The organism is Chromohalobacter marismortui, from assembly GCF_004364315.1.
Taxonomy (GTDB): domain Bacteria; phylum Pseudomonadota; class Gammaproteobacteria; order Pseudomonadales; family Halomonadaceae; genus Chromohalobacter; species Chromohalobacter marismortui.
The window spans coordinates 171,040-228,710 of the sequence record NZ_SOBR01000003.1; the positions used below are offsets into that span (position 1 = coordinate 171,040).

Annotated in this window: 53 protein-coding genes (2 of these 53 only partly in view); 20 read left to right on the forward strand and 33 right to left on the reverse strand. The window is 61.0% G+C overall.

Annotated features, from left to right (window positions below; all coding sequences use genetic code 11):
* From csiR to glpK, 4 genes are all read left to right on the forward strand, one after another.
* On the forward strand, positions 1 to 23 hold the final stretch of the coding sequence (gene csiR / locus C8E00_RS07350; protein WP_133696377.1) for a DNA-binding transcriptional regulator CsiR. The gene continues 667 nt to the left of window position 1, outside the view; only the last 23 of its 690 coding nucleotides appear in the window; its start codon lies beyond the left edge, outside the window; it ends in the stop codon at positions 21 to 23.
* Positions 24 to 289: 266 nt separating this feature from the next.
* Positions 290 to 1,810, forward strand: a complete 1,521-nt coding sequence (gene glpD, locus C8E00_RS07355) for a glycerol-3-phosphate dehydrogenase (protein ID WP_133696379.1) — start codon at positions 290 to 292, stop codon at positions 1,808 to 1,810.
* A gap of 177 nt (positions 1,811 to 1,987) precedes the next feature.
* Positions 1,988 to 2,716, forward strand: a complete 729-nt coding sequence (locus C8E00_RS07360; RefSeq protein WP_133696382.1) for an MIP/aquaporin family protein — start codon at positions 1,988 to 1,990, stop codon at positions 2,714 to 2,716.
* A 48-nt stretch (positions 2,717 to 2,764) separates the two neighbouring features.
* Entirely contained in the window at positions 2,765 to 4,273 is a 1,509-nt protein-coding gene (gene glpK, locus C8E00_RS07365; protein ID WP_133696384.1) for a glycerol kinase GlpK, read from the forward strand.
* A 16-nt stretch (positions 4,274 to 4,289) separates the two neighbouring features.
* On the opposite strand, the gene cydC is transcribed toward glpK, so the two are convergent.
* From cydC to C8E00_RS07385, 4 genes are read right to left on the reverse strand one after another with little or no spacing between them, the layout of a single operon-like run.
* Positions 4,290 to 6,008, reverse strand: coding sequence for a thiol reductant ABC exporter subunit CydC (gene cydC, locus C8E00_RS07370; RefSeq protein WP_133696387.1), 1,719 nt, complete (start codon positions 6,006 to 6,008; stop codon positions 4,290 to 4,292).
* On the reverse strand, positions 6,005 to 7,720 hold the full coding sequence (gene cydD, locus C8E00_RS07375; RefSeq protein ID WP_133696390.1) for a thiol reductant ABC exporter subunit CydD: 1,716 nt from the start codon (positions 7,718 to 7,720) through the stop codon (positions 6,005 to 6,007). Before cydD ends, cydC begins: the two co-directional genes overlap by 4 nt.
* 3 nt (positions 7,721 to 7,723) lie before the next feature.
* Positions 7,724 to 8,725, reverse strand: a complete 1,002-nt coding sequence (gene cydB / locus C8E00_RS07380) for a cytochrome d ubiquinol oxidase subunit II (RefSeq protein ID WP_133696392.1) — start codon at positions 8,723 to 8,725, stop codon at positions 7,724 to 7,726.
* 3 nt (positions 8,726 to 8,728) lie between these two features.
* On the reverse strand, positions 8,729 to 10,150 hold the full coding sequence (locus C8E00_RS07385; RefSeq protein WP_133696395.1) for a cytochrome ubiquinol oxidase subunit I: 1,422 nt from the start codon (positions 10,148 to 10,150) through the stop codon (positions 8,729 to 8,731).
* Between the two features lie 324 nt (positions 10,151 to 10,474).
* Here C8E00_RS07385 and C8E00_RS07390 point away from each other — a divergent pair, with 324 nt between their 5' ends.
* The 4 genes from C8E00_RS07390 to C8E00_RS07400 are packed head-to-tail and all read left to right on the forward strand — an operon-like array spanning position 10,475 to position 13,498.
* On the forward strand, positions 10,475 to 11,953 hold the full coding sequence (locus C8E00_RS07390; RefSeq protein WP_279586110.1) for a carbon starvation CstA family protein: 1,479 nt from the start codon (positions 10,475 to 10,477) through the stop codon (positions 11,951 to 11,953).
* Complete coding sequence (locus C8E00_RS16805) at positions 11,905 to 12,231, forward strand: carbon starvation CstA family protein (RefSeq protein WP_279586111.1); 327 nt, start codon at positions 11,905 to 11,907, stop codon at positions 12,229 to 12,231. The genes C8E00_RS07390 and C8E00_RS16805 overlap by 49 nt, the downstream gene beginning before the upstream one ends.
* Entirely contained in the window at positions 12,218 to 12,514 is a 297-nt protein-coding gene (locus tag C8E00_RS07395) for a cory-CC-star protein (RefSeq protein WP_133696397.1), read from the forward strand. Before C8E00_RS16805 ends, C8E00_RS07395 begins: the two co-directional genes overlap by 14 nt.
* A gap of 42 nt (positions 12,515 to 12,556) precedes the next feature.
* Positions 12,557 to 13,498, forward strand: a complete 942-nt coding sequence (locus tag C8E00_RS07400; protein ID WP_166638274.1) for an ArsA family ATPase — start codon at positions 12,557 to 12,559, stop codon at positions 13,496 to 13,498.
* 23 nt (positions 13,499 to 13,521) lie between these two features.
* Here the strand turns inward: C8E00_RS07400 and C8E00_RS07405 are convergent, their stop codons facing one another.
* Positions 13,522 to 14,496, reverse strand: coding sequence for a calcium/sodium antiporter (locus C8E00_RS07405; RefSeq protein WP_133696402.1), 975 nt, complete (start codon positions 14,494 to 14,496; stop codon positions 13,522 to 13,524).
* Positions 14,497 to 14,791: 295 nt separating this feature from the next.
* On the opposite strand from C8E00_RS07405, the gene C8E00_RS07410 reads away from it, so the two are divergent.
* The 4 genes from C8E00_RS07410 to C8E00_RS07425 all read left to right on the forward strand — a co-directional run bounded on the left by C8E00_RS07410 (position 14,792) and on the right by C8E00_RS07425 (position 20,425).
* Entirely contained in the window at positions 14,792 to 16,126 is a 1,335-nt protein-coding gene (locus tag C8E00_RS07410; RefSeq protein WP_133696405.1) for a PqiA/YebS family transporter subunit, read from the forward strand.
* Positions 16,119 to 17,759, forward strand: coding sequence for an intermembrane transport protein PqiB (gene pqiB / locus C8E00_RS07415; RefSeq protein WP_133696407.1), 1,641 nt, complete (start codon positions 16,119 to 16,121; stop codon positions 17,757 to 17,759). The genes C8E00_RS07410 and pqiB overlap by 8 nt, the downstream gene beginning before the upstream one ends.
* Positions 17,756 to 18,406 (forward strand): PqiC family protein, encoded by a 651-nt coding sequence (locus C8E00_RS07420; protein ID WP_133696409.1) that lies wholly within the window; start codon positions 17,756 to 17,758, stop codon positions 18,404 to 18,406. The genes pqiB and C8E00_RS07420 overlap by 4 nt, the downstream gene beginning before the upstream one ends.
* A 294-nt stretch (positions 18,407 to 18,700) precedes the next feature.
* Entirely contained in the window at positions 18,701 to 20,425 is a 1,725-nt protein-coding gene (locus C8E00_RS07425; protein ID WP_133696412.1) for a sensor domain-containing diguanylate cyclase, read from the forward strand.
* 3 nt (positions 20,426 to 20,428) lie between these two features.
* Here the strand turns inward: C8E00_RS07425 and C8E00_RS07430 are convergent, their stop codons facing one another.
* From C8E00_RS07430 to fliD, 23 genes are all read right to left on the reverse strand, one after another.
* Positions 20,429 to 21,127, reverse strand: a complete 699-nt coding sequence (locus tag C8E00_RS07430) for an RNA polymerase sigma factor FliA (protein ID WP_133696415.1) — start codon at positions 21,125 to 21,127, stop codon at positions 20,429 to 20,431.
* 136 nt (positions 21,128 to 21,263) lie between these two features.
* The gene (locus C8E00_RS07435) at positions 21,264 to 21,695 is read right to left on the reverse strand and encodes a flagellar protein FlhE (protein WP_133696417.1); all 432 of its coding nucleotides are present in this window, start codon (positions 21,693 to 21,695) and stop codon (positions 21,264 to 21,266) included.
* A complete protein-coding gene (locus tag C8E00_RS07440) occupies positions 21,695 to 22,129 on the reverse strand; it encodes a hypothetical protein (RefSeq protein WP_133696420.1) in 435 nt (144 codons plus the stop codon). The genes C8E00_RS07435 and C8E00_RS07440 overlap by 1 nt, the downstream gene beginning before the upstream one ends.
* A 7-nt stretch (positions 22,130 to 22,136) precedes the next feature.
* Positions 22,137 to 24,305 (reverse strand): flagellar biosynthesis GTPase FlhF, encoded by a 2,169-nt coding sequence (gene flhF, locus C8E00_RS07445; RefSeq protein WP_133696422.1) that lies wholly within the window; start codon positions 24,303 to 24,305, stop codon positions 22,137 to 22,139.
* On the reverse strand, positions 24,302 to 26,386 hold the full coding sequence (flhA, locus tag C8E00_RS07450; protein ID WP_133696425.1) for a flagellar biosynthesis protein FlhA: 2,085 nt from the start codon (positions 26,384 to 26,386) through the stop codon (positions 24,302 to 24,304). The genes flhF and flhA overlap by 4 nt, the downstream gene beginning before the upstream one ends.
* On the reverse strand, positions 26,383 to 27,552 hold the full coding sequence (gene flhB / locus C8E00_RS07455; RefSeq protein ID WP_133696427.1) for a flagellar biosynthesis protein FlhB: 1,170 nt from the start codon (positions 27,550 to 27,552) through the stop codon (positions 26,383 to 26,385). The genes flhA and flhB overlap by 4 nt, the downstream gene beginning before the upstream one ends.
* Before the next feature lie 199 nt (positions 27,553 to 27,751).
* Positions 27,752 to 28,441: a protein phosphatase CheZ gene (gene cheZ, locus C8E00_RS07460; protein ID WP_133696430.1), complete on the reverse strand. Its 690-nt coding sequence runs from the start codon at positions 28,439 to 28,441 to the stop codon at positions 27,752 to 27,754.
* Positions 28,442 to 28,463: 22 nt separating this feature from the next.
* A complete protein-coding gene (cheY, locus tag C8E00_RS07465) occupies positions 28,464 to 28,853 on the reverse strand; it encodes a chemotaxis response regulator CheY (protein WP_075369676.1) in 390 nt (129 codons plus the stop codon).
* A 92-nt stretch (positions 28,854 to 28,945) separates the two neighbouring features.
* Positions 28,946 to 30,649 (reverse strand): methyl-accepting chemotaxis protein, encoded by a 1,704-nt coding sequence (locus tag C8E00_RS07470; RefSeq protein ID WP_133696433.1) that lies wholly within the window; start codon positions 30,647 to 30,649, stop codon positions 28,946 to 28,948.
* A gap of 87 nt (positions 30,650 to 30,736) precedes the next feature.
* Positions 30,737 to 31,801 (reverse strand): protein-glutamate methylesterase/protein-glutamine glutaminase, encoded by a 1,065-nt coding sequence (locus C8E00_RS07475; RefSeq protein ID WP_133696435.1) that lies wholly within the window; start codon positions 31,799 to 31,801, stop codon positions 30,737 to 30,739.
* 126 nt (positions 31,802 to 31,927) lie between these two features.
* Positions 31,928 to 32,800: a CheR family methyltransferase gene (locus C8E00_RS07480; RefSeq protein ID WP_133696438.1), complete on the reverse strand. Its 873-nt coding sequence runs from the start codon at positions 32,798 to 32,800 to the stop codon at positions 31,928 to 31,930.
* A complete protein-coding gene (locus tag C8E00_RS16810) occupies positions 32,797 to 35,019 on the reverse strand; it encodes a methyl-accepting chemotaxis protein (RefSeq protein WP_133696440.1) in 2,223 nt (740 codons plus the stop codon). Before C8E00_RS16810 ends, C8E00_RS07480 begins: the two co-directional genes overlap by 4 nt.
* Before the next feature lie 69 nt (positions 35,020 to 35,088).
* Positions 35,089 to 35,583: a chemotaxis protein CheW gene (gene cheW / locus C8E00_RS07490; RefSeq protein WP_133696443.1), complete on the reverse strand. Its 495-nt coding sequence runs from the start codon at positions 35,581 to 35,583 to the stop codon at positions 35,089 to 35,091.
* The gene (gene cheA / locus C8E00_RS07495; protein WP_133696445.1) at positions 35,580 to 37,757 is read right to left on the reverse strand and encodes a chemotaxis protein CheA; all 2,178 of its coding nucleotides are present in this window, start codon (positions 37,755 to 37,757) and stop codon (positions 35,580 to 35,582) included. The genes cheW and cheA overlap by 4 nt, the downstream gene beginning before the upstream one ends.
* Before the next feature lie 24 nt (positions 37,758 to 37,781).
* Complete coding sequence (motB, locus tag C8E00_RS07500; protein ID WP_133696448.1) at positions 37,782 to 38,780, reverse strand: flagellar motor protein MotB; 999 nt, start codon at positions 38,778 to 38,780, stop codon at positions 37,782 to 37,784.
* Positions 38,781 to 38,782: 2 nt separating this feature from the next.
* On the reverse strand, positions 38,783 to 39,664 hold the full coding sequence (gene motA, locus C8E00_RS07505; RefSeq protein ID WP_133696450.1) for a flagellar motor stator protein MotA: 882 nt from the start codon (positions 39,662 to 39,664) through the stop codon (positions 38,783 to 38,785).
* 155 nt (positions 39,665 to 39,819) lie between these two features.
* Entirely contained in the window at positions 39,820 to 40,431 is a 612-nt protein-coding gene (flhC, locus tag C8E00_RS07510; RefSeq protein ID WP_133696452.1) for a flagellar transcriptional regulator FlhC, read from the reverse strand.
* Positions 40,432 to 40,442: 11 nt separating this feature from the next.
* A complete protein-coding gene (flhD, locus tag C8E00_RS07515) occupies positions 40,443 to 40,772 on the reverse strand; it encodes a flagellar transcriptional regulator FlhD (RefSeq protein ID WP_133696455.1) in 330 nt (109 codons plus the stop codon).
* Positions 40,773 to 41,113: 341 nt separating this feature from the next.
* Complete coding sequence (locus C8E00_RS07520; RefSeq protein ID WP_133696457.1) at positions 41,114 to 41,401, reverse strand: EscU/YscU/HrcU family type III secretion system export apparatus switch protein; 288 nt, start codon at positions 41,399 to 41,401, stop codon at positions 41,114 to 41,116.
* Complete coding sequence (gene fliK / locus C8E00_RS07525; protein ID WP_133696459.1) at positions 41,394 to 42,614, reverse strand: flagellar hook-length control protein FliK; 1,221 nt, start codon at positions 42,612 to 42,614, stop codon at positions 41,394 to 41,396. Before fliK ends, C8E00_RS07520 begins: the two co-directional genes overlap by 8 nt.
* Positions 42,611 to 42,994: a flagellar protein FliT gene (fliT, locus tag C8E00_RS07530; RefSeq protein ID WP_166638275.1), complete on the reverse strand. Its 384-nt coding sequence runs from the start codon at positions 42,992 to 42,994 to the stop codon at positions 42,611 to 42,613. The genes fliK and fliT overlap by 4 nt, the downstream gene beginning before the upstream one ends.
* Before the next feature lies 1 nt (position 42,995).
* On the reverse strand, positions 42,996 to 43,394 hold the full coding sequence (gene fliS, locus C8E00_RS07535) for a flagellar export chaperone FliS (RefSeq protein ID WP_208291896.1): 399 nt from the start codon (positions 43,392 to 43,394) through the stop codon (positions 42,996 to 42,998).
* A 10-nt stretch (positions 43,395 to 43,404) separates the two neighbouring features.
* Positions 43,405 to 44,778 carry a flagellar filament capping protein FliD gene (gene fliD / locus C8E00_RS07540; RefSeq protein ID WP_133696465.1) on the reverse strand — a complete coding sequence of 458 codons (1,374 nt, stop codon included), beginning with the start codon at positions 44,776 to 44,778 and terminating at the stop codon, positions 43,405 to 43,407.
* A 253-nt stretch (positions 44,779 to 45,031) separates the two neighbouring features.
* Between fliD and C8E00_RS07545 the strand changes: the two genes are divergently transcribed.
* The 8 genes from C8E00_RS07545 (at position 45,032) to C8E00_RS07580 (ending at position 50,562) form a co-directional block, all read left to right on the forward strand.
* Entirely contained in the window at positions 45,032 to 45,532 is a 501-nt protein-coding gene (locus C8E00_RS07545; RefSeq protein ID WP_133696467.1) for a hypothetical protein, read from the forward strand.
* 71 nt (positions 45,533 to 45,603) lie between these two features.
* A complete protein-coding gene (locus tag C8E00_RS07550) occupies positions 45,604 to 46,218 on the forward strand; it encodes a CBS domain-containing protein (RefSeq protein WP_133696469.1) in 615 nt (204 codons plus the stop codon).
* A 49-nt stretch (positions 46,219 to 46,267) separates the two neighbouring features.
* Complete coding sequence (locus C8E00_RS07555) at positions 46,268 to 46,756, forward strand: hypothetical protein (RefSeq protein ID WP_133696471.1); 489 nt, start codon at positions 46,268 to 46,270, stop codon at positions 46,754 to 46,756.
* A gap of 47 nt (positions 46,757 to 46,803) precedes the next feature.
* The gene (locus tag C8E00_RS07560; protein ID WP_133696474.1) at positions 46,804 to 47,841 is read left to right on the forward strand and encodes an asparaginase; all 1,038 of its coding nucleotides are present in this window, start codon (positions 46,804 to 46,806) and stop codon (positions 47,839 to 47,841) included.
* A 172-nt stretch (positions 47,842 to 48,013) separates the two neighbouring features.
* The gene (queC, locus tag C8E00_RS07565; protein WP_133696477.1) at positions 48,014 to 48,769 is read left to right on the forward strand and encodes a 7-cyano-7-deazaguanine synthase QueC; all 756 of its coding nucleotides are present in this window, start codon (positions 48,014 to 48,016) and stop codon (positions 48,767 to 48,769) included.
* Positions 48,769 to 49,413: a 7-carboxy-7-deazaguanine synthase gene (gene queE / locus C8E00_RS07570; RefSeq protein ID WP_133696479.1), complete on the forward strand. Its 645-nt coding sequence runs from the start codon at positions 48,769 to 48,771 to the stop codon at positions 49,411 to 49,413. Before queC ends, queE begins: the two co-directional genes overlap by 1 nt.
* Positions 49,413 to 50,252, forward strand: a complete 840-nt coding sequence (locus C8E00_RS07575; protein WP_133696482.1) for a 6-pyruvoyl trahydropterin synthase family protein — start codon at positions 49,413 to 49,415, stop codon at positions 50,250 to 50,252. Before queE ends, C8E00_RS07575 begins: the two co-directional genes overlap by 1 nt.
* A 52-nt stretch (positions 50,253 to 50,304) precedes the next feature.
* On the forward strand, positions 50,305 to 50,562 hold the full coding sequence (locus C8E00_RS07580; protein WP_133696484.1) for a YkgJ family cysteine cluster protein: 258 nt from the start codon (positions 50,305 to 50,307) through the stop codon (positions 50,560 to 50,562).
* Between the two features lie 97 nt (positions 50,563 to 50,659).
* Here the strand turns inward: C8E00_RS07580 and C8E00_RS07585 are convergent, their stop codons facing one another.
* The 5 genes from C8E00_RS07585 to clpP all read right to left on the reverse strand — a co-directional run.
* Positions 50,660 to 52,468: a SurA N-terminal domain-containing protein gene (locus C8E00_RS07585; protein WP_133696486.1), complete on the reverse strand. Its 1,809-nt coding sequence runs from the start codon at positions 52,466 to 52,468 to the stop codon at positions 50,660 to 50,662.
* A 230-nt stretch (positions 52,469 to 52,698) separates the two neighbouring features.
* Positions 52,699 to 52,971 (reverse strand): HU family DNA-binding protein, encoded by a 273-nt coding sequence (locus C8E00_RS07590; protein WP_133696489.1) that lies wholly within the window; start codon positions 52,969 to 52,971, stop codon positions 52,699 to 52,701.
* A gap of 176 nt (positions 52,972 to 53,147) precedes the next feature.
* Positions 53,148 to 55,556 (reverse strand): endopeptidase La, encoded by a 2,409-nt coding sequence (lon, locus tag C8E00_RS07595; RefSeq protein ID WP_133696491.1) that lies wholly within the window; start codon positions 55,554 to 55,556, stop codon positions 53,148 to 53,150.
* A gap of 174 nt (positions 55,557 to 55,730) precedes the next feature.
* Positions 55,731 to 57,011, reverse strand: a complete 1,281-nt coding sequence (gene clpX / locus C8E00_RS07600) for an ATP-dependent Clp protease ATP-binding subunit ClpX (protein ID WP_133696494.1) — start codon at positions 57,009 to 57,011, stop codon at positions 55,731 to 55,733.
* An 89-nt stretch (positions 57,012 to 57,100) separates the two neighbouring features.
* Positions 57,101 to 57,671 carry the 3' portion of an ATP-dependent Clp endopeptidase proteolytic subunit ClpP gene (clpP, locus tag C8E00_RS07605; RefSeq protein WP_133696496.1) on the reverse strand. The gene runs 50 nt beyond the window's last position, so 571 of the gene's 621 nt are visible here — the last part of the coding sequence; its start codon lies beyond the right edge, outside the window — the gene reads right to left on this strand; the stop codon is at positions 57,101 to 57,103.

Consider the following 57,671-nt stretch of genomic DNA (forward strand, 5'->3'; position numbering starts at 1 on the left):
TGCAGCAGCGGGGGCTGGCATGACCCCGCGGGTCCACCAGCGCTCGCCGCGCTATCGTGCCTCGCGTCCGTCGACCATGCGCCGATCCGAATGTCGGCTCGTTACATCGCGTCACTTTTCACTAACGAACCCTTTCGCGTTCTGATCCAAGCGTTACGGGCTGGAAATTCGGTTCATTCTGCCGCCTCAGCCATGGACCTCCATCGCGCCTACTACTTTTTGCTTAATTAAAAATGTTCGTTTTCGCGCCACAATGATTGCAACCGAATACCAGTGAGCGGATCCGAACATGCACAACGTCATCTACGACCTGATCGTCATCGGCGGCGGTATCAACGGTGCAGGTATCGCCCGTGATGCGGCAGGCCGAGGACTTTCGGTACTCCTCGTCGAGGCAGACGATCTCGCCAGCCACACTTCATCGGCGTCGACCAAGCTGATCCACGGTGGCTTGCGCTATCTCGAGCAGTACGAGTTCAAGCTCGTGGCCAAGGCGCTTTCCGAACGCGAAATACTGCTCAAGGCCGCGCCACACATCATCTGGCCGATGCGTTTCATTCTGCCCCACCAGAAACATCTACGGCCGGCCTGGATGATTCGAACCGGGCTTTTCATGTACGACCACCTGGGGGGACGACAAACCCTGGCCGGCTCGCATGGCCTCAAGTTCGCCGACCATCCGACCGGGAAGCCACTCAAATCCGAGTTCACCAAGGGGTTCGCCTATTCGGATGCCTGGGTCCAGGATGCCCGCCTGGTGGTGCTCAACTGCATGGATGCGGCCAGCCGCGGGGCCTGCATCATGACGCGCACGCGTGCCGAAGCCGCAGTACGCGGCAACCAGGAATGGACCGTCACGCTGCGCACCGCCGAAGACGCCACGTTGCAGGTCGCCGCACGCGGACTGGTCAATGCGGCCGGGCCCTGGGCGGTGCGTTTTCTCGACGACGTCGCCTCCCAGGCTCACCCGTATTCGCTGCGCCTGATCAAGGGTAGCCATATCGTCGTCAATAAGCTGTTCGACCACGACTATGCCTATATCTTCCAGCAGCCCGATGGCCGCATCGTGTTCGCCATCCCCTACGAGCAGGATTTCACCCTCATCGGGACGACCGATGTCGAGCATCGAGGCGCTCCCGGCGAGATCGCCATCGAAGAAGACGAAACCGATTATCTATGCGAGTCGGCCAATCGCTATTTCGAACAGCCTATCGGGCCCGACGATGTCGTCTGGAGCTACTCTGGGGTACGCCCACTGCTCGATGACCGCGAGGACAACGCCAGCGAGATTACCCGCGATTACCGTATCCAACTCGATGCCTCCGGCGGCGCCCCATTGCTCAGCGTCTTCGGCGGCAAGCTGACGACCTATCGACGGCTGGCCGAGGACGCCGTCGATCAATTGGCACCTGAACTCGGCCACCAGGAAAAAGCCTGGACCGGCACAGGCCATCCACTCCCCGGTGGCGAAGAAGCGAAGCCACAGCACCTGTTCGAGTCACTCCAGGCCAGTCACCCGTTCCTCCCGCTGGGCATGGCCAATCGCATGGTCTTCAACTACGGCACACGGGTCACGAGCATCGTCGGCGATGCAAAAAGTCTGGACGAACTGGGGGAGCATTTTGGTGCCGACCTGTATGCCGCCGAAGTCGATTATCTACGCGATCACGAATGGGCGCGCACCGCCGAGGACATTCTCTGGCGGCGATCCAAGCTGGGGTTACGTCTCGATGCCAACGAACAGCGCCGGCTCGCCGATTACCTCGACCGTGCCTGCGCTAAGCCGACTCGAGCCGATTCGGAAACTTAGCCACCACCCCGGTCGTCATGAAGAACGACACCCACCAACGGCCATCTATACGGATGGCGCAACGACGAGTAGCCAAAGCATGACGCGCCAGCCCATCGTTCACATCCCCATCGGCATCGCAGGCCATGCAGATCTCCCCGGCTCTAACCGTGATACGCATTACGAGGCAAGCGACTCATGAGCGTCATAGAAACCATTCTGGTCCACGAGATCGCTGGCACGGCGTTCCTGACACTGCTGGGTTGCGGCGTAGTGGCCAACGTCCTGCTGAACAAGACGAACGGTAACGGCAGCGATGGCATCGTGATCTTCTTCGGCTGGGGGCTGGCCGTATTCTGCGCTGTGTACGTTGCCTACGATACCGGGGCGCATCTCAATCCAGCCGTGACGCTCGGCTTGCTGATTGGCCCGGCCAAAGAATATGCCGAGGGCATTCCGATCAACCTCGCCACCACCGTCACCTATCTAGCAGCCGAATTCATCGGTGGCTTTCTAGGCGCTGTCGTTTGCTTTCTGGCATACAAGAAACAATACGACGACACCCAGGATGGCGCGCTCAAGCTCGCCACGTTCTCCACGGCACCGACCATCCGCTCCTATGCCTGGAATCTACTCAGCGAGATCATCGGCACCTTCGTGCTGATCTTCGTGATCATCATGTTCGGCCACACACCATCCGGCCTCGGCCCCCTGGCGGTCGCCCTTCTGGTGGTCTCGATCGGGGCCTCGCTCGGCGGCCCCACCGGCTATGCCATCAATCCGGCGCGCGATCTCGGCCCACGCATCGCCCATGCCGTACTCCCTATCCAGAACAAGGGGTCTAACGATTGGCGCTATGCCTGGGTCCCGGTGGTCGGCCCCGTCATCGGTAGCGCAATGGCGGCACTGGTGGCTTACGTTTATTAACCGTCCCGATGGATCATTTTTTCGCCACGAACAAGAGGAATGCCTCCCATGAGCAGTGCAAAGAAATACATACTCGCGATCGACCAAGGAACCACCAGCTCCCGCTCGATGCTGTTCGATCACGACGGTCAGATCGCCGGCATCGCCCAACGCGAGTTCGAGCAGAGCTTTCCGCAGCCCGGCTGGGTGGAGCACAACCCGCGCGACATCATGACCAGCGTACTGACGACACTGACCGAGGTGATCAACAACACCCAGGTCGATGTCGCCGAGATTGCCGGCATCGGCATCACCAACCAGCGCGAAACCACCGTCGTCTGGGACAAGCACACCGGTCAGCCGGTCTATAACGCCATCGTCTGGCAATCACGTCATTCGGCCGAAATCTGCGATGAACTGCGTGATGCCGGGCATTCGGACATGATTCGCGACAAGACCGGCCTGGTGATCGATGCCTATTTCTCGGGTACCAAGCTCAAATGGCTCTTCGACAACGTCGATGGCGTCAAGGAGAAAGCCGACAACGGCGAGTTGCTGTTTGGCACCATCGATTCCTGGCTGGTGTGGAACCTGACCGGTGGCAAGGTGCATGTCACCGACGTGACCAATGCCTCGCGGACGATGATGTTCAATATTCGTGAGCGGACGTGGGACCCCGAGCTGCTGGAGCTGCTCGGGGTACCGGCATCCATGCTGCCCGAGGTCAAATCCAACAGCGAGGTTTATGGCCATATTCAGCCGAAGTTCCTGTTCGGTCACGAACTACCGATCGCTGGCATGGCCGGTGACCAGCAAGCCGCCCTGTTCGGCCAGGCCTGCTTTACCCCTGGCATGGCCAAGAACACCTATGGCACGGGCTGCTTCACGCTGATGAACACCGGCCCACAAGCCACGGCCTCTGAAAACGGCCTGCTCACGACAGTAGCCTGGGAGGTCGACGGTCAACTCGAATACGCCCTTGAAGGTGCCGTGTTCGTCGCGGGGTCGGTCGTGCAGTGGCTACGCGACGGCCTTCGCATGCTGGGCAAGTCGTCCGATTCAGAGGCCTATGCCGAACGCGCCGGGGACAGTAACGGCGTCTATCTCGTCCCCGCGTTCACCGGCCTCGGCGCGCCCTACTGGAATTCCAACGTGCGCGGCGCGATGTTCGGCTTGTCGCGCGGTACCAGCAAGGAGCAATTCGTACGCGCGGCCGTCGAATCCATCGCTTACCAAAGTGCCGACGTCCTCAAAGCCATGCAAGCCGACGCCAGCCTCGACCTGACCGAACTGCGCACCGACGGGGGGGCGATCGCCAATGATTTCCTGGCGCAGTTCCAGGCCGACATCCTGGGCGTCGACGTGCTACGCAGCCAAGTCAGCGAGACCACGGCGCTGGGCGCGGCCTATCTCGCTGGCCTGGCCTTGGGTTTCTGGGAGTCACGAGAACAAATCGCGGCGCAATGGGCCATCGAGCGCCGGTTCACGCCCCAGATGAACGTGGAAAAACGCGACGAGCTCTATGCGGGCTGGAAACGTGCCGTCCAAGCTACCATGGGCTTCCATGTCGCCTCATAAACCACAGGTTCCATGCTTATGGTGATAGCACTAACGCCCTGTCGCAACGCGGTAGGGCCTCACGCCGATGGGCGAACATCAGCACGGTACGCCCGTCGAGCCAGGCGTCGAGACGTTCGGCCACCGTCGTCGCCGTGGTGGCGTCCAGCCCCGATAGAGGCTCATCGAGCAGTATCAGCGGGGCATCGCGCAGCACCACCCGCGCCAGCGCCACACGCCGGGCCTGGCCACCGGAAAGCTGACGCCCGGCTTCGCCGACCCAGGTCTCGAGCCCATGCGGCAGTTCGCGCGCCCAACCGTCAAGATCGACGATCCATAGCGCCTGCCACAGGGCACGTTCGACGGCCGCTTCATTCAGGTCGTGGTCGACCGGCAACCCAAGACGCAGGTTGTCGGCCAGGGAGGCGTGAAAGAGCTCGGTGTGCTGGGTCAGGTAGGCGAGCCGAGAACGCAATGCCTGCGGCGCCAGACTGCGTAGATCCTGCCCTGCCAACTGCACGTTGCCCGTGTCGGGGTCGAATGCGCGGACGACGAGCTGGGCAAGGCTCGACTTGCCGCTACCCGAGGGGCCCAGCACGGCGACACGCTCGCCGGCAGCCACGTGCAGGTTGACATCTTCCAGCGCAGGCGTGGTCCCCATACCCGGATAACGCAGCGTCACCGCCTCGAAGGTGAGCGAAGGCGACTCGGCGCTCGCCAGGGAGCCCTCAGCTTCGTCAGCTAGAGAACCCTCGCCTTCATCACTCGCAGGCGCCGCCTCGGCATTGAGCCGCGCGGCGGCCGTGCGCGTGGCTCCCAATTGCACGAAGGCGCCCGGCAGCATGGCGAGCCCTTCATTCAGCGCCAGCACCGCCAGTGGCAACATGCTCGCCACCGGCGCCGAAAGCTTGCCCGCAGCGAACGCAAGCAACGCCAAGCAGAGTATCGCCACGGCGGCGCCTTGCACGGTCAAGGTCACCAGCGCATTGCCCAGCGCGGTGCGGCGGCCCAGACGCCGCTGATCGTCGAGCAACGTCCGTTGCTCGCGTTCCACTCTCGCTCGGTGGGCACCGAGTACGCCGAAGGTGCGCAGCTCGGCCAGGCCCTGTAGATGCTCCAGGGCACGGACGCGCAGGCGTTCCAGCGTCTCGACGCGTCGCGCGCTGGGGCCGCGTCCCGCCAGGGCCATGCCCAGCGTGACGATCACCCATAACGGCAGCATGATCGCCAGCAGCACGCCCCCCAGGGCCGGCATGGCCAGCGCCAGGATGCCGCCAACGACGAGAATCGCCAGCAGCCCCACCAACGGCGGCGCCAGCAGACGCAGATAGAGATTGTCGAGCGCGTCGATGTCGGCGGTCAGCCGATTGAGCCATTCGCCGGCGCGATAACGCGCCAGTTCACGGCCCGATAGCCGTGACAAACCGGCGAAGGTGCGCCCGCGAATATCCGCCAGCAGGCGCAGCACGGTGTCGTGATTGTAAAGACGTTCGGCGTAACGCGCGGCGGTACGCCCCACGGCAAAGAAGCGAATGCCGCTCCCCGGCGTAAAGACGTCGATCGTCGCCGTTCCGCCCGCCGCGAGAATCATCCCGGTCAACCCTGTCGCGGTGATGAACCACCCCGATAACGTCAGCAGCCCGATGGCGAACAGCAGCGTCGCCAGCATCAGCAATGCCCCGAGCAGCAAGCGGATGCGTCGCTCGCCCATCAGGCGCAACCAGGGTACCAGCGCCGTCATATTGGATTCCTTCATGACGAGACCTCCGACGATGCGGGTACTGCGTGTGCATGCAACTGCCCTGCGTAGAGACGCAGCACACGGTCGGCCATGCCCATCACGGCGGGATGGTGCGTGGCGATGATCAGCGTGCGGCCTTGCGCAGCCAGTTGCGTCAGCCCCTCGATCACACGGCGCTCGCTGTCGGGATCGAGGCTGGCCGTGGGTTCGTCGAGCAGTACCAACGGGGCATCACTGAGAAACACCCGGGCCAACGCCAGGCGACTGGCCTGCCCACCCGATAGCCCCAGGCCGCGTTCGCCGAGAGACGTGTCGAGCCCTTGGGGTAAGGCGCTCAGCAGATCCCCGAGCTGCGCCGCGCTCAGCGCCTCGCGCAACCGATCGTCACTGGCATCGGGCGCGACCAGGCGCAAATTCTCGGCCAACGTACCTTGCATCAAGAACGGGCGTTGATCGAGCCAGGCCAGGCCTGTCGCCGCACGCAATGCCACTTCGCCCGCCTCGGCATCGACGAAGCCGGCGAGCAACTGCAGCAATGTCGACTTGCCGGCCCCCGACGGACCGATCAGCGCCACCACCTCACCCTCGGCGATATCGAGATCGAGCGGCCCCAGCACCCTACCGCGCCCGGCATGCGCCACACTGACATCGGTCAGACGCACCCGCAGCGGCAGCGTGCCGTCGAGTTCACTGTCCAGAGACTCCATACGCAGGCCTTGTGGTGGCGTCTGCGCCAGCAGTGTACGCAAGCCCTCGGCCGCGCCCAGGGCACTGGCGCGGTCATGATAATGCTGGGCAAGCAAGCGCAGCGGCTGGAAGAAATCCGGCGCCATGAACAGCAGGAACAATCCGCTGAACAGTGTCAGTTGATCGGCGGGACCGAACTGGATGTAGCCCAGCAGCCCGAAGCCGATGTAGATGGCGATCACCGCAATCGACACCGAGGCGAAGAATTCCAGCACCGCCGAGGAGAGAAACGCCACGCGTAGCGTTTTCATGCTGCGCCGCCGGTAGTCGTCGGCCACCGCCGTGACCTCCTCGGTGGCCTGACGAGTGCGCCCGAACAGCTGCAGGGTGGTCAGTCCGCGCACGCGGTCGAGAAAATGCCCCGCGAGACGCGTCATGGCCTGGAACTGCTGCTCATTGAGGCGCTGGGCGCCCATGCCGATCAAGGCCATGAACAGCGGAATCAGCGGCGCTGCGATCAGGAAGAACGACGCCGCCAGCCAGTCCAGCGAAAATGCCACGCCGAGAAAGATCAGCGGCAACACCACCGCCAGCGTGGCCTGGGGGACGTACCGCGCGATATAGCCTTCCAGCGCTTCGACCTGATCGACCAATTGCGCAGTACTGCCGGCACTATGCCGCTCGGCGAGATGCACCGGCCCCAGCGCCGCGAGATGATCGAGCACCCGGGCACGCACGCGTGCTTTGACGCGCAGCCCGGCTTCCAGAGCACTGGTTTCCTGAAGCCACTGCGCCACCGCGCGCACGATCACCGCGCCCGCCAGCGCCGCCGCATAAGGCCATAGCGTCATCAAGGGCGTGTCGTGGACCACGACCGCGCTGATCAACCACGCCATCAGGCCGAGTTGCGCGAGTGTGGCGAGCCCACCGATGACACCGGCGGCGACCGCCAGGCTCAGCCAGCCGCGTACCTCACGGGATTGCGCGGCCAGCCATTGGCGCGACGCGCGCGCCGGGGTTTGTACTTGAGATCGAGACACGGCTCAGTGATACCCGTCGCCGACACGCACCTTGCCGCGGAATACCCAGTACGACCAGGCGGTGTAGGTCAGAATGATGGGCACCACGAACAGCACGCCGATCAACAGGAAGAATTGCGACGCGGGCGCGGATGCGGCTTCCCACAGGGTGTAGTCCGGCGGGATGACATACGGCCAGCGGCTTACCAGCAGCCCCAGGTAGGTGAAAATGAACATGCCCAGGGTCAGCAGGAAGGCCATCAGTTCACGCCCCTTGCGATTGGCGGCATAGACGCCGATCACGCAGGCCAATGCCAACGCCGGCAGCAGCCAGATCACCTGCAGGTGGTCGAACCAACGCTCCCAGACATCCGGGTCGATCCAGGGTGTCCATAGGCTCACGATGGCGAACACCACGACCACGCCGACGAGCAGCCTGGGGACCAGGCCGCGCGCCCAGTCACGCACATGGCCTTCGGACTTGAGTACCAGCCAGGTCGCGCCCAACAGCGCATAGCCGGCCACCAGGCCGAGACCGGTGATCACCGAAAACGGTGTCAGCCAATCGAGCGGTCCGCCGGTAAAGACGCGATTGGCGGTTTCGAAGCCCTCGATATAGGCCCCCACCACAGCGCCCTGGGCAAAGGCCGCCACGAAGGAACCGCCGGCGAAGGCTGCGTTCCACCAGGTCCGCGTGCGCCGCGACTTGAAGCGGAACTCGAAAGCCACGCCACGGAAGATCAGCCCCGCCAGCATCAGGAAGACCCCGATGTACATCGCCGGCAAGAGGATCGAGTAGACCAGCGGAAAGGCCCCGATCAACCCGGCTCCCCCCAGCACCAGCCAGGTCTCGTTGCCATCCCATACCGGCGCGACGGAATTCATCATCACGTCGCGTGCATCTTCGTCGGGAGCGAAGGGAAACAGGATCCCCAGCCCCAGGTCGAAGCCATCCATGAGCACGTACATGATCACCCCGAAGGCGATGATGACGGCCCAGATCAACGAGAGATCGAACGTTTCCATGGTTTAGCTCCTGTTCGGGGCGCGGTCGTCGCGCGCATCATCGAAGGGCACGTGGGCGGCGGACATGGGCCGCGCCGGACGGTCGTGGCTGTCCAGATCCTCTGTGTCGTCGTGCTCATCGAGGCCTTGGTTGATCACCTTGCACAGGTAATAGACACCGGCAATGAAGATCACGGCATAGACGGCGATGTAGCCGATCAACGTGAACAACACCATGCCGCCACTCAGCGAAGGCGTGATGGCCTCGGCGTAATCGAGTACCCCGTAGATCAGCCACGGCGAGCGCCCGGTTTCGGTCACGAACCAGCCCGCGACCACCGCCACGAACGGCGCCAGGCTCATGCCTTGCAGTCCACGCAGGAACCAGCGGCTGCGGTAGATGCGCCCGCCCTTGCGCAGCACCAAGCCGGCAACGGCGAAGGCGATCATCAGCAGCCCCAGACCGACCATCACGCGAAAGCTGAAGAAGGTGATCCACACCGGCGGCTGGCGTTCGGGTGGCACCTCCTCGAGCCCCGGCACGACGCCGTCGGGATCATGACGCAGAATCAGGCTGGCGCCATTGGGAATGCCGATCTCGAAACGATTGCCTTGCAGGTCGCGATCCGGCAAGGCGAACAACAACAACGGCACGTTCGACTGGGTTTCCCAGTTGGCCTCCATCGCGGCGATTTTCATCGGCTGATGCTCCAGCGTGTTGAGGCCGTGTTCGTCGCCGACGTAGGCCTGCAGCGGGGCCAGGATCAACAGCAACCAAAGCGTCATCGACAAGGCGCGCTTGTGGGCCTCGACCTCGCGTCCGCGCAGCAGGAACCAGGCACTCACCCCGGTCACCACGAAGCCACCGGTCAAGAACGCCGCCAAGGCCATGTGCGTGAAGCGGTACGGGAACGACGGATTGAAGATGGCATCGACCCAGGAGGTCACATGGATCACGCCCTCGCGAATCTCGTAACCGTCGGGGGTCTGCATCCAGCTGTTGGTGGCGAGGATCCAGAACGCTGAAATGAAGGTGCCCACGGCGACCATCAAGGCGGCGAAGAAATGCACCGCCGGCGAGACGCGATGACGGCCGAACAGCAAGACCCCCAGAAAGCCTGCTTCGAGGAAGAACGCCGTGACTACCTCGTAACTCAGCATCGGCCCGATGAAATTCGCGGCCATCTGCGAGAAGTTGCTCCAGTTGGTGCCGAACTGGAACGCCATCACGATGCCGGACACCACGCCCATGCCGAATACCACGGCAAACACCTTGGTCCAGAACAGCCCGAGGCGGTCCCAGACACGATTGCCGGTGGTGACGTACAGGCCCTGCAGCACGGCGATGTAAGAGGCAAGCCCGATCGTGAAGACCGGGAAGATGGCATGAAAGGAAACCACGAATGCGAACTGCAATCGCGACAGGAGAATCGGATCTAGCGCCATGGCTGACTCCTTGAAGCCCACGTAGTCGAAATATCATCGGAAAGAGGAGGTCATTGCCGAAAACGGCCCGCCGCCTGGATTTTCTTGTTTCGTTTCCAATACCCCTACATCGTAGAGGGTTTATATAGCCTTAAAAAGCGCCATGACTACGATTAGTATGTGTCGCGTTGTCGCAAGGCATATTGCCGCATGCGCGCCGATGCCGCAGTTTTTCACTTCTGCGTCGTTCGTCTAACGGAGAATGCCATGCCTCTTTGGTAGATTAGTAAAAACCTATGGGGAGTCATGGCGCCCCTGTGCGCCCGTCATCAATAAGGATCACTCATGAACGCTATCTGGATCGCCCTCTTCGGCGCCGTGTGTTTCGTGATGGGCTATCGTTTCTATTCGAAGTTCATCGCCGAACGCATTTACCGGCTCGACCCCTATTTTCAAACGCCCGCGCACGCCTACCAAGATGGCGTCGACTACGTGCCCACCAACAAATGGATCCTGTGGGGGCATCATTTCACTTCGGTGGCGGGCGCGGCGCCCATCGTGGGGCCCGCCATCGCCATCTACTGGGGATGGCTGCCGGCCATTCTGTGGGTCGTGCTGGGGACCGTGTTCGCCGCCGGCGTGCATGACTTCGGCGCCGTGGTGCTCTCCAACCGCCACAAGGGCCATTCTATCGGCACGTTGGCCAACAAGCTGATCGGCCAGCGCGCCAAGCTGTTGTTCCTGTTCATCATCTTGATTCTGGTATTGATGATCAACGCGGTCTTCGCCTGGGTCATCGCCAAGCTGTTCATCACCTTCCCCGCCAGCGTGCTGTCGGTGTTCATCCAGATACCTTTGGCGGTATGGATTGGCTATCGCGTCTACCGCCGCTCGGGGTCGATGCTCTTGCCTTCGGTAATCGCGCTGGCCGTCATGTATGGCGCGGCACTCTTGGCGAGCGAGGTGCCCTTCCTGCAAATCGACCTGGTCAGTTGGTTCGGTGGCAGTGACGCGGCGGTGGCCGGCGGCTTCGATGCTACCTCCATGGCCTTCCTGGTGTGGATCGTGGTGCTGATGGTGTATGTCTATATCGCCTCGACACTCCCGGTCTGGAAGTTGTTGCAACCGCGCGATTACATCAACTCGCATCAGTTGGTGGTGGGCCTCGCACTGCTCTACCTGGGCCTTCTGTTCGGCGCGCCGGAAATGACCGCGCCCAGCGTCAACGGCGAAGCCGATATCAGTTGGTATCCTCTGCTCTTCATCACCATCGCTTGCGGGGCGATTTCCGGCTTCCATGGTCTGGTCGCCTCGGGCACCACGTCCAAGCAGCTCGACAAGGAAACCGACGCCCGCATGATCGGCTATGGCGGCGCGCTGGGCGAGGGCATGCTGGCGATGATTGCGATCATCGCCGTGGGCACGCTGTTCGCCTCCAGTGCGGATTTCACCGCCACCTACTCGAGCTTCTCGGCGGCCGGCTCCAGTGGGCTCGGTTCCTTCGTGAAAGGTGCCGGTCAACTCGCCGGTAATCTCGGAATCCCCGAGCACATGGGCGCGACCCTGGTGGCGGTGATCGTGGTCAGCTTCGCTGCCACCACGCTGGATACCGCCGTGCGCCTGATGCGTTACATCATCGCCGAACTGGGCACCGAGTACGGCATGCCGGTGATCGCCCGCAAGCACGTCGCGACCAGCATCGCCGTCATTTCGAGTGCCGCGCTGGTGATCCTGCCGGAAGGCCCCAACGGCTTCGGGTCCGGCGGTTATCTACTATGCCCTTGTTCGGCACCAGCAATCAATTGCTGGCCGGCATTACCTTGATGCTGGTATCGGTATGGCTCAAGCGTCAGGGACGCCCGGTGGTGTTCACGCTGGTCCCGATGCTGTTCCTGCTGGTCATGACACTATGGGCCATGGCGCAGCAAGTCATCTTCACCTGGTCGGGCTTCGGTGATGCCGATCGCAACTTGCTGCTGTTCACCTTCGGCAGCTTGATCATGGTCTTCACGCTGTGGATCCTGCTCGAAGCCTCGCGCAGTTTCCGCCAGGGCGGTGTCCCGACGCAGCAGCGACAGCCGAGTTCCGATGAATCGCACTGACCACGACACGCCCTCGTCCGCCGGCTGGCGGACGCGGATCAAACGCCTCATCGAGGGTTACGACGCGGTGCTGAGCCTTCAGCACCGACGCGAGATCGCCCGCGAACTTCAGGATGAAGAAGATCTTTTCATGCTGCTGTGCTTCTGCGACATGATGGGCATTCCCAACCCCGTCGGCGACATGACCCTGGAGCTTTATCCCTACATGCTGGAACGCTTTCACGAGTGGCATAAGCGCCAAGGCATACCCCGCTCGCCCTTGGATGGTTTTCGCTGCTGCTGAACGGTGCCGATGACGCGTGGCATCACCGAGGAGACAACTCATATGGCCAAAAGCCTTTTTTTCGGCGGCAAGGGCGGTGTCGGCAAGACCAGCTGTGCGACCGCTTATGCGCTGAGCTGCGCGGATGCCGGGTGGAACACGCTGCTGGTATCTACCGACCCCGCGCACAACCTGGCCGATCTCTTCGGCCGCCAACCGGGCCCGACACCGACACGCATGCGTCCCGGCCTGGATGTCGTGGAGCTCGATCCCGAGCATGAAACCAAGCGCTATCTGGACCAGGTCAAGGACACCATCAAGCCCATGGTGAGCGGTGAACGCAGTGCCACGGTATTCCGGCAACTCGACTTGGCCCGTCACGCGCCGGGCACCGAGGAAGCCGCGCTATTCGATGCCTTGGTCGGCTTGCTGCTCGACACCGGGCAATACTACGATCGCTTGATCTTCGATACCGCACCGGGTGGCCATACCGTGCGCTTGCTTGCATTGCCGGAGATCATGGGGGCCTGGGTGGATGGCTTGATGCAGCGTCGCCACAAGGTGCGCAGCGACTACAAGGCTTGGCTGGGGGATGGCGAGGTCGTCGACGATCCTATCCAGGAAGCACTGATGCGTCGACGCGGGCGCCTCGCCGCCGCTCGCGAGCACCTGACGTGTCCCGCGCATTCGGCGATGATTCTGGTCGCCAACCCGGAACGCCTGCCGGCGCTGGAAACCGCACGCACACGAGATTTGCTGGAGGCCAACGGCTTGCATGTGGGCGCCGGCGTGATCAACAAATGTCTGCCCACTACGGTCGATAGCCAATGGCTCGCCAATTGGCGCGAGGAGCAACGCCCCTGGATCGAGCAGCTCGAGACGTCATTCGCGGATCGCACATGCATACGCATCGACCATCAGCCGCACGCCCCCGCCTCGGTCGAGGATCTACGCCCGCTCTGCGATGCCCTTGGCGAGCTCTCCCCCTGGCATGCGCCCGCCTGAGCCGTGTATCGAACCGGCTGCGTCTAGCGCGCGCCGATCACCGACATCACCAGCCACGTCGTATAGGCAATGAACGTTGCCAACAGCAGCGCGCCCTCCAGACGGTTGATCCGCCCCTGGCCCTTCCAGCCGATGCCGAACACGGTCAACGCCAGGGTCAGGCCCGCCATGACCGGCCAGTCGCGCACGAGGACCGCACTGTCCACGTCGATCGGGTCGATGACGCCCGCCAGCCCCACCACGGCGAGGGTATTGAAGAGGTTGGACCCCACCACGTTGCCGAGGACGAGGTCGTGTTCGTTCTTGCGCACCGCGCTGATCGAGGAAGCAAGCTCCGGCAACGAGGTTCCAATCGCCACTACCGTCAAGCCGATGACCAGGTCGCTGACGCCAAAGGCCGAGGCGATGTCCACCGCACCCCATACCAGAAGGCGTGAACTGACGATGAGCATGACCAGGCCCACCAGCGTCCAGGTGATGGCGCGCTTGAGCGTCATCGACTGAGTATCGAGGTCGGCCGTGGTATTGTCGGCCAGGGTATCGTCACCCTTCTGACGACCACGCAGGATGCTATAGGACAAGAAGGCCGCCAGCATCGCCAACAGCAATACGGCGTCCCAGCGCGAGACGGCGCCATCTTGCAGGCACCATAGCGATGCTACCGTCACCAGCATGAGCAGCGGCAATTCTTGGCGCAGCACTTGCGAATGCATCGTCAGCGGGCTTAGCAGCGCCACGATCCCCACGATCAGGCCGATGTTGGCGATGTTCGACCCGTAGGCATTGCCCAACGCCAGGCCGGGATTGCCTTGCCAGGCCGAGATCGCCGATACCATTAGCTCGGGCGCCGAGGTGCCGAACCCGATGACCACCATCCCGATCAAGAGCGGCGGTAATCCTAGATGACGCGAGGTCGACGCCGCTCCCTCGACGAATCGATCGGCGCTCCATACCAGGATTGCCAACCCCAACGCTACGGCGATGATAGCCATCAGCACGATATTTCTCCTTGAATGTGGTTGTCCTTGAGTGTCGTCGTGTCATGCATGTCACTGCGATGCCGCGCTATTCTAGCGCAGTCGATTGGCCCCGCTACTGACAAACATACGCAAGCGAATGTATGCTGTTCATGGCCTTGTTTTTCTCAGGCAAAGGTCTGTCGGAATGCCGCCGCGCCGAGTTGCTATAGTGCATGCATCGCTGGCGACCATAAACCCATGAGTGAGACTGAGTTTGGCAGATAACGTTTCGTCACAAGCGCTTCACCACTCGTCATGCGACGCTGCGACGTCGATGGCGACGACGCGCCATTCTCGGCGTCGTCTACGTGCCTGTCACGAATGCGACCTGCTGGTGTCGCTGCCCCCCTTGCGCCCACGCCAGAAAGCCACTTGCCCGCGTTGCGACCACACCCTGGCCACGCGCCACGCCAAACCTGCCGAGCGTAGCCTGGCACTGGCCATTGCCGCCTTGACCATGCTGCTGTTGTCGGTCGCCTTTCCTTTCATCAGTTTCGAAGCCCGCGGCGTCACCAACCGCATCGAGTTGACCGATACCGCCTCGACACTCGTCGGCTTTCATGAACCGCTGGTCGCGATTTGTGTGCTATTGACCGTCATCATTCTGCCTGCGGTCTATTTGTGTGGTGTCAGCTGGCTCTCACTCGGGCTCCTCGGGCGCCGCGTACTGCCTCATTCACGCGGCATCGCCCGCGCCTTGTCACATCTGACCCCCTGGATGATGGCCGATGTCTTCGTCATCGCCGCACTGGTCAGCCTGATCAAGATCGCGGGCATGGCCGATGTCAGCCTAGGACTTTCGTTCTGGACATTTTGCGTCTATGCCTTGCTGTTGCTGCTGACCACCCAGTCCATCGATAGCGACTGGATGTGGTTTGCGCTGGCTAGCGAGCCCCTGGCGCCGGCGGGAGCCCGCCCGGGTGAACCCGCGACGCCACAAGGATTGGGCGGCTGCGCAACCTGCGGGCTGGTCAATCGCCTCGATGCACAGGGGCATGGCCGCTGTCGCCGTTGTGGAGAAACGCTCCACGCAAGGACGCCGCATAGCCGTCAACGCACGCTGGCACTGCTGTTGGCAGCGTTGGTGATGTACATTCCCGCCAATCTCTATCCGATCATGAGCACGACGTCGCTGGGTAATACATCGCCTTCTACCATCATCGGCGGTGTCATGCTGTTTCTACAGCACGGCGATATTCCCATCGCGGTGATCATCTTCACTGCCAGCGTGGTGGTCCCCATCGGCAAGATTCTCGCGCTGGGTTGGTTATGCTATGCCGTCCGCCATCGGGGCGAGCCGCTAAGCAATGCCACCCGCGTGCGCCTCTATCGTATCACCGAGTTCATCGGTCGATGGTCCATGGTGGACGTCTTCGTGGTCGCCATCCTCGTGGCACTGATTCGCGCCGGCGAGTTGATATCAGTCACGCCGGGGCCGGCCGCCCTCTCCTTCGCCAGCGTCGTGGTCATCACCATGCTGGCCGCCAACAGCTTCGATCCGCGCATCATTTGGGATGACCTCCCCGAGCGCCCGGGTCGCACCTGGCGGTCCGCTCTGAAACGACGCACTGCCACCGCTTCAACACGCAAGGAATCCAACGATGCCTGATGCTCCACAGCGCGCGACCCGCCAACACCGCCGGCGCCTCTCGCCGATCTGGATCGTCCCATTGGTCGCGGTCCTCATCGGTATGTGGATGCTTTACGACAACCTTGCGGGGCTGGGCCCAACGATCACCTTGGAAATGAAAAACGCCGAAGGTATCGAAGCGGGCAAGACCTTGATCAAGACACGCAATGTCGAGGTCGGACGCGTCGAAGAGGTCGCGCTTTCCGATGACATGTCGCATACCGTGATCACCGCCCGCATGAAACCCGGCACCGAACGCATGCTCAATGACGAAACACGTTTCTGGGTCGTCAAGCCACGTATCGACCGTGAAGGCATCAGCGGCCTGGGGACCGTGCTCTCGGGGGCCTATATACAGCTACTCCCCGGCAATGCCGACGCATCTCAGCGCAACTTCGATGTACTCGACCAGCCTCCCGTGGCGCCTCCCGATGCCCCCGGCATTCGCATCAATCTGGTCAGCCAAGTGGGCAGTTCCCTGCGCACCGGCGACCCCATCACCTACCAGGGCTTCACGGTCGGACGCGTGGAAAACACCGCATTCGATCCCCAAGAAAAGGAAATGCGCCATCGCCTCTACATTCAGTCGCCCTATGATGTACTGGTCACCGATACCACGCGTTTCTGGGTGTCGTCGGGCATCGATCTAAACCTGAATTCACAGGGTTTCCAGGTCAACGTGGAGTCGATCGAGTCGCTCATCGGTGGCGGCGTGACATTTGGGGTCCCCGAAGACGTCAAGATGGGGCAGCCCGCCGAACCCGGTGCCACCTATCAATTGTTCAGCGACCGGGAAAGTGCCCGCGAAGGAACCTTCGATCGTTATCTCGATTATGTGCTGCTCGTCGACGATACCGTTCGAGGCCTGGGCAAGGGGGATCCGGTGGAGTATCGAGGCGTGCGCGTCGGCACGGTGGAAGCCGTACCGTGGCGTTTCTCCGCCCCCCAGCCCGATACCTTGAGCCGCTTTGCGATTCCGGTCTTGATCCGCATCGAGCCCCAGCGCTTCGATGACATTCAGGCGGACTTCAATGCCGATGAGTGGCGCGGGCGCTTGCGAGGAATGTTCGAAAACGGCTTACGCGCGACGCTCAAGGCTGGCAATCTGTTGACCGGCGCCTTGTTCGTCGACCTTAACTTCAAGGAAGATTCCGCCGCTTATAAAGCGCTGACCTTCGAAGGCAAGCCGGTCTTTCCCACCACCTCCGGGGGATTTGCTCAAATTGAACAGAAGGTCGCGAATCTGCTCGACAAGCTCAACGAGTTGAAGGTCGACCCCATCCTTGACTCGCTCGACCAGACGCTGGCGACGACACAGGCAACGATGCGCAAGGTCAACGAGATAGCCACTTCCGTGGAGACCGTGCTGAACGATCCGGCGACGCGCCAACTGCCGCAAAATCTCAACGCGACGCTGCGTCAGACCCGTGAGACGCTAGAAGGCTTCGCGCCAGGCTCGCAAGGGTATCGCGAACTCAACGATACTCTCTCGCGGCTCGAATCGTTGATGCGCGACCTGCAACCCATCGCGCGCACATTGAGCGAAGAGCCCAACGCCCTGATCTTCGACAGTCAGGACACTCCCGACCCACAACCGAAGGCGCCACGATGATGACCGAGACGATCGTCCATACTCGACGCCCGGCCCCCCTGAGACGACTCATCGTCATTATGGGGCTGGTTGTCGTCATGTTGGTGCTGGCCGGTTGTGCCAGCCAAGGCATCGAACAATCCCGTTATAGACTGCCCAGCGAGGTCAATGACATCGAGATCGCCGGTCATTTCGAAGGGAGCGTATGGCTCGCTCCCCCCAGGCTGGCCGGTTACCTGAAGGATGGCGGCATCGTCATGCAATTCGGTGACATTCGTATCCACCAGGCCCGCCACCATCTTTGGGCTGAGCCCCTGGCGCACCAATTGCAGGAACGCATGCGCCAGCATCTCGCCAAGGCCTTGCCCGATGCCGAGGTGTTACGTCGCGGCCAGCCCGCGACGGCGCCCTCGCCGGCGCTGCATGTCCAGCTCGACATCGACCAATTTCAGGGCCGCAACGATGGCATGGCCGTGGTCAGCGGCGAGTGGCGTATCCGCGATGCTCAAGATCGCACGCTGTCGCACGAGCCCTTCAAGGTCGTGCGTCCTCTGCAAAACGATGGCTACCCCGCGCTGGTAAGGACACTGGGGACCGCCTGGGATATCCTCGGCGATCGCCTGGCCGATACCCTGGCAGAGACCGCCGTCATGGCGAAGGCGGACTAGGCACTGTCTGAAAAGTCGACGAGCGAAGGTCAGACAAGGCAAAAATCAGCGAAAACGGACCGGGCTGGCGCACCAGTTTACGGGGTGTCAATGAGCATTTTGATCGGACTCGCGCCCGAGCTGAGTTTTAACGCAGTATGACCGAGCGCAGACAGTTTTCAGACAATGCCTAACGCAGCCGAGTGGTACACGGCGTTATATGCCTACCAGCGGTGATAGCGCGATGAGCCTTGTGCTCGTCCCCAGCGGCCCTCATTATCGCTATCGCCATTGTGACCATAAGATACTTTTCCCATGACTTTCTCACGGCTACCGGAAGACGACGTCGAAGAAGCCGAGCGCATCGCGGCGTTACGCCGTCTGGGTATGTACGAGGCGCCTCGGGATGCCGAGCTCGACCGCCTGGCGCACATGATCGGCGAGCTCTTCGAGATCCCCTGCGTGATGATCAACGCCGTGGATCGCGAGCGTACCTGGTGCCTGGCCCGTTCGAGTGATATCGGCCCACCGCCACGACGTGAAGAGTCCTTCTCGGCCCTCACGGTGGATCATGACATGGCGCTCTTCATTGAGGACGCCCATGCCAGTGACGATTTCCGGGAGCATCCTCTGGTGACCGGCGCTCCGTTTCTGCGCGCCTTTGCCGGCGAAAGGCTTGTGTCGCTGAATGGCCATGTACTGGGCACACTATGCTTGTTCGATACCCAACCTCATGTCTTCGACAGCCTTTCTCGTCAACGCTTGGCCGATCTCGCCAGGCTGATCTCATTGCGCCTCAACCAGCGTCAGATCGACGAACAACGCGCGGCCGACGATGCCGTGGTCGAACGCCATACTCGACTGCTCGATCACTTGCCGGAAGGCATCGTGCTGCTCAATGATCGCCGCCACGTGCATTATGCCAATGCCGCCGCTCAACGGCTCTTGAATGGCAAGGGGCCAAGCGTAGTGGGGACAGACTTCAACCGTCTCGTGACACACCCCGAAGGACATTACTTCGCCACAGCGTCTTACACGCAATTGCCGCTTGAGGTCCACGCATTACCCCCCTTTCAGGGGTTCGAGACGCTTCAACTCGGCGACCGCAGTACATTGGTCAGCACACACAGGGCCTTGCAGCGCTTGCGTAGCCTGGTCGATAGCTGGCCCGACGGCATTCTCGTGTGCGATTTTGGAAGATTGCATATCTACGAATGGAATACGGCCGCGCGCCAGCTGATCGATGCGCAGGAGGACGCCATCGAAGGCTCGCGATTATCGCAGTGGTTTGTGTCCAGTGATCGACGTGTTTTACAGCGACGCATCCGCCAGGAGCTTGCCGCACAAGGCGACACACTTCGCCAGAATCTGACACTGCATAACGATACGCCGGTCGAGATTACCCTGGTGCCGATGCGTGACCTCGACGATACCTCGCTGATCGTGGTATTACGCGACCGGCGTCCTTACCTCGATCACCTGCGTACGGTGAAGCGTCAGCTCGCCAAGGCCGAGGAAATGATCAGCCAAGATGCGCTGACGGGATTGCTCAACCGGTTCGGCTTCGAGCAAGCCATCGAGGAGTTCATGGCCGAGGCGCGGAGTGGAACGCCTTTCGCCTTGATGATCGCGGATATCGATCATTTCAAGGACATCAACGATACCCATGGTCATCAGCTAGGCGATGAGGCACTGAAAGTGGTTGCCTCGCGTCTGGCCGAACAACTCCGCGACAACGATGCAGTAGCACGCTATGGCGGGGAGGAGTTCTGCATCCTGATGGCGGTTCCCGACACACGCGTGGTAAAAATCGCCGAGCGCATGCGGCAAGCAGTGGCGGCGACACCGATCATCCTCGACGATGGTCATCAGTTAAGACTGACGATCAGCATTGGCGCCACCTATTATCAGCCGGAACTGAGCGCAGACGCCATGTTCGAGCGTGCCGACGAGGCACTTTACGAAGCCAAGGAATACGGCCGCAACCGGACGGTCATGTTGCAGCCGTTATCCGGCAACAGCATGGATGAGGAAGAATGAGCCTCAAGCCGCGAGCCGTCCCCTGAGACGTGCTACGGCCTGGCTGTGCAACTGGCATACCCGCGATTCGCTGACGCCCAGGACGGCGCCGATTTCCTTGAGGTTGAGTTCTTCCTGGTAATAGAGCCCCAGCAACAGCTTTTCGCGTTCGGGCAGTTGCTCGATGGCCTCGAGCAGATGCGTGCGCGCATCGCCTTTGAGCAAGGCGTCGTGGGGGGTTGCCGGCGCGGTTTCGCCCGCCGGTGGCTCGCCCAGCTCGGACACGACCTCATCGAAGCCCATCAGATAGCCATTGTTGGCATCCAGCAGCAATTGATGATACTCGTCGACACGCATGTCCAGTGCGCTGGCAATCTCACGCTCGTCCGGCGCACGCCCCAGCGATTGTTCGAGCTTGTGTACTGCCTGATCCAGCGCCCGGACGCTACGCCGTACACTGCGCGGCATCCAGTCGCGGCTGCGCAGCTCATCGATCATCGCGCCGCGCACGCGTTGATTGGCGAAGGTGGAAAAACTCGCCCCCTGGGCGGTATCGAAGCGCTCCAGCGCGTCGAGTAACCCCACCATGCCGGCTTGAATCAAATCATCGAGTTCGACACTGGCCGGTAAGCGTACTTGCAACGCCAGCGCATGACGCCGCACGAGCGGCATGTACTGCTCCAGCAATGCGCGTTGGTCGATTTTGCCCTGTGCCGTATACATCTCTATCGCCTCGGATGTTCGGGTCGACGCGCGACGCGACGCCCGCTGACATTATCGAGCATCCGGCCCGACGCCCAAGACCGGAATAACCCTCGCGAGAGGGGCCTTTTCCCACATTTATGCCCACCGCGCTCACTCAGTGGTAATTCACGATCAACTGCAGGTCCTCGATGCGGACGCTGGGCCCCGCTACGCCTATGGAAATGGCACGCCTGAAGCGCAATACGAAGGGCCCTGCAGCGGATAATCCCTCCAGCGCCCGGGTACCCCCACGCTGGGTCGCCAATTCGATACAACGACGTGGGTGGCATAACCACGCGCGTACTGCGTGCGGCTCCTGCATGGCATAGCGCCAGGATACCCGCGTGATGCGACCATCGCCGACCAGATCGGCGGCAGGCGGATGCAACGGCTGGGTGCGTTCGTCGCGTCCCGGCGTCGTCAATAACGGACCTCGCGGCAGCGACACCGCCCAACTGCCGGCATCGGCGGCATGCGCGCTTGAGACCACGCCCGACGCGACACCAAGCGCAGCCACCACGATCAAAACGCATCGCCAGACGCCCATCAGCGGCGCTCACTCGTAGGACGTGTTTTCGCCAGCCACTCAGCGGGATCCACGACCAGCTCGATCGCCAGAAAGCGACGCGCCGTCTCCACCAGGTTGTCCAACGGCATATCGCCTGATCCGACCGGATCGCGTATCACCAACAAAGGAGGAAGACGCTCGTGCTGCGACCACCGCTTGAGCTCGCGATAGGCACGCTGCAGACCTTCCGCTCCCGACGCGACCCAGATCCCCCAGTGCGGCGAAGTGCGCTGGGCGGCATTCACCTCACCGACGGCGAGAGGCAATGTCTCCCAGGCTTGCCCACTGAGTGACGCAAGCCGTTCGCAGATGGCCGTCACCGCCTGGGGCGAGGGATGGCCGATCGTCACCAGGCTTGCCTTGTCGCGCCGTTGACTGGCGTAGGCCCGCAATCCCGCCGCTTGATCGCTCATCGCCACCTCACGATGCCTGCGACAGCGCAGTATGCGCCGTCAACAAGTGCATCAATCCATGCAGCAGGGTCTCGGGGCTACGCCGTTTACGTTCGCCTGCAAGGCGTTTAACCAGTGGCCGTGTGTCCACCGCCCACCCTTCGTCACTGAGTTCCATGCGCAGCGACAAGGCCGCCAATTGTGCCGCCAGATAGACCCGCAATTCACAATCCATCGACGCCCCCAACTGTTGCCAGGCCGTGCGCATCAAGCGCAGCAGGTCGTCCTGCTCGAGCTGCCGATAAACACAGGCACGCATATCGATCTCCAGCGCATCGCCTCGATGCCCCAGCCAATGGTACACGCCACGCTGGCGACCGCTTTCGGGATCATGGCTCGTCGCGATCCACAACTGCAGCGCCTCGGTATCGTCTGCGGTCAAGGACACGGGCAAACACGCGAGCGTCACCCGACGCTCGCGTCCACGCAGGCGGCAGGTATGCTGGCCACAAGACTCGGCCAGGTCGACCACGTCGCCTATCGCCAGACGTTCACCGGCATACCAGACACGCTGCTGTACACGCGCACGTGCAAGCCAAGGGCTGCCAGCCTCCTGCAACTGTTGTCTAACCTCGACGTCGGGCATCCGCGCGAACACATGCCAATGACTGCCCAGATGACGACGCGCCAGGGTCAGGCGTTGCGTATCGGAGGGCGGCCAGCGGTGCAAGGGCCACGCCATCGGTAACACATCGCCGTGGGCATCCAGCGGCAACATTGGCGCCATCCAGTCCATCCCCCGCGGCCTGCCGCCGGGCCAGAACAAGCCGGTCGCCTGGGCCTCACGCCATGTCTTGACCATCGGCGGCGGCGTCAAATGCGACTCGAGCCACGTTTGCTGCATGGCACGCGGCGACTCGCGGTGTCGCCACGCGGCGGCCATTAACGCCATCCCCGGGACATCTCGCTGCAACGTTTCCATCACTCGCATCAACTGATGGCGCTGGGCCATGAGATCACGCGACAACGCCTGCAAGTCCTGCCCGGCGTCGGTGGGCCGCAGCATGTCGGTGAGCACGTTCTCATCGAAGGTGAACGGCGAGCCCTGACCAACGGCCAAAGCCTCATCCAATAATGCTGGCGCTTCGGCCAGGCGGATGTCTTCGGGCACCCGCTGACCATGGGAAACATAATATAGCCGCAAGCCGTGACGCATGACGACATCCAGCGCGGCGCCCAGGCGGGGCGCCTCATCCACCTTGGTCAATAGACATCCATACAATGGCGCTCCTGCATCGCGAGAGGCACGCTGATAGGTCTCGGCCACCTCTTCGAGCGTATCGCCATGGCTGGCCGCGTTCAGCAACAGCAGACGCCGAACCGGGCGACCCGCACCGCCGAGACGCGCAATCTGCCCTGCCACACGCTGATCGCGTTGACTCATGCCGACGGTATCGACGATGACCATGCGTTTGCCTTCAAGCGCCGACAGCAAGCCTTCGAGATCGTCTTCATGGTGTACTGCATGGACATCGACGCCCAACAGACGCGCATAGATGCGCAACTGCTCATGGGCCCCGATACGATAATCATCGGTGGTCACCAACGCCACGTCCTCGCCACCGAAGCGCATCACGTAGCGTGCGGCGAACTTGGCGGTGGTCGTGGTCTTGCCTACCCCGGTCGGGCCCACGAGCGCGAACACGCCACCGTCCTCGAGCATCGCCGCCTCGTCATCGAGCACCGCAAGACGCGTCTCCAATTGGCGCCGCGTCCAGGCCAGCAAACGCGGATCGTCCGCCGCGACATCGCTGAGTTCGTCGGGCAGTGCCGCGAGCATTTCGCGTACCAGGCGTGCGCTGAAGCCGGCGGTAATCAAGCGCTGACGTAGAACGCCATGCACCCCGGGGCGTGCCCTGCGTGGGCGCGGCGTCTCGGCAATATGCGACATCAAGAGTTCGCGCATGGCCTGCATTTCGGCATACAGGCGGTCCTGACCCGGTGCAGACGAAGCGGGCGCCGCCACGGGCTCGGCTTGCTCGACTAGCGAAGACTGTACCTCGTCGGCCACTGCCACGACCTCGACACCCTCCTCCACGCGTTGATTGGAGAGTATCAGGGCATCGTCCCCCAGCGCGTCTCGCACCTGGCGCATTGCCTCGCGGCTGTTGACGCCGAGAAAGCGCATCACGCTCATGAGCGGGCTCCGATATTGGTGGTGACACGCAAGGTGCGGTCATCGGGGATTTCGGCATTGGACATCACCACCAGGTGGGTGATGCGGCGGCGCAGGAAGCGGGCCAGCAAGGCACGCAAGCTATGCTGCACGACCAGTACGGCAGGCTCGCCCCGCCCTTCCTGGCGTTCCACGGCGGCCACCGCCTGTTCCATCAAGGTGTCGGCCAGCCCCGGTTCCAGGCCGCCCCCGTTGCTCAATGCTTGCGTCAGTACCTGTTCGAGATTGGCCTCCAGGCCGATGACATGCATCTCCTGATTGCCGGGGAACCACTGTTGGGTAATCGAGCGTCCCAGCGCCACACGCACCATGGCGGTCAGTTCGTTGGGATCGGCCTGCTGTGGCGCATACTCGGCCAGCGTATCGAGGATGGTACGCATATCACGAATCGAGACCTCCTCGGCGAGCAGGTTCTGCAGGATGCGCTGCATCGCGGTCAGGGTCAGCAGCTTGGGCACCACGTCCTCGACCAGCGCCTTGTTCTCGGCGGCGATCTTATCGAGCAATTGCTGCACTTCCTGACGACCCAGCATGTCATTGGCGTGTCGATGCAGCAGATGGTTGAGATGCGTGGCCACCACCGTACTCGCATCGACCACGGTATAACCGTACACCTGAGCACGTTCACGCTGCGCGGCATCGATCCATACAGCAGGCAGGCCGAAGGCCGGGTCGTGGGTCGGCGTGCCCTCCACCTGACCCGACACCTGCCCGGGGTCGATGGCCAACCACTGGCCGGGATGCGCATCGGCGCGGCCCACTTCCACGCCCTTGAGGGTAATGACGTAGGTCGACGGCCCCAATTCGAGGTTGTCGCGAATATGTACCACCGGCGGCAGAAAGCCGACATCCTGAGCGAACTTCTTGCGCACGCTCTTGATACGCCCCAGCAACTCACCTTTCTGGCGATGATCGACCAGCGGAATCAAGCGGTGGCCGACTTCAAGCCCCAGGGTATCGACCAGTTGCACATCGTCCCAACTGGCGTCGGCCACTTCAGGCTGCGGTGGCGGCGTCTGCGGGGATGCCTCCGGAGTCGCTTGTTGCTGATTGCGACGCCATATCCACCAGGCCAGCCCCCCCAGCAACGCCGTGAACAGCAAGAAAACCAGATTGGGCATGCCCGGCACCAGGCCCAGCAGGCCCATGACACCGGCGGCCAGTACCAATACCTGCGGGTTATTGAAGAGCTGGCTGATCAGTTGCTGGCCGACATCCTGGTCGGTATTGACACGCGAGACGGTGACACCGGCAGCCGTGGAAATCACCAGCGCCGGAATCTGCGCCACCAGACCGTCGCCGATGGTCAACAAGGTATAGGTATGGGCCGCCTCGGAAAAACTCAGGCTATGTTGCGCCATGCCGATCGCCAGACCACCGATCAAGTTGATCAGCATGATGACGATGCCGGCAATGGCATCACCACGCACGAACTTGCTGGCCCCGTCCATGGAACCGTAGAAATCGGCGTCCTGGGAGATTTCTTGGCGCCGCGCTCGAGCTTCCTCATCCCCGATCAAACCGGCATTGAGATCGGCGTCGATGGCCATCTGCTTGCCGGGCATGGCATCCAGGGTGAAGCGCGCACCGACTTCAGCGATACGGCCAGCGCCTTTGGTGATGACCATGAAGTTGATCACCACCAGGATCATGAAGACCACCAGACCGACGGCGAAATTGCCGCCGATCAAGAATTCACCGAACGCCTCGATCACCTTGCCGGCCGCATCGCCCCCCTCGTGCCCCTCCATCAAGACCACGCGCGTGGAAGCGACGTTGAGTGACAGTCGTAACAGGGTCGTGAAGAGCAAGATCGACGGGAAGGCCGCGAAATCGAGCGGTTTCTGCGTGAACATGCTCACCAGCAGTACCATGACCGCCAGGGTGATATTGAAGGTAAAGAGAAGGTCCAGCACGAACGCCGGCAACGGCAGGATCATCATGCTCAGGATCATGATGATCAAGATGGGTCCGGCCAGAACCTTCATACGGGTGTCGGTAAGCCATTCACGACGCCCCCATAGCTGACTCAACGCATTCATGGTGTGTCCTTGGCGTCGGCAACGTTTTGCCGAGACGGATCTAACTCATCGGGCACGGGCAGGTCCTGTGGCGTTTGCGGCCACTCGCCCCCCTCCTCGCGCACGCGTTTCAAGCGGTAGGCCCAAGCCAGAACCTCCGCCACGGCGGTATAAAGATTCGCAGGCACCTCTTGGTCGAGGTCCACATGCTGATGCAGCGCACGTGCCAGCGGCGGCGCCTCCAGCAACGGCACACCATGCGCTTCACCGAGTTCGCGAATGCGCGTGGCGACCATGTCGGCCCCTTTGGCCACGATGCGCGGCGCTTCCATCTGACTCCCTTCATACTGCAATGCCACGGCGTAATGCGTCGGATTGGTGACGATGACATCCGCGTCCGGCACCTTGGCCATCATGCGTCGCCGTGCCATGGATTGTTGCTGGGCGCGCATGCGCGCCTTGATCTGAGGATCGCCCTCGGTTTCTTTATGCTCTTTCTTGATCTCGTCCTGGGACATGCGCAGCTTTTTGGTAAAGCTCCATAACTGAAACGGCACATCGATCAATACCACCACGATGAGCGTCGAGACGGATAAGGCCAGACACAGGGCGGCGAGATCCATCCCGCGCGCCAATGCTTCGCTCAGCGGCAGGTTCCTCAAGCCGAGAAAATCGCCACGATGCCCCCACAGAAAAGCCACGGCGACACCCCCCACCAACGTCGACTTGGCCACCGCCTTGCCCAGCTCGGCCAGCACCTGCGAGGAGAACATGCGCTTCAAGCCCTTGAGAGGATTGAGCTTGGAGAGCTGTGGCTGCAGGGATTTCGCCGATATCAACCAGCCGCCCAGCATGACCGGCGCGAACAAGGCGACGACGGACACGATGAGAAACAACGGCAACAAGGACAACAGCATGTTCTTGCCCAGCGACCAGATATGCGACATCAGTACGGCGGTATCGAACACTTCGCCACGCGAGAAGATGAACGACTGCTCCATGGCCGCTCCCAAGCTGTCGTAGAGGTGCCCCCCCAACATCCAGAGCGTCGCCACGCCCGACGCCAAGATCATGAAGGTGGTCAGTTCACGCGAGCGCGCGACCTGTCCGTCCTCCTTCGCCTTCTCGAGACGTCGGGGGGTCGGGTCTTCGGTCTTTTCCTCGTCGCTTTCGCTACCCTCGGCCATGGCCCCTCTGACATGGTGGCGCTAGGCGCCCGTGCTCGGCCCACCGCCAAGACACCGGACCACCGCATACATCGAATACGAGCTATTTTCTCGGGAACACGGGGCGACCGATCACTGGAATAGCGACTACTTCACCGTGCTATTCAGGCGACGCAAGGGCGAGACGCTGCCGGCGGGCCACCGGCAGCAGGAGGAGGGATCAAAAACCCAGGCTATCGAGCAGGTCGTCGACCTGGTCCTGGTTGTTGACGATGTCGGCTCCTTCGGGCTTGACCTGCGGCCCATTGAGCAACTCATCACCACCCTTCTGAGGTTTGCGTGAACGTTCGTCGGCGAGCTGCTGCAACTCTTCCTTGTTATGACCATCCGGTGCGGTATCGATCAGCACTTGCACTAGCTGCTGTTCGATCTCACGAATGACATCCATCATTTTCTTGATGACCTGACCGGTCAAATCCTGAAAATCCTGGGCCATCATGATTTCGAGCAACTGCGCGTTGGTCGCCTTGGTCTGGAGCGGCACATCCCGCAGGAACTCGCGCGTATCCTTCACCAACTCCTTGGCATCATCCAGCTCGACGGGCGCTGCGAACCATTCCTCCCAACGCTGGTCGAGCTTCTCGGCTCCCGACTCCATGCGCTCTTGCAGCGGCTGTGCCTGGTCGATGGCATTCAGTGACCGTTCCGCCGCTTGCTCGGTCATGTCCGCGACATAACTGAGGCGATCCCGCGCATCGGGAATCGCTTCGGCCGCCTTTTCGATCTCCTTGTCCAGCCCCAGCTCGCGCATGCTTTCATGCAGCATGCGCGTCATCTTGCCGATCTTGTGGATCAGATCGTCAGCGGGGGTGCCATCCGTACTATGCTCCGGCTGCGTTTCACCGCTCATGGCCTGCCCTCCTCGTGCGAACTTACTTGCCCAGTTTCTCGAAAATCTTGTCCAGCTTCTCTTCCAGCGTGGCGGCGGTGAACGGCTTCACGACATATCCATTCGCCCCCGCCTGCGCGGCGGCGATGATGTTTTCCTTCTTGGCTTCCGCCGTGACCATCAGCACCGGCAGTTCCGAAAGGGCATCGTCCTGACGGATCTCCTTGAGCATCGATAGCCCATCGAGGTTAGGCATGTTCCAGTCCGAAACCACGAACTCGAAGCCACCGGCCCGCAGCTTGTTGAGGGCTTCCTGACCGTCTTCCGCTTCATCGACGTTATTGAAGCCCAACTCCTTGAGCAGGCTGCGCACGATGCGCCGCATGGTCGGGAAGTCATCCACGACCAGAATGCTCATGTTCTTGTCTGCCATACATCCTCCGATTCATTCAACTTGGCTGATTCATTCGCGTCGCGAGCCTGTACTCTAAAGGGGCGCATTGAACACGCCCCGGGCGGCATGGCTTAGAACTCTTCCCATTCGTCTTCTTCTTGGGTGGCCGGCGCGCGCTTGGCCGGCACACGCTGAGAGGCACCCTGCGCAGAAGTCGTTGGCGTGGCGGACGACCCGGCGGACTTGCCGGCCGACGTATTGGCACGCGGCAACTGGCGCGTGCTGCCGCCCGGCAAGCGGAACGTGGACACCACATCTTCCAGGCGCTGCGCCTGTTCCTCGAGCGACGCAGAGGCGCTGGAGGCTTCCTGAACGAGAGAAGCGTTCTGCTGGGTCACCTGGTCCATCTGGGTCACGGCCTGGCTGACCTGCTCGATACCATCGCTCTGCTCCTGCGACGCCGCGGAGATTTCATCCATGATGTCACTGACGCGTTTCACCGCCGCGACGACATCGCGCATGGTGGTTTCAGCGTTGCCCACCAGTTCGGAGCCCTGTTCGATCTGGGTGGTCGAGGTATGAATCAAGCCCTTGATTTCCTTGGCGGCTTCGGCGCTGCGGCTGGCCAGATTACGCACCTCGCTGGCGACCACCGCAAAGCCACGTCCCTGCTCCCCGGCACGCGCCGCCTCGACCGAGGCGTTCAACGCCAGGATGTTGGTCTGAAAGGCGATCGAATCGATCATGCCGATGATATCGGAGATCTGCTTGGAGCTTTCAGTGATGCCCTGCATGGTCGTGGAGACCTCCTGCATGACATCGCCACCGCGCCCGGCCGTGGTCGAGGCATCGCTGGCCAGGGAACTCGCCTGACGCGCATTGTCGGCATTCTGGCGCACGGTGGAGGTCAGCTCTTCCATGCTGGAAGCCGTTTCTTCGAGCGAGGCGGCCTGCTGCTCGGTGCGCGACGACAAATCGGCATTCCCGGAAGCAATCTCGCGAGCGCCGCCATGAATCGAGCCACTGGCGTCACGTACGGAGGTGACCGTCCCCACCAAACCGTTTTGCATGTCGCGCATGGCGTTGAACAACCGCCCGATCTCGTTCTTGCCGCGCTCGGCGATGGTGTGCGAGAGATCGCCCTTGGCGATGTGCTCGCAATGCTCGACCGCTTCGTCCAGCGGCTTGACCACCGACTTGACGAGCATCAGGCGCACCAGGATCGCCACGACGATGGCGAGAACCAACAGCACGATGGAGAGGATTTCCATCAACCGGCTGTTGTCGGCATCGGCGGCGATGGCCGCGTCGACGCGAGCTTCAGCGTACTGGATGAAATCGCGCACGCTGTCGTCGAGAGTATTCATCAACGGGTTGATACGCTGATCATCCTCGGTACGCACGGCCTCCTCGCCCGCGGTCATCTGGCGCTGGATCTCGTCACGCAAGGCGACAAAGGCATCGTCGATACGTGCCGCGTACTCTTGTCCAGTATCGGTCTTGGCCACGTCATCGAACTGACCAATGCGCGTGCCGGCGTTTTGCAGCGCCGCCTCGATCTCGTCTTGAAGCTGCTGCGCGCGCTCGCTATGTTCGGCTTCCACCGCATTGCGATAGCTGGCCAGCAGACCGCGCGCGCGTATCAGGTTCACGGTGGCACGGTTGATGGTGTTGGTCTGCTCGAACCCGATGGTGCCGATGGTACCCATCGCCTCGGCGCTTTTCTGGTTGGAATAGAATCCCATGGCACTGATGATCGCGCACATGACGACCATGACGGTCAATGCGATCGTCAAGCTGGCCCTGACCGAAAGGTCGTTCAGCATTTTTCCCATGTCGTCTCCTGATGAGTTCCCTGACGTCGGTTGCGGTGGTTGAGTCGATGATGAATAAGGGGGCCCCGGTTTGTTGTCTAGGTCGCGTCATACCCGCTGTGCGCGTCCGGAGGCTTCGGCGCGTTTCATCAGCGCAGCGGGGATCTCGGAGAGCGCGATGGTATCGATCGCCGCCCCCGCGACGATCGCCTCGCGCGGCATGCCGAACACCACGCAGCTTTCTTCGTCCTGGGCCAGGGTGTAGCTCCCGGCCTGGCGCATCTCCAGCAAGCCCGCCGCACCATCCCGGCCCATGCCGGTGAGGATCACGCCGATGGCGTTGCGTCCTGCGCTTTGCGCAGCGGAATGAAACAACACGTCCACCGAGGGACGATGGCGATTCACGGGCGGCGCATCATCCAGACGTATTACATAGTTGGCGCCCGACCGCGCGAGTTTCATGTGCCAGTCGCCGGGCGCGATATAGACGTGACCGGGCAGCACACGCTCACCGTCGACGGCTTCCTTGACCGAGATGCGGCATAGCTTGTCGAGACGTTCGGCAAAAGATTTCGTGAAACCGCCCGGCATGTGCTGCGTAATCAGGATCGCCGGGCTATTGGCCGGCAGAGGCTCCAGCACATGGCGGATGGCTTCGGTGCCCCCCGTCGAGGCACCGATGATGATGACTTTCTCACTCGACAGGATCGGCGCCTTGAGCGGTGCTGCATCCTTCGCCGGCGGCTGCTTGGCCACGGCCTTGGGACGCGAGCGCGCTGCCGCGCGGATCATGTCGGCGATCATTTCGGTGTATTCGAGCATGCCTTCGCGGATGCCCATCTCCGGCTTGGCGACGAAATCGACGGCGCCGAGTTCCAGGGCACGCAGGGTGATCTCGGATCCCTTTTGCGTCAGCGACGACACCATCAATACCGGCATGGGGCGTAAACGCATCAAGCGCTCGAGAAAATCGAGCCCATCCATGCGGGGCATTTCCACATCCAGCGTCAACACGTCGGGGTTGGTACGCTTGATGAGATCCCTGGCCACCAGGGGATCGGGTGCCGTTGCCACGACCTCCATATCCGGCTGACTGTCGATGATCTTGCTCATCAGGTCGCGAATCAGCGCCGAGTCATCGACACATAGCACCTTGATCTTATTCGAGGACAACGCCACCACTCCTTAATCTTCGTGTCAGGGCACGTCAGGCATGACCCATGAAGCCAGCCAACGTACTACCAGGCACGGCAAACCGATATGCATGTTCTATCGGCCGGTCGCGTGAACACTGAAGGGTCAGCGCGATAATTCGTACACGGTCTGGCCACGTAGCTTGAAGCGCTGCGTCAGGTAGGAAAAATTTTCCGAATGGCCGGTAAACAAAAGGCCATTGGGTTTCAACAAGGGCGCGAAACGCTCGAGGATGCGCGCCTGGGTTTCCTTGTCGAAGTAAATCATGATGTTACGGCAGAAAATGGCATCGAAGGGTCCCTTGGCCGCCCACCCCGACGCCGTCAGATTGAGCGGCTGGAAATCGACCATGGCCGCCAGCTCGGGGCGTACTTTGGCCATGCCAGCGCGAGCGCCGCTGCCACGCAGGAAGAATCGCCGACGGTATTCCTCGGAGACTTTTTCCAGCTGATCTACTGAGTAAATGCCCTGACGCGCCTTGTTCAAGGCATCGGTATCGATGTCGGTGGCCAAGACTTCGGCCTGCTGCGCACGACTCCCCAGAGCCTCGCTGAGCGTGATGGCGATCGAGTAGGGCTCCTCGCCCGTCGAGGCCGCCGCACACCAGATACGCACCGGAGACGTCGCCTGCTTGACGTGCGCCGCGAGCAGCGGGAAATGGTGTGCTTCTCGGAAAAACGAGGTCAGGTTCGTCGTCAGGGCGTTGGTGAACGCTTCCCACTCGGAGGAGTCAGGCCGCTGATCCAACCGGTCCAGATACTCAGCGAAACGACGCATCCCGTGTAGCCTTAGCCGTTTGGCCAAGCGGCTATAGGCCATCTCACGCTTGTGCGACGCCAGCACGATGCCGGCGCGCTGATAAATGAGCGTGCGTATCTTGTCGAAATCCGCCTCCGTGAATTCGAGATCACGGTCGGCGGTTCCGAACAGGCCAGGATGTTCCTCCTGCGGCGCAGGAAACTGACGAAAATCGCTCAAAAGGACTCCCACTCCTCTTCATGTGATGCCTGGTGAGCGCCTGCCTCCTGCGATTGCTGACGCCGGGACACCAGTGAGGTTTCCTGACGCTGTGCGGAATCGGAAGAAGACGTCGCTTTACCCTCTCCGCCATCACGCGAGACGGCCTGCGGCTTGGCAAGACTCGCCGAGCTCTTGTTACGTCTCACCGTCTCGACCCCGTTACCCGCCAGGCGGAAGACGGCCACCGAGCGTGACAGATCCTGCACACTGGACTCGAGCTGTGCGGCGACCGAGGCCGTCTGCTGTACACGATGCGCGTTTTGCTGGGTGACATCGTCCATCTGGGTGATGGCCTGATTGATCTGCTCGATGCCACTGCTCTGCTCATCGGAGGCAGCCGTGATCTCGTTCATGATGTCGTTGACACGCGTCACCGAATTGACGACCTCCTCAATGCTTCCTTCGGCCTTGCGTACCAGGTCGGTACCGCCTTCGACCTCCTTCGTGGAGTTGTCGATCAACTCGCGAATTTCCTTCGACGCCTGGGCACTGCGACTCGCCAGGTTACGCACCTCGCCGGCGACGACGGCAAAACCACGCCCTTGCTCACCAGCACGGGCCGCTTCGACGGAGGCATTCAACGCCAGAATATTGGTCTGAAACGCAATCGAGTCGATCATGCCGACGATGTCGGCCACCTGATGGGAGCTATCGCGGATACGCCCCATGGTGCTGACCACCTGGCCCATGACCTCGCCACTCTGACGCACCGTCTCGCTCGCCGTGCTCGAGAGCTGACTTGCCTGGCGCGCATTGTCGGCATTCTGCTTCACGGTGGCGGTCATCTCTTCCATGCTGGACGCTGTCTGGGCAAGCGATGCGGCTTGCTGTTCGGTCCGCGAGGAAAGGTCTTCGTTGCCTTCGGCAATGTTGCGCGTCGCGGGTGACACCACGCCCACATTATCGTTGACCTCCTTGACGATATTGCCAAGGCTGCGGCGCATGGTGTCCAGGGCACGGGTGAGGCGCCCGATTTCGTCTTGCTTGCCGCCCTTGAGGCTGGCGCCAAGATTACCGGCCGCGATCTGCAGTGAGAAATCCAGGGCCTCGCGCACGGGACGCAGGGTCGAACGCACCGTGATGATCCCCAACACCACCAACACGATCAGCCCAACGATGAACACGCCCGCTTGCCATAGCAACATCTCTTGCTGCGTATCGGCCGCTTCAGTCGCCATGGACAAGGCCGCCTGGCGTTTTTCATCGATCAGGGCATTGAGCTGCTCGCTGACCTGATCGCTTTTACCTTCGAGAACATCGTTGTAGGCCACATAGGCCTCGTAGAAATCGCCCGCATTGAGCGTATCCAGCACGATCTGCATACCATCGTTGAGATAGCGTTGCACGGACGCATCAAACGCCTTCGCCGCCTCGGTATGATTGGCGGGGCGATCCTGATAATAAGCACGCCATGTGTCGCGCAACGTCGCCATCAACGACTCGGCTTTCTGGGTCACTACCTTCATGTCACCGGACATGGGGTTGCTGACCGGCTTGTCGACCAGGTCACGCCCCTGGGACATCAATTGGCCGACCTGCTGCAAGCGCGCCACGTCTTGCAGCCCTCTCTGGGACAAGTCTTGCAGCTTGTCGCCTGCACCTCGCAAACTCACCATCGACAGTGCACTGCTGACCGCCAGCATCAACACGGCGACCACGACCATGCTCACCAGTCGCCCTTTGAAGGTATTGATCTTGACGCGCTTGAGACGTGCCAGAACACCAGTATGCCGGATCTCGCCACGTGCGAGCTTTACCCCGCGGCGCTTGCCGGCCGACATGGCCGCATAGGTCCGCTCCGCATCAGCACGCGCCTTGGCGGAAGGCTTCACGCGCACCGAGGTATAGCCGACGATCTCGCCGCCCTCGAAGATCGGCGTCACGGTGGCGTGTACCCAGTAGAAGTCACCGTTCTTGCAACGGTTCTTGATCACCCCGCTCCAGATCTCTCCTTTCTTCAGCGTGACCCAAAGATTTTCGAACGCCGCCGGCGGCATGTCCGGATGACGTACGAGGTTGTGTGGCGCCCCCACGAGCTCTTCATAGCTAAAGCCGCTGATCTCGACGAAAGCCGGATTCGCGTAGGTGACGACCCCTTTCAAATCGGTGCGGGACAACAGGTAATCTTCATCCGATAGCTCATGCTCGCGCTGAGTAACGGGCTGGTTATTGCGCATGATACGGTTCCCTGGTGTTCGTTTTTATTGGTTGGCGTTGGCGTTTTCTCGTGACGACACGCGACGGCTCTATTGTGCTTGTTGCTCGACCAATGCCATTTCCTCGCTGGTGAGCAGTTTCTCGATATCGACGATGACCAGCATGCGGTCCTCGAGACTGCCCAGGCCGCTGAGATAATCGGCAGACAGCGTCTCACCGAACTCCGGCGCGGGCTTGATCTGGTCCGACGACAGCGTCATGACGTCGGACACCCCATCGACCACGATGCCCACGACGCGGTCGGCGACGTTGACCACGATCACCACGGTTTGACCTTCGTACTCGACCTTGTCGAGATGGAACTTGATGCGCAGATCGACGATCGGCACGATCACGCCACGCAAATTGGTCACGCCCTTGATGAAATCAGGCGCATTGGCGATACGGGTAACGTTTTCGTAGCCACGGATTTCCTGGACTTTCAGGATATCGACGGCGTATTCCTCGCTGCCCAGCGAGAACACCAGGTATTCCTGGCTTTGCGTATCGATGGCCGCTTCGGCGGCCTGGGTCATATCGCTCATGAGACTACGTCCTCCTGGCGTGATGCAGTTAGTTCGGCGTGTTTGGGGGCATTGGCACGCTGACGATGCAAGCGGTTGATATCGGCGACGTCGAGAATCAGCGCCACGCTGCCGTCCCCGAGGATCGTCGCGGCCGAAATGGCCGGCACCTTGCGATAATTGGTTTCGAGATTCTTGACCACCACTTGTTGCTGACCGACGAGATCATCGACCAACAAGGCATAGCGTCGCCCTTCGGCCTGCAGGATGACCGCGATACATTGGGTCGGATCCTGCTCGGCGCCCTCGATGTTCAGGATGTCGTACAAGGCGATCAGCGGCAGGTACTCGTCACGCACCTTGAGCAGCTTGTCGTTGCCCGCCATCGAGTAGATGTCATCGTTGCTGGGCTGCAATGATTCGAGCACCGCCGAGAGTGGCAGGATGAAGATTTCCGGCCCACTCTTGATCGACATGCCATCGAGAATGGCCAGGGTCAGCGGCAATACCACGCGGGTCGTGGTGCCTTTCCCGGGCCAGGACTGGATTTCGACGTGCCCCCCCATGGCCTGGATGTTGCGCTTGACGACGTCCATGCCCACGCCGCGCCCGGAAACATCGCTGACTTGATCCGCGGTCGAGAATCCCGCCGCGAAAATCAGCTGCCAGACCTCGTCGTCGCTCATGCTGTCGGAAACGGTCAGCCCATTATGAGCGGCCTTGGCGAGAATCTTCTCGCGATTGAGTCCGCCACCATCGTCCTTCACTTCGATGAGAATGTTGCCGCCCTGATGCTGGGCGGAAAGCGTCAACTGCCCGGTGCGCGGCTTGCCCGCCGCCTCGCGTTCATCAGGCATCTCGATGCCGTGATCGAGGCTATTGCGCACCAGGTGCGTCAAAGGATCGATGATGCGCTCGGTCAGGCTCTTGTCGAGCTCGGTGGACTGCCCCTCGGTGACCAGCTCGATGTCCTTGCCCAGCTTGCCGGTGAGATCGCGAACCAAGCGTGGAAAGCGGCTGAAGACGTAATCCATCGGCACCATGCGGATCGACATCACCGACTCTTGCAGATCACGCGCATTGCGCTGCAACAGATTCATGCCATTGACCAACGGGCCATGGGCGGCCACATCGAGCTCACTGGCGGTTTGATCGAGCATGGACTGGGTAATGATCAGCTCGCCGACGAGGTTGATGATCTGATCGACCTTTTCCACCGGCACGCGAATCGTTGCCGACTCTCCCCCGGTTTTTTTCTTGGCACCACCGCCCTTGCCACCCGGGGCCGCATTCGCCGGCTTGTCACCGGTCGCGGCCCGGGCCGGTGCTTTTTCTTCTGCGGGAGCCTCCGCCCGCTCGGCAGCGGCCGGCGCCTCGGACACAGGCGCGTCGTCCTGAGACACGGCGGACGCCGAGGTCGTCTCTGGCGCCCCTTGTGTCGGCTCGGCCGGCGCCGCAATCGCGGCGACACTCAATTGCTCGGGCTCGACGATGAAACACATCACGGCTTCGATATCGTCACGGCTGGTGGCGCTTTCGAGCACCACTTCATAGCGAGCCGCATCACCGTGCTGCTCTGTCACCGTGCCCAGGTTCCCCAGCTCTTCGACGAGGAGTTCGCGATCCTTATCGGACACATTCAAGAGCACGACACGTAGCCAGCCACTGTCGGCGGACGGCGCCGCTTCCTGAGGGGCAGCTGCCGCCTCCTGTTCTACCGCCTCCTCGACGGCCGAACGTTCAGCCTTCTCGGTCACGTGTTCGGGAGACGCGATCTCGGCATCCGGTTCGCTCCCCACGCCACGCCCCAGCTCCTCCAGCGCCAACTGCTTCAGCGTCTGGCAAATGCGGGCAAAGGCTTCCGGGTCCGGCTCGTCGCCATTGCGGTAAGCATTAAGCTGGTCGTGAAGCATATCCTTGGTTTCCAGAAAGAGATCGACAATGTCCGTGCGCAAGGTGAGTTCGCCCTGCCGAGCGTAATCCAGCAGGTTTTCGAGCATGTGCGTGGTTTCCTGCAGCACGCTGAACCCGAACGTGCCCGCACCTCCCTTGATCGAGTGTGCGGCACGAAAAATGGCATTGAGTTGCTCCGGGTCCGGCTCGTCGAGATCCAGCTCGAGCAGATGCCGTTCCATGTCGCCCAGTAGCTCTTCGGCCTCTTCGAAAAAGGTCTCGTAGAATTCAGTTATATCCATGCTCGTTCCACGTGATCGTGATCGTTAGGGCGATGGCTGATCTTGCCCTTCACCGCCACCGGTGGTGCGTTCATAAACTTGAGGAAGCGCATTGCGCATTATCGAGTTGCCGCCCTGCGTCGGCGACAAGCTTGGCGTGCGCGGCGCGTCGTCCATGCTGTCAAGCATTGCTTCGGGACTCGCCGCCCCAACCTCGCCACGGTTGCGTATTTGCTCGGCAGCCTTCTCCGACAACACGACGATGCTGATGCGTCGATTGACGGCGTCACTGGGCTTGGTGCCTTCGAGATTGACGCGCGATCCCATGCCGGCAACCCGCAGCAGCTTGTCGGCGTCGAGCCCCGCCGCCACTAAAGCGCGCCGCGAGGCGTTGGCACGGTCCGCCGACAACTCCCAATTGCTGTAGCCTTCTTCGCCCCCTGCGTAGCGCAAGTTATCCGTATGGCCGGTCAGACTGATCGCATTGGGGACGCTATTGAGCTCAGGCGCCAACGCTTGCAGCAGGTCGCGCATATAGGGAGCAAGCCGTGTACTGCCCAGTTCGAACATGGGACGCTTGTCGGTATCGACCAGCTGTATGCGCAGCCCTTCAGGAATGAAGCCAGTGCGCAGCTGCGAACTCATCCTGCGCAGATTCGGATCTTCACGAACCTGGCGCTCCAGGCGTTCGCGAAGCAACCTCAAACGACGCATTTCGTCGCTGGGCCGCGAGTGCTGGCGCACATCCAGGCGCCGTTCCTCGCCTTCCGAAAAAGTCGGATCCGCCCCACCGCCAGGGATAGCGCTGGTGCTTGCCGTCGATTTGTCGCCCCCCGCCAGTGCCACAGCCAGCGGGGTGCGAAAATACTCGGCGATATGACTGAGTTCGTTCTTAGGCACCATCGACAGGATCCAAAGCACCAGAAAAAGCGCCATCAAGGCCGTCATGAAGTCGGCGTAGGCAATCTTCCAATTCCCACCGTGGTGTCCCTTGCTGACGACCTTCTTGCGCTTGACGATGATCGGACGGCGTTCGCTGCTCATGCTTAGCCCGTCCCCGTGCCACGCGTCGCACTGCCTTCCGAGCGAACATGATCTTCAAGCTCGGTAAACGAAGGACGTTCGGCGATGAACAACGCCTTGCGCCCGAACTCCACTGCCAATTGCGGCGCCATGCCGTTGAGACTTGCCATGAGCGTCACGCGGATGCACTGCAACATCTTGATCGCCTCGGTGACCTGAAGCTGGAGGCGCTGGGAAACGGGAATCACGAACCCGTAGGCCAGCAATATCCCCAAAAAGGTCCCCACCAGCGCCTGCGCGATCATCTGCCCCATGGCGGCAGCCCCCTGGTCCGCCGCCCCCAAGGCGTGAACGACGCCCATCACGGCCGCCACGATGCCGAACGCCGGCAAACCGTCGCCGACGCTATGCAAAGAGTGTACGGGTATTTCCGCCTCATGCTGGAAGGTATCGATCTCATGCTCCATGAGCGTATCGATCTCGAAGGGATCCATGTTGCCACTGACCATCAAACGCAAATAGTCAGTGATGAATGCCATGATCAAGGGGTCGTTGGAGATCTTCGGGTAGTCGGAGAAGATCGCACTATCCTCGGGGGAGTCGATATCGCGCTCGATGGCCAGCATGCCGTCCCGCCGTGCCTTGGCCAGCAAGCGGTACTGCAATGCCATCAGTTCCATGTACATCGCCTTGTTGTACTTGTTCGTACGCTTGAGTTTCGAAAACGTACGCAGCGTGGCCTTGATCGCCTTGCCATTGTTGGCCGCAATGAAGGCCCCCACGGCAGCACCGACGATCATGAGAATTTCGGATGGCTGGAACAGCGCACCGAAGTGGCCTCCAACGAGGGTGTAGCCCCCCGCGATCGATGCGATAACAATCACATAGCCGATTAGAATCAACACAGCAGAACGCTCCTAGCGACATGCATGACTGGCCCGTTGATATCTCTATCGGCAGGAAACGACACGCCTTGAATGAAAAAACACAGAAATGCGACACGCCGGCTCCCGGTGTCGCGCGTCATCCTAGGATCACGACGACACCGGGATCGCCTCGCTCATCTAGCGACGAGGCGACGTGCGGTCATGACGTCCGGCTCAGGTGTCGACGCAGGCTGGCGAGGCGGCGTGGTCACGCGATCCTCGGTCTGGCGTTTCTTGCGCGTCTTGCCGGCACGCGATGGCGGCTGGCAGATACCGCATACGAAGTCGTGATCGGGACTGTGCGCGTGGGCCACGAACCGTCCACCACAACTCGTACAGGCAGAGAGTTGCATCATGCCGCTTTCGAAGAAGCGAATCAGCGTCCAGGCGCGCGTCAGCCCCAACACCGGCTCGCTCTCATCGAGACTCACCTGCTCCAGGTAGAGCCTGAAGGCTTTGACGAAAGCCGACATCCGCTCGCAGTCTCGCGCGTCGAGCAGATTTGCATAAATGTTGTAAAACAACGAGGAGTGGATGTTCGGCATCCAGGTGATGAACCAATCGGTCGAAAACGGCAACATGCCCTTGGGAGGTGACATGCCACGCACCTCCTTGTACAGCTTGATCAAACGCCCACGACTCAAATCCGTCTCGGTCTCGAGTACCTGTAGACGCGCCCCGAGATCGATCAATTCGATGGCGAGCTGCACCTGCAGCATTTCGCCCACTAGACTTTTGTCACTCACGACGACACTCCTCAATTCGAAGAGACGGACGAGCACTCGTGGTGTGCGCTCGCCATCAACAGGGCAGCATGCGTCTGCCCCAGCCCCTGCTCCCGCTGATTGTGCGTCAGCTTGTAAAGTTGCCCCGGCTCCTCATAACAGAGCCGGCAGAGCAGTTGATTCGTTCGCGCGAGTTGTGTCAGTTGCTTGATCGACAAGGACGAGATCAAGTCCGCCATTTCGTCGTCCATCTTGAGACGAAAGAGGGCGGTGGTACGATCTTCGCTGATCATGCGCTGCGCAAGCAGCAGGTAGGACAGATTGATATCTTGGATATCATCCAGAAGGCTATCGGTTTCCATATTATTCCCTGCGTACGACGTTATTTTGGCGAAGGAGGCTTCTACGGCCCCTCTCCGGAGAGTCTTTTTTGCTTTTTACTGCTGACTCGATTCTTACCGTCGCATTATTTTGAGACGTTTTTATGAAAAAATTCAACATCTCTCACATGGAAACCAACAATTCATTACAAAAAAAGCATGAGTATTCTCATCCTTGCGTACGATATCGCCCACCCCCGGTGACGCCACAACACGCCAAAGGCAAGCCATGACGGTACGTCAACGCTTGCCATAGCAGGCTCAACATTCGCAAGCTATATAAAAAGGGCGCGACAATAAGCCGCACCCCTTCGTCGTACCTATCATTCAGCGCGTGTAGCCGCCTCTTCACGCTCCAGGTCATAGAGCCAGGCCAGCAGCTCAGCTATGACTTGATATAGCATGGGGGGAATCTGGGCATCGAGGTCGACCTGCATCAAAAGCGCCACCAATTCGGGCGCATCATGCACGAAAATGCCATCACTCTTGGCGGTGGAGACGATACGCTCGGCCAGTTCGCCATACCCTTTGGCCACCACCACCGGCGCTGCCGACGGGTCTTGATACGCCAACGCAACGGCGCGGCGCCTTTCGTCGGGGGTCTCACTCATGGTGCTCCTCGCTCGTCTCTGCGTCACTCAGGCGCCGCACGTCGATAGCGGCCTGCACTCCCAACGCCTCGAGGCGTTCATGCAATGTCGCGACTTGCTCGGATAGGCGTGACAGAGCGGCCCCTTCGGGCGCCGAAATCGCCACCGATGCCTGCTCGGCACGCAGCGTCATGGCGATATGCACATCACCTAGATGCGGCAAGGAAATATTCATCTCGCTATGCCATGGGGACTTGTCATGCTCTCGAGATGACGATGGATCACCAGTGTCTTGATCCTCGCCACCTGACCATTGCTGCAGGGTCATGGCCAGCATGATGCCTGGCCACAGCATGCCTTCCCAGCGCAGGGTCGGCGTTACCAGCATTTCCAGCTGGTGGCGGACGATTGCCTGCAACGTCTCGTTTTGATCCGTGCCGACCTGCTGCAAGGCTACACTCGCCTGTGTCGCTCCCTGTGCATTCGAGAGCCCTTCCCCGCGCGCCAAGGGCAGATCGGGGGACGCGGCGGGTGGCGAAGCAAGCAGGGGGGCATTGACGAAGCGGTTGACGGCAAACGCGGGACGCAAGGAAGTGAGCGTTGGCAGCGTCGTCTCGGCCATGAGCGAACGAGTGGCCGTCGGCCTCGTATCCGATGAACGCATCGTGACCTGATCGGCACCCAGACCGGACATTCCCGTCATCCGCGGCGCCAATGCCATTTGCGGTTCACGCGCCAAGGCAGCCGTCGACCATTCGCCTTTCAGCCAACGCGCCAGGTGTGACTCGTAAAATACGCCACTGTGCTGAATGTTTTGCTGCAATTGAGATGCCAGCAGCCTCGGCGAGGCATCGCCTGCCTGGAGCAACGCCTGCGGCGAGGTAATCGACGAAGGCGGCGCTGGAAAGCGTGCCAGCACATCGGCAATGGTACGCGCGGCAGTACTCAAATGCGTGGTGGATGAATGAGGCGATGCCGAGGGCGGATTGTCCCCGGCTTTGCCTGACGATACTTCCACCCCAGGAGATACCGGCATCTTCTTTGCCGACGCGAGTTCAGCTTGCGAAACGCCCTGCTGCTGTAATCCTCCCCTCTCACGCGTGAATGCTTCAATGGCATTACCGTTAAGCACCGGCTTGACCGGCGCCGGTAAGTCACGCGCTTTCAAGGCATCGACCCGCTGCCCCAGCACTTGGTGCAGCAGGGTGTCAATGATGGAGTTAATACCACTCACGTGCGACCTTCAGAGCCCCGGGAGGGGCGTGTGCGCTGCGATAATGTGCCCTGCCCCTGATTATAGGCGCGTACCAACGCTTGCTGGCGCCGAGAGCTGCCCATCAACTGTGTGAGCTCCTCGCAACGCGCATCGAGTTGCGCTCGAATGGCACGATCATGCTCGAGAATTTCCTCGATCATGCGTGCGCAATACTGACGCTCTTGCGCATTGAGTCGACCGTCTTGCGGCATGCGCTGCAACGCTTCGACATCGTCCACGTAGCGGGCTCGCTGCTGTATCAGCGTATCCCACTCCTGTTGCTGCGCGCTTTCACGCATCGCCCGAGAACACTCGAGCATGTCCTCGTAGATGCCCAGGCGATCCGACGCATGCTTCATGTCATGATCCATCCACTTGAGGGGCGATGTCCCGCCAGGCCGAACCGATATCTTCCAGCAAATGCGCGGCTTCATCGAGGGCGGCCTGATCGTTGCGCAGGTTGGCTCGCAGCAATAGACGCGCCACATAGTCATACAAACTGCTCAGACGCTCTGCAATTTCGCCACCGCGTTCATGATCGAGCGCCGCCGCCAAACCATTGTTGACGATATCCAGCGACTTGGAAATGGCCTGTCCCTTGGCCGCCGCATTGCCATCTTCCATGTGCAGCTTGGCGGCGCGAATGGAGGCTTGCGCGCCGTCGAACAGCATCACGATCAACTGATGAGGACTCGCCGACATCACCCCGGATTCGACACCGACACGGGCATAAGCCTGGGCACCTCGCATCATGTTCATGATCGTTCCCCTATTGATTCAATTGTGCGTTCAAACTATCGAATTGCTGCGTCAAGTAAGAACTCGTCGAGTTCATCTGCGACACCAGCGCGTCCAAATCGGCAAACTGCGTGCGGTAGCGATCCACTGTCGCGTCGATGGACGCCTGCATGCTGGTATAGCGCTCGCCCAGGCGTTCAAGGGACGTATCGATGCCACTGGTGGCGGTATCCAGCGCCCCGCCATCATCCAGCAGACTATCCAGCACCGTATCCAGATCGGCCGCAAACCCACCGCTTTCTTCGTCCCCAGCGAAAAACGTCCTGACGCCATCGAGGTTATCTGCAATCGCGCCATCGAGCGTGTCATCATCGATCTCGAGCTTGCCATCGAGCGCCAGGGAAATCCCCATGTTGCTCAACAATGCATAGTCGCCGCCCCCGACGCGCCCCATGGCATTGCGCAATTGCGATTCCACGCCGCGCAGTGTGGAATTGCCCAGCAATTCCCCCGCCGCCCCGGTCTCGGCATCGAACGATGTCAGACTCGACATGGTCCCTTGCAGCGAGTTGTAGGCGTTGACGAAATCATTGATGGAACCTTTGATCGCCGCATCGTCGCGACTGAGCGTCAACGCATCCGCCGCGCCTTCATTGGTCGCCTTCAGATCGAGGGTGACGCCCTGCAGCGCACCTTCGACATGATTCGAGGTACTGGTGATGGCGATACCGTTCACGCTCAATGCTGCATCCTGAGCCGCTACCGTCTCACGCATGTCGCCAGCCGTGGGCGCGCCTGAATCAAAACCGAACGCCGTTTGCAGCGCCGCAGTCGTGGAAGAAATCGCGATCTGATTCGTCTCGCCCGTTTCAGTGGCGGTCAACACCAATCGTTGAGGCGTGACGCTGCCGTCGTTGATGATCGAGGCGCCGATGCCGGCACCCTGGGCATTGATCGCGTCCCGCAACCCTTCCAGGGTGTTGTTGTCGGCATCGAGCGTAATGGAAAATGTTTCATCGCCGACGCTGAAGGAAAGCTCACCGAGATCCAGTTCGGCCGCTTCTTCAAAACCGCCGGACGCCAGCGTCTGGGCCTGGGCCAAGGCTTTGACGTCGATCTGATAGCGTCCCGGCATCGCACTGGCATCGGTGGAGACACTGACGGCATCGCCTTCCATCTGGCTGTCGAGCGCCTGAAAAGTGTCGGCGTCATCGAGCGCCGCCGCCGACTCACGCAGCGACTCCAAGGCATTCTCCAGCTTTCCGAAAGCCGACAGTTTGGCCTTGTAGTTTGCTCGCTGCTCGATAATCGGCTCCAGCTTGGCGCTTTCAGCTGATTTCAGTTGATCCAGCAAGCCACTCAAATCCAGCCCCGAGCCGACGCCCAGGGAAGTAATCGTTGGCATGACATGCCCTCACTGAATGGATTGATCTTTTTATCACGTGCCCCGTTGACGCTAGCACCAAAAAGACGAACTTTACGCGCGTTATTCGTACATCGGCCCCCGACGCGCAAACTTTAGGCCTGGCGCCACATCGTTCCGCTGGCGTCGAGAGACGCTGACGCCCCACCGCGTACCGCGGTGGACACTGGCAATAGCACGCCTCAATGAGCGATGATAGAGATCCTCGAACCGACCGCTAGGAGCCTCAGTCATAATGGATTCGACATCGCTTTTCGCCGATTACGCACGCTGGCAACGTTTTCAGCAGCAAGATCAATTGCACCGTGAGCATACGGCAGCCGTGCGTAAACTGGCCGATTCCGGTGCGATGGCATCGCGTGTCGCCGAGGGGTATCGCAGCATGGCGGAAAAAGGGGCCGCAGAAGGCGCTTGCTACCGCACGCTTTTCCTTCGCCAACGCCCGCATGAAGCGTCTCTGGCCTGCGAAGGCTGGCTATTCGTGCGTCGCGTGCTCGCCGAGGGCGGCATCACCCGCGTGCGCGGTACGATACTGGAGAGTTTCACGCTCGAGGATGGAAGCATCACGCCCGGCGACAAGCCGGCGCTCAAGGTCACGCTCGATATTTACGATGAAATTCTCGTCCAACGCAGCATGAAAATGGGGTGCCGCATCGACCGTCAGGATGATGATCGAGACACCCACTTCATCACCTTTCTCGATAGTGTACGTGGCGACCTTCGCCGGCACATGTGAACCCTACTTTCCAGGCTGCGTCCTGCGGTTTGCAACGTGGTCTGGTGGTTTAGCAAGCGAGGCAATGCAGCATGACGACATCTTCCACACCCCGCCTTTATTCCACGCTGACCCTGTCCGAGCTCGACGGTGTTACCGGCATCGCGCAGCCACGCACAGCCCATCACAAGCTGACGCTGGACAGCTCCGCCGTGCGGCTCTTGACCGACTTCAGCACTCAGCGTGCCCAGACCATCCTGACCTCCAACACGATCTCGCAGGCCCTCAACACCATGAAACAGGCAGGCGTGCGCATGCTCATGGTCATGGATCCGGACGGGCGATTCACCGGCGTCATCAACGCGCGCGAGCTGGTCGGCGGCCGCAAGATCACCATCGCCATGCAGCAGCATGATGTGCCGCGCGAGGAAGTCACCGTGGATATGATCCAGACGCCACGCGAAGAGTTGCACTCACTGTCGCTAGCACAACTCGAAACGGCACGCGTCGGCGATCTCGTGGAAACGCTCAAGGCGTCCGGCGACCAGCACTTGCTGATCACCGCCCCCGGAGACAAGGGCGTGGTCATTCGTGGGCTGGTCTCGGCCTCCGATATCAGCCGATCGCTGGGGATCGATCTCGATCACCCGCCGGAAGCGCGCAGCTTCGCGGCCATCTGTCAGGTGATTCTGGGGCACGATCTATAGCACGCTCTCACCAACCCGACGACGTCACTTGAGGGCCGAAGGAGTTTGCATGCTCAAGTGGTTGCAAGACCGCCTGTCCCGCCGACAGGGCATTGCTATCTGGGTGATCAAACAACTCGACGACACCACCCTGCACCTGTGTGGTAGCGGCATGGCGGAGGGCACGGAGCGGATGTCGCGTCGTCGACGCGCCTTGGCCCAAGGTACGTTCGTGGGGCCGGTGCGTATCGGCGAGCATCACGAGGTCTTGCACTCCGATCTCTTCGCGCGGCTACCGCTACACAAAGAGCTATGCCTGATCGATGAACGTGAAGCCGAATACGCAGGCCGACGTTATCATGTGTCCTGGGTCCCCGAGCGTTGCTGGCGTTTCCAGGGCCGGCTGATTTCCCAGCCCCAGCGCAACGACGGGGCATTGCGCTTCGTCAGCCATGAAGACGTCGCTGCCATACGCCAGAAGGCTGTCGCCCCGGACGCCACAGCCACGCCACCACGCCGTTCCGATGGCTGGTCGCTGACCGAGAGAGATGCCGACTAGCCGTCCATTACACTCATCAAGATACTCCCGCGGACACCCGTGACAACATGACTTCCAATACCGTTCTCGTCCTGTATGCCGGCGGCACCCTGGGCATGCGCGACGGACCTCGAGGACTGCGCCCCGGCGGCGACTTCGAGGCGCGTCTACGCCAAGCCTTAACGCGCCTCACGACGTCCCGGCGCGACGCCATCCCGCCTTTCGAAATGCTCGAGTACACGCCCCCTATCGACTCGAGCAGTGCCACGCCCGCCGATTGGCAACGTCTGGCGCGTGACATCGCCACCCGCTATGCCGACTATAGCGGCTTCGTGGTCTTGCATGGCACCGATACGTTGGCGTGGTCGGCCTCGAGCCTGGCCTTCCAATTGCAGGGGCTAGGCAAACCCGTCGTTGTGACAGGCGCGCAAAAACCATTGGAAGCGCCTCACGGCGATGCACTCGGCAACGTCGAAACGGCACTGCGCTTCGCCGCCCTGACGGACCTTACCGAGGTAGCCATCGCCTTCGATGGCAAGCTCATGCGCGGCTGTCGCACGCGTAAATGGGACACTCAGGCCTTCGATGGCTTCCATTCTCCCAACTGGCCGCTTCTGGGCGAGATCATCGAGAGCCACCCCGTCCTCTATACGGCGCGACTCCTGCCTTCGAACGGCGCACCACGCTTCGAGCTTCCCGACCTGAGGCCCCTGTCGTCGATCGTGCGCCTGCCATTGTGGCCCGGCATCCAAGCACACCAAGTGGCACGTCTACTCGACGACGACACGGTACGTGGCGCAGTGCTCGAATGCTGGGGCAGCGGCAACGTGCCCGAAGACAACGCCCTCATCGGCGCCCTTGCTGCCGCCAGCAGCAGCGGCAAGTTGCTTGCCGTCATCAGCCAGTGTCCGCACGGCCCCGTATCCCTGAGCACTTACGCCAGCGGCAGCGCCCTCAAGGATATCGGCGCGCTCGCGGGCGACGACATGACCCCAGAGGCGACATTCACCAAGCTCGTCCACCTGGTGTCGCAGCCGCTGCCCGACGCCCAGCAACGCCATCAATTCCTGACGCCGCTATGCGGCGAGCGCAGCGCGCTTGAATGACACGGCTCGCGGGCACCGCCCGAGCCGCGCAGGCCTGATCCGCAGCGACTAGCCGGCGAACGATGTGCCGGTTACACTATACCGCTTCGCCCGGACCGGATCCCGGGCGTGTCTCCTGCAGGTACCGCGATACTTGCGGGAGGCTACAAATTCTCCGCCCAGGATTGATCTCATGACCGACGTAACGCGTCACGCTCTCCGGCCACCCGAGGCTGGAGCGCCCGCCATCACCGCACTCACCACGCCCGACGATACCGCCAAGGCCGTGGTCATCTACTCCGGCGGGATGGACTCCTATACCGTGCTGCACCGTGCCCTGAGTGCCGGGTTCGAGGTTCATGCCCTCTCGTTTCACTATGGGCAGCGCCATTCGCGCGAACTGGAAGCCGCACGCCGAGTGTGCCAGCAGTTGGAGGTCACCCACCAGGTGGTCGACATTCGTGCCATTCATGGCCTGATCGGCAACTCCGCCTTGACCGATACCCAACGCGACATGCCCGGCGGCGATTACGATGCCGACAACATGGCCGCCACGGTGGTGCCCAACCGCAACATGATCCTGCTCTCGCTGGCCATCGGTCACGCCATCAACATCGGTGCCAACGTCTGCTTCTATGGTGCTCATGGTGGCGATCATGTGCTGTATCCCGACTGCCGCCCCGAATTCGTCACGGGCGTCAACGCGGTTGCCGCCCTCGCGGATTTCAATCCCGTGCGCATCGCCGCCCCCTATTTGTATGCCAGCAAGCATGAAATCCTGGCCGACGGCGTTTCCATGGGATTGGACTACGCCCAGACGTGGACCTGCTACCTGGGCGGTCAGCGTGCCTGCGGACAATGCGGCAGCTGCCGGGAGCGTCTGGCGGCCTTCGCCGCGCAGGAAATGGCGGACCCGCTCGACTACGCCGAGCCGGAGGTGACGTCCTGATGTACAGCGTCAAGGAAGCCTTCTATACGCTCCAGGGCGAAGGCGCCCGTGCCGGACGTGCCAGCGTTTTCTGCCGCTTCACCGGCTGCAATCTGTGGTCGGGGCGTGAACGTGACCGCGCCACCAGCCACTGCCGCTTTTGCGACACCGATTTCATCGGCACCGATGGTCAGCACGGCGGTCGCTTTGCGGATGCTCAGGCCTTGGCGGCTCACCTCATGAGCCTCTGGCCGCATGACCAGGACGTGGGCGTGCCCTATGTGGTATTCACCGGTGGCGAACCGTTACTGCAGCTTGATACGCCACTCATCGACGCCATGCACGCCCAAGGGGTCGAAATCGCCGTCGAGACCAATGGTACGCTGACGCCTCCCGACGGCATCGACTGGCTCTGCGTCAGCCCCAAGGGCGACGCACCGTTGCGCATCACGCAAGGCGACGAATTGAAGCTGGTATTTCCGCAGTCGGATGCGATGCCTGAGCACTTCACGCATCTCGCCTTCACGCATTTCTTCCTACAGCCCATGGATCTCGTGCCACGTGGCGGGCAAGGCACGACCATGCGCGAAACCGTGTCTTACTGTCTGGCTCATCCCACATGGCGGCTTTCGCTGCAAACCCACAAGATCGCGGGAATCGACTGATGACGCTTTTCGTCAATCACCTCACCCATATCGACGCCTCGGTGTGGTCGCCGACCCATGGACTGATGGGTGCCAGTTGGCATGTCGATGCCGAACTCGATGGCGAACTGGGCCCCGACGGCATGCTGTTCGACTTCGGCGAGGTCAAGCCCTGGATCAAGGCACGCCTCGATAGCGGCCTTGACCACACCTTGCTGGTCCCCACCCAGGCCCCGGGCCTTCAGGTATTCGATTGCGCCGAAGGGCTCTGTTTGCGCACGCAGCTCCCCTACCACATGGAACTGCGGGGACCGCGTCAGAGCTTTACCTTGCTCCCCTGGTCCGACATCACCGTGGCAGACGTGGCCGCGCATCTCTCCACTGAACTCAGTCGTCGGCCACCCGCGCAGGTCGAGACGATTCGTTTACGCTTGCGCGAAGAAGAAATCGAGACGGCTGCCTATAGCTACAGTCATGGGCTCAAGCATCATGCGGGCAACTGCCAGCGTATCGCCCACGGCCACCGTTCGCGCCTGCACATCTGGCGAGACGGTCGACGCGCCCCCGAGCTGGAGCGACAATGGGCACAAGCACTGGATGCCAGCTATTTGATCCACGAGGAGGACCTCGCACCGCAAGCCGACGAGTGCCGGGAGACACTCAGCGTGGCCTACAGCGCCGATCAAGGCCGCTTTCACCTGACGCTTCCCCGCGAGCGCTGCCATCTCCTTGCCACGCCCACGACCATCGAGCATATCGCCGCTTGGCTGGCCGACAAGATCGCCCGGGAGACGCACGGCAGGATACGTGTCCAGGCGTTCGAGGGCATCGACAAAGGCGCCATCGCTGAATCATCGTGACCGCAGCATTCAAGACGACCATCTCTAGTTTATGCACCCTACGGAAAACGCCATGTCTTGCCGCGTCGGTTGTGGCGCGTGTTGCATCGCGCCGACCATCAGCTCAGCTATTCCCGGCATGCCCGAGGGCAAGGCCGCGGGCGTTCGCTGCGTCCAGCTCGACGAAGACAACCGCTGTCGTCTGTTCGGCGACGCCCGACGGCCTAGCGTCTGCCATCGTTTCGATTACGATCGCTCGGTCTGCGGCGACAGTCGCGACGAGGCACTGATCATCCTTGAAGACCTCGAACGTCACACCGGCACATCATAAGACCAGGTAACGCTTTCCAGCGGCATCATCGGCACAGCCGACAAAAAAGCGCGGCTCTTGGAGCCGCGCTTTTTGCTTACCGGTTGGGCATCGACCATCAAAGGCGCTGGATATCGGCTCGCTCGCGCAGCGTCTCGATCAGTCCTTGAATGACGGCCTGTGCACGCAATCGCTGAACCATTGGCGCACTGCTGCTCGCTGCTGATGTATCGCCCTCATGCACGCTGGTCAACTCGATGACCGCGACCCCATTTTCGGTCGGCGCCTGCCCGAAGCTACTCCCCTCGCCGGGATGCGGCAGGCGGAAAGCCTGGCGCAATACCGAATCGGGAGCGCTGTCGCCATCGCGCGTGATGCCCTCGACTTTTTGCCAGTCGAGCGACACCGACGTGCCACTTTGGAGTGACGCGAGCAGTTCCTGAGCACGCGCTTCAAGCGCTTCGCGCGTTTTCGCTTCCTTGACCGCCGCACGAACCTGCTTTTTCACTTCATCGAGCGGCAAGCTCGTGGCTTGACGATGGTCGACGACGCGCACCACGGCACGGCGCTGAGCGTCGAGCTCCAGTACATCGCTGTTATACCCATTTTCCAGTACATCCGTGCTGAACACGGCATCCATCACGCCAGGCTCGGCGAGGAGACCTTGCGCACTGTCTCTGGAAACCCAGCCACTGGTGCGCACGTTCAGCCCCAGATCGTCGGCCACGCTCTGCAAGTCTTCAGCGGCATAGCTTTGGTCTTCCAACGCCTGAACGCGCTGATTGAATGCATCGCTGGAGTTATCGAGACGCACTTGCTCGGCGAGCTGGTCACGCTGCTCATCGAAGCTGGGAAACTCGATGTTGGTCACTTTGATCAAGTGCAAGCCGTCGCCGCCATCGACGATCGACGACACCTCTCCTTCCTTCAACGAAAAAGCGGCGTTATCAAAAGCATCGCCGAAGAAACCACGCTTGATCACGCCCAGATCGCCGCCCTCATCGGCAGACGTCGCATCGTCGGAGTACTCGGCCGCCACGGACGCGAAATCTTTACCCTCATCGAGCTTGCGCTGCGCCTCCTTGATACGCGCCATGGCCTCTTCGCGTGTGCGCTCCTCGCCATAATCGACCATGATGTGCGCAACCTCACGAGGAGCATCCTGGCGCTGCTGAGCATAAGCATCTCGCAATTGCTGCTCATCGACCTCGATATCCTGCGCCACCTGTTGCTGATTCAGCACGACATAAGCGACCTTGACCTGCTCGGGGCGCTGATACTGGTCACGGTGCGCATCGTAATAGGCTTTCAGGTCTTCTTGGCTAACCTCGACCGGCGCTTGCAGGTCTGTCGGCGTGAGCACTGCATAGCGGAAATCGCGTGTCTGATTCTGCAGCGCCTGCAGACGATTCGCTTCGCCAGGCAGCACGAACGTCGACAGCGCCAGCCCTTGCTGAAGCTGCTGGCGCTTCATGTCACGGCGCAGCTCGTGACGAAAGGACAAAGGCGTATAACCGGCTTGCGCAAGACGGTTGGTGAAGATTTCCTGCGAAAAATTGCCCTGCGAATCCTGAAATACGGGTCGGCTGACGATGAGCTGGTCGATCTGGGCATCGGAGAGATGCATGCCCCCTTCATCAGCGTATTGATCCAACAATTTCGTGGTGATCAGCCGGTCGAGGACTTCTTTACGAAGCTCGCGCTCCTGATCGGGCGGCACTTGCCCTGAACGAATGGCGCGCTGTACCTGCAACTCGACCGCTCGCTTGCCGATCGATTCGCCGTTCACGGTCGCGGCGTCATTACTGCCGGAGGTAAAGACCCCGACCAGGGACTCGGCCCCGAAGAGTGCGAACGTCACGATGATCGCCCCGACGATCACTTTGGCGGCCCACCCTTGGGAACCCTCTCGAATTCGTTGCAGCATGCTTGCCTCGACGTGATGGAGATTCTTTGAACCAGGACGGATTATACCGGCAACGAGTGTATCCCGGTCAAAACAGGGCACGCTACCGGAATGGCCATCGCATGAAAAAGGCGCACCGCTTACGCGATGCGCCTTTTTGGCTGGGCCGAGCCGACACGACATCTCGCTTCAGACACGGCTTCCGTCATGCGTCGCGCTCACGACGGTCACTCGACCCCGCTCTACCGGTCTTAGTTGACCGAATCCTTGAGCGCCTTGCCTGCTTTGAAAGTCGGCACCTTGGCGGCGCTGATTTCGATCGTCTGACCGGTCTGAGGATTACGACCAGTACGCGCAGCACGCTCCTTGACAGAGAATGTGCCAAAGCCTACCAGTGCGACAGAATCGCCCTTTTTCAGACTATCGGAGACGGTATCGACCATGGCGTCGAGCGCACGGCCTGCAGCCGCCTTGGGAATATCGGCAGATGCAGCAATGGCTTCGATCAGCTCGGACTTGTTCACACTTCACCCCTTGACTGTTTCGGTAATGACTGGAAATCGGCGCGAAACTTCCACTTCCTGAAGCGTCACAACAAAGGCTGGAATTTATAGCAATGCCACGAAACTCTTGTCAAGAAAGCTTCGCGCCGAGCCGCGCCATGCGCGGGTTCATACCGCGACATGGCCGCTAAATTCTGTCAATGCGTGCTTATGTTGGAACGCGAAGGCTGACTAGTCTCCGCTAAGGAGTCACCTGTTTCAACCTCTGCCTTTCCAACCAGCGCCGCGTCGAGAACTTCATCTATCCATTTCACGGGCCGGATATCCAAGGCATCCTTGATATTGTCCGGCACTTCCTTGAGATCCCGGCGATTTTCCTCCGGTATTAGCACCGTCTTTATACCACCGCGTCGCGCCGCCAGCAATTTCTCCTTGAGACCGCCGATCGGCATCACCTCGCCCCGCAGGTTGACTTCGCCGGTCATGGCCACGTCACAACGGACCGGGCGCGCGGTATACGCCGAGACCATCGCGGTCACCATGGCGACACCCGCACTCGGGCCATCCTTGGGCGTCGCCCCTTCCGGCACGTGGATATGCAGGTCTTCCTTCTCGAAACGGTCAGGATCGATGTCCAACGCTCTAGCACGAGCTCGCACCACGGTATGCGCGGCATCCACGGACTCTTTCATGACATCGCCAAGTGAGCCCGTCTTGTTGAGACGCCCCTTGCCTGGCGACACCACCGATTCGATGTTGAGTAGCTCGCCGCCTACCGAGGTCCAGGCAAGACCGGTCACACGGCCTACCTGATCTTGCTGATCGGCCAGCCCATAACTGTGACGGCGCACACCGGCGTAGCCTTCGATATCCGATGCAGCAAGCCACTGCGGCCCCTGAGCGCCTTGCTTTTTCTCGAGCTCGACCCGCTCGCGCAGTACCTTACGGCTGACCTTGGCGATTTGACGCTCCAGCTCGCGCACGCCCGCTTCACGTGTGTAATAGCGCACCAGTTCCAGCAGCGCGTCATCCGAGAAGCTGAGTTCGTCATCCTTGAGACCGTTGGCCTTGAGCTGCTTGGGCACCAGATACCGCTTGGCGATCGCCAGTTTTTCGTCTTCGGTATAACCGGGCAGGCGGATGATTTCCATCCGGTCGAGCAATGGCTCGGGAATGTTCATCGAGTTCGCGGTGCAGATGAACATGACATCGGAAAGGTCGTAATCCAGTTCCAGATAATGATCGCTGAAACTGTTGTTCTGCTCGGGGTCGAGCACCTCAAGCAGTGCCGACGATGGGTCGCCACGATGATCCATGCCGATCTTGTCGACTTCGTCGAGCAAGAAGAGTGGATTGCGCACCTCGGCCTTGCTCATGCGCTGAATCATCTTGCCCGGCAGCGAGCCGATGTAGGTACGCCGATGACCACGAATCTCGGATTCATCGCGAATGCCACCCAATGCCAGACGCACGTAACGCCGATTGGTGGCGCGTGCGATCGACTGCCCCAACGAGGTCTTGCCCACCCCGGGCGGCCCCACCAGGCAGAGCACCGGGCCCTTGAGCTTCTTGACGCGCTTCTGGACGGCCAGGTATTCGAGGATGCGCTCCTTGACCTCTTCCAGGCCATAGTGGTCTTCATCGAGCACTTTCTGGGCATTCACCAGGTCGTGCTTGACGCGCGAGCGCTTCTTCCAGGGGACCGCCACCAGCCAATCGAGGTACGAGCGCACCACCGTTGCTTCGGCCGAGGTCGGCGCCATCATCTTCAGCTTGCCGAGTTCCTGGCGCGCCTTATCGGCCGCCTCCTTGGGCATGCCCGTGGATTCGATCAGCTGCTCGTACTTGTCCGCCTCATTGGGCGCATTCTCGAGCTCACCCATTTCTTTCTGGATGGCTTTCATCTGCTCATTGAGATAGTACTCGCGCTGCGACTTCTCCATCTGATCCTTGACGCGCGAGCGAATGCGCTTTTCCACCTGCAGCAGGTCGATCTCCGACTCGATCAGCGCCATCAAGTGCTCGATGCGATCACGCACGCGATCCATCTCGAGCAACTCCTGCTTGTCGCCGATCTTGAGCGACAGATGAGCGCAGATGGTGTCCACCAGACGACTGGGATCCTCGATGCCGGACAACGAATTGAGCACTTCGTTGGGCACCTTCTTGGACAGCTTGACGTATTGCTCGAACTGATTGAGCAACACGCGCACCAGCGATTCCTGTTCACGCTCGGTCAGGTTTTCGCTTTCGCGACGGACGGCCTCGGCCGAGACGTACCCGGCATCGTTCTCCTGGATGTCACTGATGTCAGCTCGGTAATCGCCTTCGATCAAGACTTTCACGGTGCCATCGGGCAGCTTGAGCAGCTGCATGATTTCAGCCACCGTGCCGACATCGAAGAGATCGCCGAATTCAGGGTCGTCCTGACCGGCCTCGCGCTGCGCAACGAGCAATATCCGCTTGTCGTGCTCCATGGCCGTCTCGAGCGCGCGTATCGACTTTTCGCGCCCCACGAACAGCGGAATCACCATCTGCGGATAGACGACCACGTCCCGCAGCGGCAAAAGGGGAAGACTCAGGGTCTGTTCAGCGTTCTGCTCCATCGCAGACGTTCCTCAACAAATTCGGTGGATGGGCCGCGAAACGGCATCAATGCCTGAGAAATGGGGATACATCCAGCATGATGCAACCTTGCGGCTCGTCGGTTTCATGGCTCGATGGCAGGAACACATACGAAAAGGGGGCCCTTGGGCCCCCATGGCGACTCGGGCCGGACATCAACCGTCCTTGCCCGCCACCTTGCTTTCTTCCTGCTGGGAATATATCAGCAGCGGTTCGCTGTCACCGGTAATGACCGAAGCGTCGATGACCACCTTGGAAACGTCCTCGAGTGACGGCACCTCGTACATGGTATCGAGCAGCACGGACTCGAGAATCGAGCGCAGGCCACGTGCACCGGTATTGCGCGCCATGGCCTTGTGCGCCACGGCACGCAAGGCGTCCTCACGGAAATCCAGCTCTACACCTTCCATCTCGAACAAGTGCTTGTATTGCTTGATCAGCGAGTTCTTGGGCTCGGTCAGAATCTGAATCAACGCTTCTTCGCTAAGCTCGGTCAGTGTCGCGATGACCGGCACACGGCCCACGAACTCCGGAATCAAACCGAACTTGACCAGGTCTTCAGGCTCGACGCCCGCGAGAATATCGCCCATCGCCTTGTCGGAGTCCTTGCTCTTCACCTCCGCATTAAAGCCGATGCCACCTTTCTCGACGCGATCACGAATCACCTTCTCCAGTCCCGCGAACGCCCCACCGACGATGAACAGCATATTGCTGGTATCGACCTGCAGGAATTCCTGCTGGGGGTGCTTGCGCCCACCCTGAGGAGGTATCGAGGCCGTCGTTCCTTCAATCAGCTTGAGCAGAGCTTGCTGAACGCCTTCACCCGAGACATCGCGGGTAATCGAAGGATTATCCGATTTGCGCGAAATCTTATCGATTTCATCGATGTAAACGATGCCGCGCTGCGCCTTATCGACATCGTACTCGCACTTCTGCAGCAGCTTCTGGATGATGTTCTCGACATCTTCACCCACATAGCCGGCTTCGGTGAGCGTCGTCGCATCGGCAATCGTAAACGGAACGTTAAGCAAACGGGCCATCGTCTCGGCCAGCAAGGTCTTGCCACTACCCGTCGGACCGATCAGAAGAATGTTCGACTTGCCGAGCTCGACATCGTCGGTCTTCACGTCGGCACGGAGACGCTTGTAGTGGTTGTAGACCGCCACCGACAACACCCGCTTGGCACGGTCCTGTCCGATGACATAGTCATCCAGGGTATAACGGATCTCACGCGGTGCCGGGAGGCGCTCTTCATCGCCCTCGGCATCGGCCTCCAACACTTCTTCGCGAATGATGTCGTTGCATAGGTCGACACATTCGTCACAGATGTAGACGGAAGGACCCGCGATCAGCTTGCGCACTTCGTTCTGATTTTTGCCGCAGAACGAGCAGTACAGCAATTTGCCGCTCTCGTCTTTGCCTTTGCCGTCAGCCATTCGTGTACCTCGTGATAGCGGCGGCCCTGACGAACCGCCGGTAATAAATGCATGTCTCGCTAATCGCTACCATGTGGGGCTAAACGCTATCAGGATACGGGACGCTTATCCAGCATGGCATCGATGAGGCCGTACTCGGCCGCCTGATTGCCGTTCATGAAATTATCGCGATCCGTGTCTCGCGCCACCGTTTCAACATCTTGGCCGGTATGCTTGGCGAGGATCTCGTTGAGCTGCTGACGAATGTTGAGAATCTCTTTGGTATGGATCTCGATATCCGCCGCCTGGCCCTGGTAGCCGCCCAACGGCTGATGGATCATCATCCGCGAATGTGGCAAGCAGTAGCGCTTGCCTGCGGCACCACCGGCAAGCAGCAATGCCCCCATGCTCGCAGCCTGACCAACGCATACGGTCGATACGTCGGGCTTGATGAACTGCATGGTGTCGTAGATCGACATCCCCGCTGTCACCGAGCCGCCAGGCGAATTGATGTACAGGTGGATGTCCTTGTCGGGGTTCTCGGACTCGAGAAACAATAACTGAGCGACCACCAGATTGGCCATGTAGTCCTCGACCGGGCCGATCAGAAAGATGACGCGCTCTTTGAGCAGGCGAGAATAGATGTCGTAGGACCGCTCGCCACGCGCGCTCTGCTCCACG

Bases quoted from the DNA above. Each gene is read 5' to 3' on its own strand.
- glpD (WP_133696379.1), top strand. From the start codon at position 290: ATGCACAACGTCATCTACGACCTGATCGTCATCGGCGGCGGTATCAAC.
- C8E00_RS07360 (WP_133696382.1), top strand. From the start codon at position 1,988: ATGAGCGTCATAGAAACCATTCTGGTCCACGAGATCGCTGGCACGGCG.
- glpK (WP_133696384.1), top strand. From the start codon at position 2,765: ATGAGCAGTGCAAAGAAATACATACTCGCGATCGACCAAGGAACCACC.
- cydC (WP_133696387.1), bottom strand. From the start codon at position 6,008: ATGAAGGAATCCAATATGACGGCGCTGGTACCCTGGTTGCGCCTGATG.
- cydB (WP_133696392.1), bottom strand. From the start codon at position 8,725: ATGGAAACGTTCGATCTCTCGTTGATCTGGGCCGTCATCATCGCCTTC.
- C8E00_RS07385 (WP_133696395.1), bottom strand. From the start codon at position 10,150: ATGGCGCTAGATCCGATTCTCCTGTCGCGATTGCAGTTCGCATTCGTG.
- C8E00_RS07390 (WP_279586110.1), top strand. From the start codon at position 10,475: ATGAACGCTATCTGGATCGCCCTCTTCGGCGCCGTGTGTTTCGTGATG.
- C8E00_RS16805 (WP_279586111.1), top strand. From the start codon at position 11,905: ATGCCCTTGTTCGGCACCAGCAATCAATTGCTGGCCGGCATTACCTTG.
- C8E00_RS07395 (WP_133696397.1), top strand. From the start codon at position 12,218: ATGAATCGCACTGACCACGACACGCCCTCGTCCGCCGGCTGGCGGACG.
- C8E00_RS07400 (WP_166638274.1), top strand. From the start codon at position 12,557: ATGGCCAAAAGCCTTTTTTTCGGCGGCAAGGGCGGTGTCGGCAAGACC.
- C8E00_RS07410 (WP_133696405.1), top strand. From the start codon at position 14,792: ATGGCGACGACGCGCCATTCTCGGCGTCGTCTACGTGCCTGTCACGAA.
- pqiB (WP_133696407.1), top strand. From the start codon at position 16,119: ATGCCTGATGCTCCACAGCGCGCGACCCGCCAACACCGCCGGCGCCTC.
- C8E00_RS07420 (WP_133696409.1), top strand. From the start codon at position 17,756: ATGATGACCGAGACGATCGTCCATACTCGACGCCCGGCCCCCCTGAGA.
- C8E00_RS07425 (WP_133696412.1), top strand. From the start codon at position 18,701: ATGACTTTCTCACGGCTACCGGAAGACGACGTCGAAGAAGCCGAGCGC.
- C8E00_RS07430 (WP_133696415.1), bottom strand. From the start codon at position 21,127: ATGTATACGGCACAGGGCAAAATCGACCAACGCGCATTGCTGGAGCAG.
- C8E00_RS07435 (WP_133696417.1), bottom strand. From the start codon at position 21,695: ATGGGCGTCTGGCGATGCGTTTTGATCGTGGTGGCTGCGCTTGGTGTC.
- C8E00_RS07440 (WP_133696420.1), bottom strand. From the start codon at position 22,129: ATGAGCGATCAAGCGGCGGGATTGCGGGCCTACGCCAGTCAACGGCGC.
- flhF (WP_133696422.1), bottom strand. From the start codon at position 24,305: ATGAGCGTGATGCGCTTTCTCGGCGTCAACAGCCGCGAGGCAATGCGC.
- flhA (WP_133696425.1), bottom strand. From the start codon at position 26,386: ATGAATGCGTTGAGTCAGCTATGGGGGCGTCGTGAATGGCTTACCGAC.
- flhB (WP_133696427.1), bottom strand. From the start codon at position 27,552: ATGGCCGAGGGTAGCGAAAGCGACGAGGAAAAGACCGAAGACCCGACC.
- cheZ (WP_133696430.1), bottom strand. From the start codon at position 28,441: ATGAGCGGTGAAACGCAGCCGGAGCATAGTACGGATGGCACCCCCGCT.
- cheY (WP_075369676.1), bottom strand. From the start codon at position 28,853: ATGGCAGACAAGAACATGAGCATTCTGGTCGTGGATGACTTCCCGACC.
- C8E00_RS07470 (WP_133696433.1), bottom strand. From the start codon at position 30,649: ATGGGAAAAATGCTGAACGACCTTTCGGTCAGGGCCAGCTTGACGATC.
- C8E00_RS16810 (WP_133696440.1), bottom strand. From the start codon at position 35,019: ATGCGCAATAACCAGCCCGTTACTCAGCGCGAGCATGAGCTATCGGAT.
- cheW (WP_133696443.1), bottom strand. From the start codon at position 35,583: ATGAGCGATATGACCCAGGCCGCCGAAGCGGCCATCGATACGCAAAGC.
- cheA (WP_133696445.1), bottom strand. From the start codon at position 37,757: ATGGATATAACTGAATTCTACGAGACCTTTTTCGAAGAGGCCGAAGAG.
- motB (WP_133696448.1), bottom strand. From the start codon at position 38,780: ATGAGCAGCGAACGCCGTCCGATCATCGTCAAGCGCAAGAAGGTCGTC.
- flhD (WP_133696455.1), bottom strand. From the start codon at position 40,772: ATGGAAACCGATAGCCTTCTGGATGATATCCAAGATATCAATCTGTCC.
- C8E00_RS07520 (WP_133696457.1), bottom strand. From the start codon at position 41,401: ATGAGTGAGACCCCCGACGAAAGGCGCCGCGCCGTTGCGTTGGCGTAT.
- fliT (WP_166638275.1), bottom strand. From the start codon at position 42,994: ATGAAGCATGCGTCGGATCGCCTGGGCATCTACGAGGACATGCTCGAG.
- fliS (WP_208291896.1), bottom strand. From the start codon at position 43,394: ATGAACATGATGCGAGGTGCCCAGGCTTATGCCCGTGTCGGTGTCGAA.
- fliD (WP_133696465.1), bottom strand. From the start codon at position 44,778: ATGCCAACGATTACTTCCCTGGGCGTCGGCTCGGGGCTGGATTTGAGT.
- C8E00_RS07545 (WP_133696467.1), top strand. From the start codon at position 45,032: ATGGATTCGACATCGCTTTTCGCCGATTACGCACGCTGGCAACGTTTT.
- C8E00_RS07550 (WP_133696469.1), top strand. From the start codon at position 45,604: ATGACGACATCTTCCACACCCCGCCTTTATTCCACGCTGACCCTGTCC.
- C8E00_RS07555 (WP_133696471.1), top strand. From the start codon at position 46,268: ATGCTCAAGTGGTTGCAAGACCGCCTGTCCCGCCGACAGGGCATTGCT.
- C8E00_RS07560 (WP_133696474.1), top strand. From the start codon at position 46,804: ATGACTTCCAATACCGTTCTCGTCCTGTATGCCGGCGGCACCCTGGGC.
- queC (WP_133696477.1), top strand. From the start codon at position 48,014: ATGACCGACGTAACGCGTCACGCTCTCCGGCCACCCGAGGCTGGAGCG.
- queE (WP_133696479.1), top strand. From the start codon at position 48,769: ATGTACAGCGTCAAGGAAGCCTTCTATACGCTCCAGGGCGAAGGCGCC.
- C8E00_RS07575 (WP_133696482.1), top strand. From the start codon at position 49,413: ATGACGCTTTTCGTCAATCACCTCACCCATATCGACGCCTCGGTGTGG.
- C8E00_RS07580 (WP_133696484.1), top strand. From the start codon at position 50,305: ATGTCTTGCCGCGTCGGTTGTGGCGCGTGTTGCATCGCGCCGACCATC.
- C8E00_RS07585 (WP_133696486.1), bottom strand. From the start codon at position 52,468: ATGCTGCAACGAATTCGAGAGGGTTCCCAAGGGTGGGCCGCCAAAGTG.
- lon (WP_133696491.1), bottom strand. From the start codon at position 55,556: ATGGAGCAGAACGCTGAACAGACCCTGAGTCTTCCCCTTTTGCCGCTG.
- clpX (WP_133696494.1), bottom strand. From the start codon at position 57,011: ATGGCTGACGGCAAAGGCAAAGACGAGAGCGGCAAATTGCTGTACTGC.